The 57,671-nt window shown below is 62.3% G+C and carries 48 protein-coding genes, 1 tRNA gene and 3 pseudogenes (1 of these 52 running past the window's edge); 33 read left to right on the top strand and 19 right to left on the bottom strand.

Going from position 1 to position 57,671, the window contains the following annotated elements:
• From ACN0S5_RS17930 to selD, 11 genes are all read left to right on the top strand, one after another.
• On the top strand, positions 1-1,228 hold the 3' portion of the coding sequence (locus ACN0S5_RS17930; RefSeq protein ID WP_417210111.1) for a 3-hydroxyacyl-CoA dehydrogenase NAD-binding domain-containing protein. The gene continues 974 nt to the left of window position 1, outside the view; only the last 1,228 of its 2,202 coding nucleotides appear in the window; its start codon lies beyond the left edge, outside the window; the stop codon is at positions 1,226-1,228.
• A 400-nt stretch (positions 1,229-1,628) separates the two neighbouring features.
• Positions 1,629-1,913 (top strand): STAS domain-containing protein, encoded by a 285-nt coding sequence (locus ACN0S5_RS17925; protein WP_417210110.1) that lies wholly within the window; start codon positions 1,629-1,631, stop codon positions 1,911-1,913.
• Positions 1,910-2,284 (top strand): response regulator, encoded by a 375-nt coding sequence (locus ACN0S5_RS17920; protein WP_417210109.1) that lies wholly within the window; start codon positions 1,910-1,912, stop codon positions 2,282-2,284. Before ACN0S5_RS17925 ends, ACN0S5_RS17920 begins: the two co-directional genes overlap by 4 nt.
• 1 nt (position 2,285) lies before the next feature.
• A complete protein-coding gene (locus tag ACN0S5_RS17915) occupies positions 2,286-4,457 on the top strand; it encodes a chemotaxis protein CheW (RefSeq protein WP_417210108.1) in 2,172 nt (723 codons plus the stop codon).
• Positions 4,450-4,917 carry a chemotaxis protein CheW gene (locus tag ACN0S5_RS17910; RefSeq protein ID WP_417210107.1) on the top strand — a complete coding sequence of 156 codons (468 nt, stop codon included), beginning with the start codon at positions 4,450-4,452 and terminating at the stop codon, positions 4,915-4,917. The genes ACN0S5_RS17915 and ACN0S5_RS17910 overlap by 8 nt, the downstream gene beginning before the upstream one ends.
• Entirely contained in the window at positions 4,914-5,795 is an 882-nt protein-coding gene (locus tag ACN0S5_RS17905; protein WP_417210106.1) for a CheR family methyltransferase, read from the top strand. Before ACN0S5_RS17910 ends, ACN0S5_RS17905 begins: the two co-directional genes overlap by 4 nt.
• A gap of 9 nt (positions 5,796-5,804) precedes the next feature.
• On the top strand, positions 5,805-6,191 hold the full coding sequence (locus ACN0S5_RS17900; protein WP_417210105.1) for a response regulator: 387 nt from the start codon (positions 5,805-5,807) through the stop codon (positions 6,189-6,191).
• The gene (locus ACN0S5_RS17895; protein ID WP_417210104.1) at positions 6,188-6,547 is read left to right on the top strand and encodes a chemotaxis protein; all 360 of its coding nucleotides are present in this window, start codon (positions 6,188-6,190) and stop codon (positions 6,545-6,547) included. The genes ACN0S5_RS17900 and ACN0S5_RS17895 overlap by 4 nt, the downstream gene beginning before the upstream one ends.
• A gap of 56 nt (positions 6,548-6,603) precedes the next feature.
• Positions 6,604-7,869, top strand: a complete 1,266-nt coding sequence (locus tag ACN0S5_RS17890; protein ID WP_417210103.1) for a CheB methylesterase domain-containing protein — start codon at positions 6,604-6,606, stop codon at positions 7,867-7,869.
• Positions 7,869-8,402 (top strand): chemotaxis protein CheD, encoded by a 534-nt coding sequence (locus ACN0S5_RS17885; RefSeq protein WP_417210102.1) that lies wholly within the window; start codon positions 7,869-7,871, stop codon positions 8,400-8,402. The genes ACN0S5_RS17890 and ACN0S5_RS17885 overlap by 1 nt, the downstream gene beginning before the upstream one ends.
• A 66-nt stretch (positions 8,403-8,468) precedes the next feature.
• The gene (gene selD, locus ACN0S5_RS17880) at positions 8,469-10,595 is read left to right on the top strand and encodes a selenide, water dikinase SelD (RefSeq protein WP_417210101.1); all 2,127 of its coding nucleotides are present in this window, start codon (positions 8,469-8,471) and stop codon (positions 10,593-10,595) included.
• Here selD and mnmH read toward each other — a convergent pair.
• The gene (mnmH, locus tag ACN0S5_RS17875; protein WP_417210100.1) at positions 10,577-11,635 is read right to left on the bottom strand and encodes a tRNA 2-selenouridine(34) synthase MnmH; all 1,059 of its coding nucleotides are present in this window, start codon (positions 11,633-11,635) and stop codon (positions 10,577-10,579) included. The two genes, selD and mnmH, sit on opposite strands and share 19 nt — an antisense overlap.
• Positions 11,636-11,770: 135 nt before the next feature.
• Between mnmH and ACN0S5_RS17870 the strand changes: the two genes are divergently transcribed.
• Positions 11,771-11,845, top strand: a tRNA-Phe gene (locus ACN0S5_RS17870).
• A 44-nt stretch (positions 11,846-11,889) separates the two neighbouring features.
• On the opposite strand, the gene ACN0S5_RS17865 is transcribed toward ACN0S5_RS17870, so the two are convergent.
• Genes ACN0S5_RS17865 through ACN0S5_RS17855 form a run of 3 tightly spaced genes read right to left on the bottom strand, consistent with a single transcriptional unit; the run spans position 11,890 to position 13,466 of the window.
• The gene (locus ACN0S5_RS17865; RefSeq protein WP_417210099.1) at positions 11,890-12,990 is read right to left on the bottom strand and encodes a tyrosine-type recombinase/integrase; all 1,101 of its coding nucleotides are present in this window, start codon (positions 12,988-12,990) and stop codon (positions 11,890-11,892) included.
• Complete coding sequence (locus ACN0S5_RS17860) at positions 12,990-13,226, bottom strand: hypothetical protein (protein WP_417210098.1); 237 nt, start codon at positions 13,224-13,226, stop codon at positions 12,990-12,992. The genes ACN0S5_RS17865 and ACN0S5_RS17860 overlap by 1 nt, the downstream gene beginning before the upstream one ends.
• Before the next feature lie 15 nt (positions 13,227-13,241).
• Complete coding sequence (locus ACN0S5_RS17855; RefSeq protein ID WP_024811261.1) at positions 13,242-13,466, bottom strand: hypothetical protein; 225 nt, start codon at positions 13,464-13,466, stop codon at positions 13,242-13,244.
• 141 nt (positions 13,467-13,607) lie between these two features.
• On the opposite strand from ACN0S5_RS17855, the gene ACN0S5_RS17850 reads away from it, so the two are divergent.
• Both ACN0S5_RS17850 and ACN0S5_RS17845 read left to right on the top strand, forming a co-directional pair.
• Positions 13,608-14,030, top strand: a complete 423-nt coding sequence (locus tag ACN0S5_RS17850; RefSeq protein ID WP_417210097.1) for a helix-turn-helix domain-containing protein — start codon at positions 13,608-13,610, stop codon at positions 14,028-14,030.
• A gap of 2 nt (positions 14,031-14,032) precedes the next feature.
• A complete protein-coding gene (locus ACN0S5_RS17845; RefSeq protein WP_417210096.1) occupies positions 14,033-14,317 on the top strand; it encodes a hypothetical protein in 285 nt (94 codons plus the stop codon).
• 42 nt (positions 14,318-14,359) lie between these two features.
• On the opposite strand, the gene ACN0S5_RS17840 is transcribed toward ACN0S5_RS17845, so the two are convergent.
• A complete protein-coding gene (locus tag ACN0S5_RS17840; protein WP_417210095.1) occupies positions 14,360-14,821 on the bottom strand; it encodes a very short patch repair endonuclease in 462 nt (153 codons plus the stop codon).
• A gap of 67 nt (positions 14,822-14,888) precedes the next feature.
• Between ACN0S5_RS17840 and ACN0S5_RS17835 the strand changes: the two genes are divergently transcribed.
• The 5 genes from ACN0S5_RS17835 (at position 14,889) to ACN0S5_RS17815 (ending at position 23,768) form a co-directional block, all read left to right on the top strand.
• Positions 14,889-16,442, top strand: coding sequence for a DNA cytosine methyltransferase (locus ACN0S5_RS17835; RefSeq protein ID WP_417210094.1), 1,554 nt, complete (start codon positions 14,889-14,891; stop codon positions 16,440-16,442).
• Between the two features lie 64 nt (positions 16,443-16,506).
• Complete coding sequence (locus tag ACN0S5_RS17830; protein ID WP_417210093.1) at positions 16,507-18,000, top strand: ATP-binding protein; 1,494 nt, start codon at positions 16,507-16,509, stop codon at positions 17,998-18,000.
• A complete protein-coding gene (locus ACN0S5_RS17825) occupies positions 17,997-20,729 on the top strand; it encodes a Z1 domain-containing protein (protein ID WP_417210092.1) in 2,733 nt (910 codons plus the stop codon). The genes ACN0S5_RS17830 and ACN0S5_RS17825 overlap by 4 nt, the downstream gene beginning before the upstream one ends.
• Complete coding sequence (locus tag ACN0S5_RS17820) at positions 20,716-21,690, top strand: PD-(D/E)XK motif protein (protein ID WP_417210091.1); 975 nt, start codon at positions 20,716-20,718, stop codon at positions 21,688-21,690. Before ACN0S5_RS17825 ends, ACN0S5_RS17820 begins: the two co-directional genes overlap by 14 nt.
• Positions 21,687-23,768, top strand: a complete 2,082-nt coding sequence (locus tag ACN0S5_RS17815) for an AIPR family protein (RefSeq protein WP_417210090.1) — start codon at positions 21,687-21,689, stop codon at positions 23,766-23,768. Before ACN0S5_RS17820 ends, ACN0S5_RS17815 begins: the two co-directional genes overlap by 4 nt.
• Positions 23,769-23,856: 88 nt before the next feature.
• Here the strand turns inward: ACN0S5_RS17815 and ACN0S5_RS17810 are convergent, their stop codons facing one another.
• Positions 23,857-27,765 (bottom strand): hypothetical protein, encoded by a 3,909-nt coding sequence (locus tag ACN0S5_RS17810; protein ID WP_417210089.1) that lies wholly within the window; start codon positions 27,763-27,765, stop codon positions 23,857-23,859.
• A gap of 268 nt (positions 27,766-28,033) precedes the next feature.
• Here ACN0S5_RS17810 and ACN0S5_RS17805 point away from each other — a divergent pair, with 268 nt between their 5' ends.
• Both ACN0S5_RS17805 and ACN0S5_RS17800 read left to right on the top strand, forming a co-directional pair.
• On the top strand, positions 28,034-28,282 hold the full coding sequence (locus ACN0S5_RS17805; protein ID WP_417210088.1) for a helix-turn-helix domain-containing protein: 249 nt from the start codon (positions 28,034-28,036) through the stop codon (positions 28,280-28,282).
• 1 nt (position 28,283) lies between these two features.
• A complete protein-coding gene (locus tag ACN0S5_RS17800) occupies positions 28,284-29,609 on the top strand; it encodes a type II toxin-antitoxin system HipA family toxin (protein WP_417210087.1) in 1,326 nt (441 codons plus the stop codon).
• Here the strand turns inward: ACN0S5_RS17800 and ACN0S5_RS17795 are convergent.
• From ACN0S5_RS17795 to ACN0S5_RS17765, 7 genes and pseudogenes are all read right to left on the bottom strand, one after another.
• Positions 29,531-30,181: a helix-turn-helix domain-containing protein gene (locus ACN0S5_RS17795; protein ID WP_417210086.1), complete on the bottom strand. Its 651-nt coding sequence runs from the start codon at positions 30,179-30,181 to the stop codon at positions 29,531-29,533. The genes ACN0S5_RS17800 and ACN0S5_RS17795 overlap by 79 nt on opposite strands.
• Positions 30,182-30,477: 296 nt before the next feature.
• The gene (locus tag ACN0S5_RS17790; RefSeq protein WP_417210085.1) at positions 30,478-31,335 is read right to left on the bottom strand and encodes a hypothetical protein; all 858 of its coding nucleotides are present in this window, start codon (positions 31,333-31,335) and stop codon (positions 30,478-30,480) included.
• 324 nt (positions 31,336-31,659) lie between these two features.
• Positions 31,660-32,772, bottom strand: a complete 1,113-nt coding sequence (locus ACN0S5_RS17785) for a tyrosine-type recombinase/integrase (RefSeq protein ID WP_417210084.1) — start codon at positions 32,770-32,772, stop codon at positions 31,660-31,662.
• A gap of 309 nt (positions 32,773-33,081) precedes the next feature.
• A pseudogene (locus tag ACN0S5_RS17780) lies at positions 33,082-34,232 on the bottom strand (IS3 family transposase).
• Between the two features lie 203 nt (positions 34,233-34,435).
• Positions 34,436-34,690, bottom strand: a pseudogene (locus ACN0S5_RS17775) (hypothetical protein); the annotation flags it as partial.
• Positions 34,691-34,986: 296 nt separating this feature from the next.
• Positions 34,987-35,550 (bottom strand): HutD family protein, encoded by a 564-nt coding sequence (locus tag ACN0S5_RS17770; RefSeq protein ID WP_417210083.1) that lies wholly within the window; start codon positions 35,548-35,550, stop codon positions 34,987-34,989.
• The gene (locus ACN0S5_RS17765; RefSeq protein WP_417210082.1) at positions 35,547-36,548 is read right to left on the bottom strand and encodes a membrane dipeptidase; all 1,002 of its coding nucleotides are present in this window, start codon (positions 36,546-36,548) and stop codon (positions 35,547-35,549) included. Before ACN0S5_RS17765 ends, ACN0S5_RS17770 begins: the two co-directional genes overlap by 4 nt.
• 102 nt (positions 36,549-36,650) lie before the next feature.
• Here ACN0S5_RS17765 and ACN0S5_RS17760 point away from each other — a divergent pair, with 102 nt between their 5' ends.
• The 5 genes from ACN0S5_RS17760 (at position 36,651) to ACN0S5_RS17740 (ending at position 41,687) form a co-directional block, all read left to right on the top strand.
• Complete coding sequence (locus ACN0S5_RS17760) at positions 36,651-37,553, top strand: LysR family transcriptional regulator (RefSeq protein WP_417210081.1); 903 nt, start codon at positions 36,651-36,653, stop codon at positions 37,551-37,553.
• Positions 37,554-37,677: 124 nt separating this feature from the next.
• Positions 37,678-38,691, top strand: a complete 1,014-nt coding sequence (locus tag ACN0S5_RS17755; protein ID WP_417210080.1) for a TAXI family TRAP transporter solute-binding subunit — start codon at positions 37,678-37,680, stop codon at positions 38,689-38,691.
• Positions 38,692-38,694: 3 nt separating this feature from the next.
• The gene (locus tag ACN0S5_RS17750) at positions 38,695-40,599 is read left to right on the top strand and encodes a TRAP transporter permease (protein WP_417210079.1); all 1,905 of its coding nucleotides are present in this window, start codon (positions 38,695-38,697) and stop codon (positions 40,597-40,599) included.
• Positions 40,599-41,057 carry a RidA family protein gene (locus ACN0S5_RS17745; RefSeq protein ID WP_417210078.1) on the top strand — a complete coding sequence of 153 codons (459 nt, stop codon included), beginning with the start codon at positions 40,599-40,601 and terminating at the stop codon, positions 41,055-41,057. The genes ACN0S5_RS17750 and ACN0S5_RS17745 overlap by 1 nt, the downstream gene beginning before the upstream one ends.
• Before the next feature lie 435 nt (positions 41,058-41,492).
• Positions 41,493-41,687, top strand: a complete 195-nt coding sequence (locus tag ACN0S5_RS17740; protein ID WP_417210077.1) for a hypothetical protein — start codon at positions 41,493-41,495, stop codon at positions 41,685-41,687.
• Here ACN0S5_RS17740 and ACN0S5_RS17735 read toward each other — a convergent pair.
• The 4 genes from ACN0S5_RS17735 to ACN0S5_RS17720 all read right to left on the bottom strand — a co-directional run bounded on the left by ACN0S5_RS17735 (position 41,677) and on the right by ACN0S5_RS17720 (position 46,245).
• Complete coding sequence (locus tag ACN0S5_RS17735; protein ID WP_417210076.1) at positions 41,677-42,429, bottom strand: DeoR/GlpR family DNA-binding transcription regulator; 753 nt, start codon at positions 42,427-42,429, stop codon at positions 41,677-41,679. The two genes, ACN0S5_RS17740 and ACN0S5_RS17735, sit on opposite strands and share 11 nt — an antisense overlap.
• Positions 42,429-44,111: an ABC transporter permease subunit gene (locus ACN0S5_RS17730; RefSeq protein ID WP_417210075.1), complete on the bottom strand. Its 1,683-nt coding sequence runs from the start codon at positions 44,109-44,111 to the stop codon at positions 42,429-42,431. The genes ACN0S5_RS17735 and ACN0S5_RS17730 overlap by 1 nt, the downstream gene beginning before the upstream one ends.
• The gene (locus tag ACN0S5_RS17725) at positions 44,108-45,151 is read right to left on the bottom strand and encodes an ABC transporter ATP-binding protein (protein ID WP_417210074.1); all 1,044 of its coding nucleotides are present in this window, start codon (positions 45,149-45,151) and stop codon (positions 44,108-44,110) included. The genes ACN0S5_RS17730 and ACN0S5_RS17725 overlap by 4 nt, the downstream gene beginning before the upstream one ends.
• 86 nt (positions 45,152-45,237) lie before the next feature.
• Positions 45,238-46,245: an ABC transporter substrate-binding protein gene (locus tag ACN0S5_RS17720; RefSeq protein WP_417210073.1), complete on the bottom strand. Its 1,008-nt coding sequence runs from the start codon at positions 46,243-46,245 to the stop codon at positions 45,238-45,240.
• Positions 46,246-46,455: 210 nt separating this feature from the next.
• Between ACN0S5_RS17720 and hisN the strand changes: the two genes are divergently transcribed.
• Positions 46,456-47,244, top strand: a complete 789-nt coding sequence (gene hisN / locus ACN0S5_RS17715) for a histidinol-phosphatase (RefSeq protein WP_417210072.1) — start codon at positions 46,456-46,458, stop codon at positions 47,242-47,244.
• Between the two features lie 51 nt (positions 47,245-47,295).
• On the opposite strand, the pseudogene ACN0S5_RS17710 reads toward hisN, so the two are convergent.
• Positions 47,296-47,478 (bottom strand): annotated as a pseudogene (locus ACN0S5_RS17710) (integrase core domain-containing protein); the annotation flags it as partial.
• An 18-nt stretch (positions 47,479-47,496) separates the two neighbouring features.
• On the opposite strand from ACN0S5_RS17710, the gene ACN0S5_RS17705 reads away from it, so the two are divergent.
• From ACN0S5_RS17705 to ACN0S5_RS17680, 6 genes are all read left to right on the top strand, one after another.
• A complete protein-coding gene (locus ACN0S5_RS17705; protein WP_417210071.1) occupies positions 47,497-48,693 on the top strand; it encodes a winged helix-turn-helix domain-containing protein in 1,197 nt (398 codons plus the stop codon).
• A 305-nt stretch (positions 48,694-48,998) separates the two neighbouring features.
• Complete coding sequence (locus ACN0S5_RS17700; RefSeq protein ID WP_417210070.1) at positions 48,999-49,541, top strand: rhomboid family intramembrane serine protease; 543 nt, start codon at positions 48,999-49,001, stop codon at positions 49,539-49,541.
• A gap of 209 nt (positions 49,542-49,750) precedes the next feature.
• On the top strand, positions 49,751-51,778 hold the full coding sequence (gene goxA, locus ACN0S5_RS17695; RefSeq protein WP_417210069.1) for a CTQ-dependent glycine oxidase GoxA: 2,028 nt from the start codon (positions 49,751-49,753) through the stop codon (positions 51,776-51,778).
• Positions 51,745-52,860, top strand: coding sequence for a glycine oxidase maturase GoxB (gene goxB, locus ACN0S5_RS17690; protein ID WP_417210068.1), 1,116 nt, complete (start codon positions 51,745-51,747; stop codon positions 52,858-52,860). The genes goxA and goxB overlap by 34 nt, the downstream gene beginning before the upstream one ends.
• 161 nt (positions 52,861-53,021) lie before the next feature.
• Positions 53,022-54,962, top strand: coding sequence for a LodA/GoxA family CTQ-dependent oxidase (locus tag ACN0S5_RS17685; protein ID WP_417210067.1), 1,941 nt, complete (start codon positions 53,022-53,024; stop codon positions 54,960-54,962).
• A complete protein-coding gene (locus ACN0S5_RS17680) occupies positions 54,963-56,048 on the top strand; it encodes an NAD(P)/FAD-dependent oxidoreductase (RefSeq protein ID WP_417210066.1) in 1,086 nt (361 codons plus the stop codon). It begins immediately after the preceding gene.
• A 202-nt stretch (positions 56,049-56,250) separates the two neighbouring features.
• Here ACN0S5_RS17680 and ACN0S5_RS17675 read toward each other — a convergent pair whose 3' ends face one another.
• A complete protein-coding gene (locus ACN0S5_RS17675; protein WP_417210065.1) occupies positions 56,251-56,805 on the bottom strand; it encodes a metallophosphoesterase in 555 nt (184 codons plus the stop codon).
• Between the last annotated feature and the right edge of the window lie 866 nt (positions 56,806-57,671).

Genomic DNA, 57,671 nt, shown 5'->3' with positions numbered 1-57,671 from the left:
AGTCACCAAGGTTGGCGTTCTGGGCGCGGGCATGATGGGCGCGGGCATTGCGCTGGTATCGGCGCAGGCGGGGATCGAAGTGGTGCTGCTGGACCGCGATCAGGCCGCCGCCGACAAGGGCAAGGCCTATAGCGCCGATTATGCCGCCAAGGGCGTGAGCCGCAAAAAGATCACCCAGGACAAGGCCGACGCGATGCTGGCGCGGATCACCGCGACCACCTCGTATGACGATCTCAAAGGTTGTGACCTGATCGTCGAGGCGGTGTTTGAAGACCCCAAGATCAAGGCAGAGGTGACCAAAGCCGTCGATGCGGTGACCGGCGACGATTGCATCTTTGCCACCAACACCTCGACCCTGCCGATTTCCGATCTGGCGAAGGCGTCCAAAAATGCCGAGCAGTATATCGGCATCCACTTCTTCTCGCCGGTCGAGAAGATGATGCTGGTGGAGATCATCAAGGGCAAGCAGACCGGGGATCGCGCCGTGGCCAAGGCGCTGGATTTCGTGCGCCAGATCCGCAAGACGCCCATCGTGGTCAACGACGCGCGGTTCTTCTACGCCAACCGCTGCATCATCCCCTACATCAATGAAGGCATCCGCATGGTGAAAGAGGGCATCGCGCCCGCTCTGATCGAGAATGCCGCCAAGATGGTGGGGATGCCGCTGGGTCCGCTGCAACTGGTCGATGAAACCTCGATCGATCTGGGGGCCAAGATCGCCCGCGCCACCCGCGCGGCGATGGGCGACGCCTATCCTGATGGCGAGGTCGATGAGGTCATCTTCTGGATGGAAGGTGAGGGCCGGCTGGGCCGCAAGACCAAGGCGGGCTTTTACGACTACGACGAAAAGGGCAAGCGTCAGGGCCTGAGCCAGCTGGTGCAGGACAAGTACCCGCAGGTCGAGGATCAGCCGACGGTGACCGAGGTCCAGCATCGCCTGCTGTTCGTGCAGTCACTGGAGGCGGTGCGCGCGCTGGAAGAAGGCGTGCTGATGGACATCCGCGAAGGCGACGTGGGCGCGATCCTTGGCTGGGGCTTTGCGCCGTGGTCCGGCGGGCCGCTGTCGTGGCTGGACATGATCGGTACGCCTTATGCGGCGGAACGCTGTGACCAGCTTGCCGAGGCCTATGGCCCGCGCTTTGCCTGCCCGCCCTTGCTGCGCGAGATGGCCGACAAGACGCAAAGCTTTTACGGCCGGTTTGGTCCGGACAAGGCCGAAGCCGCCTGAGGCAACACGGAACAACAGGCGACGCGCCCGGCGCGACGCCCGTCAGGCGGGGCCGGTCCAGAGGGACCGGCCCCGCCTTGCATGTAGCACCGACCGGGTGACCGCCCCGGCAATGGCGGGCGGTCATCAACGTGGCTGGCGATATCTCGAATTGTCGAATTTCGATGCCACCGGCCGAAACGGCGCACAGTGGTCACGCACCTGCGGTTTTCATGTTTGAAATCAGATAGTTTCGGAAACCGCCCTGAATTCCGCGCATTTCCCGATCCCGGCCAGCCGGTGCCATGCACTGTCTCAGCGACCGTCGGAACGCTTTGTTAAGGTCGCATCCCTATCTCTTCGTGGCGTCAGATGTGTCAAGCCAAGACGCACACAGTGCTACGAAGGATGCAGTACCGCGATGTCAGACATCAGTTTCCACGCTCTCGGACCCGCACGGGCCCGTTCCGGTGAAGACCCGCTGGTCGCCTTTCTTTTGAACGCCCGACGGCTGCCGGTCACCGTCTCGGCCCGCGATGTGGCCCGTCTTGATTCCCACAGGCTGCAATTGTTGCTGGTGGCCCAAAAGCAATGGGCCGAGGACGGCGTAAATTTCGACGTGACCGATATGGCGCCCGGATTTCGTGAGGGACTGGAAAGGCTTGGTCTCTCTTCCGATCATTTCGACAAGGAACTGCTGCAATGACGACAAAAGTCCTGGCAATTGACGACTCGCGAACGATCCGCAACCTGTTGCGTGTCTCACTTGAAGGCGCGGGGTTCGAATTCCACTCTGCCTGCGACGGCCAAGAAGGTGTGGACATCTTTCCCGACGTCGACCCGGATGTGGTGATCACCGATATCAACATGCCCAAGATGGACGGGTTCGGCGTGATTGACACGCTGCGCAGCGGCCCCAACCGCACCAATGTGCCCATTCTCGTCCTGACCACCGAAAGTTCTGACGATCTGAAGTCGCGGGCGCGCAACGCGGGGGCCACCGGATGGATCGTGAAACCATTCGACGACGCCTCACTGGTGTCGGTCCTGCGGAGACTGACGGGGCATGTGAGCTGAAATGTCGGGAAATTCGATCAAAGATACCTTCTTCGAGGAATGTGAAGAATTGCTCGAAGCCCTTGTTGAGGGGCTGTCCCAGATGGAGGACGCCGCCGACGACATGGAGGTCGTGAACGCGGTCTTCCGCTCCGTGCATTCCATCAAGGGCGGCGCCGGTGCGTTCGCCCTCGACCGGCTGGTGGGGTTTGCCCACAGCTTTGAAACCGTCATGGACAAGGTCCGCGATCGCGCATTGGCCGTCGACGAAAAACTGATGAGCCTGTTCCATCGGGCCGGCGATCACCTGTCTGACCTCGTTGCGGCGGCACGGGACGAAACCGATCTGGATGATGAGATCGAGGCCGGGCTTGTCAACGAACTTGAAAGCTATCTGGACGGCGACACCGCCGCCGAGGATTTCAGCTTTGACGCGGTCACGCTGGACTTTGACGGCCCCCAGATCGACCTGTCCATCGACGATGGCGCAAGCAGTACACGGGTTTTCGACATCCGTTTTACCCCGTCGCGGGCGCTTTACGAAAACGGGCATGAACCGCTGTTGATCTTCGACGCGCTGGCCGAGTTGGGCAGCCTGTCGGTCGAGGTGGATCTCAACAGGTTGCCGGAATTCGACGCATTCGATCCAGCGGATGCGGTCCTGTCCTGGCAGTTGTCGCTCTCGACCAGCGAGCCGGAGACCACGCTGCACGAAGTGTTCGAATTCGTCGAAGGGCTGTGCACGCTGGAGATTACAGTCGATCAGGCGGCAGGTGCGCCGGTGATTGACATTCCGGATGCGCCGGACATGCCGGACGAGGCACCCCTTTCGATACTGGAAGAGACGGCGCTTCCGCAAGCCCCTGTCAACGAACCGGCAATGGCGGCACTGGCCACGACAGAGCCCGCCAAGAAAGCCGAACCGGGTCCGGAAAAACCGGCCCCCGCGGCGGCAAACAAGGAATCGCGCGGCCCCAAACCGACGCTGCGGGTCGATCTGGACCGGGTTGACCGGCTGATCAACACGGTTGGCGAGTTGATCATCAATCAGGCGATGATCTCGCAACGGATCGAGGAACTTGACCTGCCCACCGTGGCCCACCTGACCAATGAACTGGAGGCCTACAAACTGCTGGCGCGCGATATCCAGGAAGGCGTCATGGCGATCCGTGCGCAGCCCGTCAAACCGCTGTTCCAGCGCATGTCCCGGATTGTGCGCGAGGCGTCAGACGCAACCGGCAAGAAAGCCAAGATGGTCACCGTCGGCGATTCCACCGAAGTGGACAAAACGGTGATCGAACGACTGGCCGATCCGCTGACCCATATGGTGCGCAACGCTGTTGATCACGGGCTGGAATCGCCTGCGGCCCGCACCGAGGCAGGCAAAGACCAGACGGGAACAATCCGGCTTTCGGCGGCGCATCGTTCCGGAAGCGTCTTTATCGAAATTTCCGACGACGGCGCCGGATTGAACCGCGAAGTGATCCTCGCCAAGGCGATGGAAAAAGGGTTGGTCCCGCCGGATGTCGAACTGTCCGATCCGGAGATCGACAACCTCTTGTTCCTGCCCGGATTTTCAACCGCAGGACAGGTTTCGGCCCTGTCGGGCCGCGGCGTGGGGATGGATGTGGTCAAGAATGCGGTGCACGCCCTTGGCGGTCGGGTATCGATCACCTCAACCCCCGGAAAGGGCACAACATTTGCAATCGTCCTGCCTCTGACGCTGGCCGTGATGGATGGCTTTGTAATCTCCGTGGCTGACCAGACCATGGTCATTCCGATCTCTTCGATCCTTGAAACCATTCGCCCCAACCCGCGCGACATCCATGTGGTCGGCACCGACAGTGAAGTGGTCAGCGTGCGTGGGTCCTACGTGCCGATCATTGACGTGGCCGACAGCCTTGGGCTGGGCAAACCTGATGACAAGCACCGAAACGGCATTCTGCTGCTGGTCAGCACAGAGATGCAAGGACTGACCGCGCTGCGCGTCACTGCCATCCATGACCAGCGCCAAGTGGTGATCAAGAGTCTGGAAAGCAACTATGCCGCCATCCCCGGTGTCTCTGCGGCGACCATTCTGGGGGATGGCAAAATCGCACTGATCCTCGATCCCGAAGAGCTGATCAAACTGGGCCACTCGTCGGGTCACGATCCCTTTGCACAGCACAGCAGAATGGAGCTTCGTCATGGCTGAGACCGCTGAAGCACTTGCGGACACGCAGTTCGAATTCATCACCTTCTCGGCAGGCGGCCAGAGTTATTGCCTTGAGATCACGCAGATCCGCGAGATCCGGCGATGGACACCGGTGACCGCGCTCCCGCACACGCCTCAGGACGTGCTGGGGGTCATGAACCTGCGTGGTGCGGTGATCCCGATCTTCGATCTCTCGGCCCGATTCGGCTTGGGCGCGACACCCGCAAATGAACGCAATGTCGTGATCGTCGCCGCCGTCGATGGCGCCACCATCGGACTGTTGGTGGAATCGGTGTCGGAAATCCTGTCCGTCGAGAAAAGCGCGATCCAGGAGACCCCGGACATCAAGTCCGAGGCCACGCGCAACAGCATCCTCGGCATGATCTCGGTCGACGAGTCCATGGTTCGGGTCGTCAACCTGGGGGCCGTGGTCGACAGCGAAAAAGGTCTGCCTGCATGAACAGCCCGGCGCCGAGCGCCTTCACGCGCGACATTCCCTTCAGCGACGACGACTTTCGCTCGATTGCCGATCTTGCGCATGCGCGTTTTGGCCTCAGCCTTGCCGAAAGCAAAAAGCCATTGGTGTACTCGCGGTTGGCGCGGCGGCTCAAGTCCCGGCAAGTCCAGAGCTTTGCCGACTACCTTGCGCTGCTCAATCGCGCCGAAGAAGAGGACGAAAGGCTGGAGCTGATCTCGGCGTTGACCACAAACGTCACCAGTTTCTTTCGGGAAAACCATCATTTCGACATTTTGCAAAGGGGCTTGGCGCAAGAGCTTGGCGAGAAGGTCCGGGCTGGCGGGCGGTTGCGGATCTGGTCAGCGGGCTGCTCGTCCGGTCAGGAGCCCTATTCCATCGCGATGACCCTGCTCAAAACGATACCGGACGCACATGCCAGGGATGTCCGCATCCTGGCCACGGACATCGATCCAAAAATCGTCGCGAAGGCGCGGGCCGGGGTCTATTCCGCCGAAGAGGCCTCCGGCGTCCCTGCCCCGCTGCGCAAGGAGTGGATGGCGACCAATGACCCGTCCGGCAAAACATACGCCATCACCGAAACACTGAAACCTCTGGTGACGTTCAATGAGTTGAACCTGATGAACGACTGGCCATTCAAGGGACCGTTCGACGCCATTTTCTGCCGAAACGTGGCGATCTATTTCGCCCCTGAAACCCAACGGCGCCTTTGGCAGCGCATGAGCGCCATGCTGACCCCCGGCGGCCTGTTGTTCATCGGGCACTCCGAGCGCGTCACAGGCCCGGCGCTTGAAAATCTCGAAGGCGTCGGCATCACCAGTTACTGCAAATCGCGCGCCAGCGCGCAGCCCACGCTGCAATAGGAGAGCATTATGGGATTGAAGGACTCTCTGAGGATCATGGTCGTCGATGACATGGCGACGAGTCGCGGCCTGATCACACAGGCCCTCGACGACATCGGAATCAAGAACTACGTCACGGAGAATGACGGCCGTGCCGCGTTTGGCCGGATGGCCTCTAGTCCGGTGCATCTGGTGCTGTCGGACTACAACATGCCCGGTCTGGACGGCCTTGGTCTGTTAAAGGCTGTGCGCAGCCATCAAGCGCTCAAGAAGATGGGCTTTATCCTTGTCACCGGACGGCCCACCCCGGAAATCGTCGCGGAGGCAAAGCAGCTTGGCCTCAACAATATGATCAAGAAGCCGTTTACATCGGCCTCGATGAAACAATGCATCGAAAGCGTGGTCGGCCGTCTATGACCGCCATGACAGACACCACCCTGCCATTGAAGGTCGCAACCCGACGCGCCTCGGCCGAGCTTGAGGGGCTCTATGTGCGGCTTGAGCGGTTGGAGCACGGGTTAGACACTGTCATCGTCCACGCCACCCACGCCTTCGATACAAAATCCATCGGGATGTTGCAGGAACTGGACATGCTACGTCAGTCGATCGGCGCATTGGCGGACTACCTCGACCAGATTTCTGCCGCGACCGATGACACCGGCATGGTGGACGTGGTTCAGGCCCTGTCGTCGGTGCCACTTCGCGACATGGCGACACGGTTGGGCGGCACGGCGAATTCCGCCGCTGCCGTCGGCCACGCGGAGCTGTTTTGATGGGCCGACAACCTGCCCCGGTTCTGGTGTAAACGGACCGCCGCTGGAGATCACAAATGCCAAGGAAGACCGTTGTCATCGCCACGCCGGATCGCGCGCAGCAAGCCCGGCTTGGACGGTTGGTCGACCAAATGGCCGATTTCGAAGTGGTCTCCAGAACAGGTGACCTGATGAACACCTACAATGTTGTGGAGGAACGCCTGCCAAAGGCGGTGTTGATCGCCGACGTGCTGGCCAACCTGCCGGAATTCGAAGTGATGCGCGCCCTGTTCGCGACCCTCGACATCCGTTGGTTGGTTGTGACGATGCCCAACCGGTCTTCGCGGCGGTCCACCGCCCCGGTGGGGTTTGACAAGCCCGGATCGGATATCTTCTCCATACCGGCCGATGCGCCGGAAGAGGTCTATGTCCGGCAGCTGTGTGCGTTGACCCGCACCGATCGCAAGGACTGTCCCGCCAAGAAACCTCTGTCGTCGGCACCGCCGCCGGTGGCAGTAGACAGACCGACGGCCCCAAGGGATGTTGCCAGGACGCCCCCCGGACGTCCGATAACACTCCCCGGCGCGGAGGGCCATGGCAGGCATCACGCCGCCCCGCCCCGGATCGGCGCGATCCGCGCTTCGGCGGCGGCCCAGCAGGTTCCGGCCCAGCAGACACCGGCCAGTCGACGGTCCACTTTGCCGGTCGCGCCCGCGGGGACGGATCAGAACGCGCGCGCGTCTGACAGCGCCGGGCGCATGGTTTTGATCGGTGCCAGCACAGGCGGCGTTGACGCCTTGCTGAACGTATTGTCGCAATTCCCCGAGGACTGTCCGCCTACGCTGATCGTGCAGCATACCGGGCTCGGCTTTGGCCAAAGCCTTGCGGGGCTCTTGAACCGTCAATGTCTGCCCAATGTGCTGCTGGCCACCGGGCCTTTGCCCCTTCGGCGCGGTCAAATTTTGATAGGTGCCGGCACGCGGAGCCATCTGGTCATCGAAGGCCGGGCCGGGACACGCGCGACCTGTGTCAAGGAAGACCCCGTTGCCGGGCATATTCCCTCTGTGGACAGGCTATTCGGGTCCGCTGTCCCCCATGCGGCCCGTGTCTCGGCTGCGCTCTTGACCGGCATGGGACGGGATGGCGCCGACGGGATGAAAGCCCTCTTTGCGGCCGGGGCCTTTACCATCGCCCAGAATGAGGCCAGCTGTGTGGTGTATGGAATGCCGCGCGCAGCCGTTCAAAACGGCAGTGTCCACAAGATCCTGCCCCTCGACCGGATTGCGCAGGCGCTCCTTCGCGAACAGGGCGAGGCCACGCGCGTCTCCAGGGAGATACATTAATGAGAGGCCTGTCCGAAAAGGTAGTCAACGTCATTCAGGGCGAATACCAGATTTCCGACGATCCGGAGGTGGTGTTGACCACTGTTTTGGGGTCGTGCATCGCAGTCTGCATGTTTGACGCGACGCGCCGGATCGGCGGCCTGAATCACTTTCTCTTGCCCAATCGGGACGGCGGCGGCGGCGCAAGCGTGCGGTACGGTGCCTATGCCATGGAACTGTTGATAAACGGCTTGCTGCGTCAGGGGGCAGAGCGCGCGCGGCTACAGGCCAAGGTTTTTGGCGGTGCCAGCATGATGGGCAACCTGCGCGATATCGGCGCGTCAAACGCGGCCTTTGCCCGGCAATTCCTGTCCGATGAAGGCATCCCCTGCATCGCGGAAAGCGTGGCAGGTACGGCAGCGCGGCGCATCCGCTTTTGGCCGACAGACGGACGGGTGCGTCAACTGCTGGTCCCGGCCGAAGCTGTCGCGCTCCCGCCGGAAAAACCGGCCCCAATCCCGCGTCCCGTGGCCGACGAGATCACGCTTTTCTGACACGCACTTCGGCGCTATGCCGGGGGCTGTCGCAAAAAGCGGTCCGGTGTGCCGAAGGAGGCCGAGTTGCAGTCAACGCCCCATCCTTTGACCCGCGATCTGGTGCTGATCGGCGGCGGCCACACCCATGCGCTTGTCCTTCGGTCCTGGGGAATGAACCCGCTGCCCGGTGCGCGGCTGACGCTGATCAGTCCGAACCCGACGGCGGCCTATTCCGGGATGCTGCCGGGACATATCGCCGGACACTATGAACGTGAGGCGCTTGACATTGACCTTGCAAGGCTGGCGCGTTTTGCCGGTGCGCGGCTGGTCTTTGGCGCGGCCACGGGGATCGACCTGCATCGCAGAGAAATCCATGTGGCGGGTCGTCCGGCAATTGGGTTCGATCTGGCCAGCATCGACATCGGAATCACCACCGCCATGCCGGAGCTGCCCGGCTTTGCCGAACACGCCGCGCCGGCAAAACCGCTGGAGGGGTTCGCTGACGCCTGGCAGATCTATCTGGCAGGCACGGGCGCGGCCTCTGTGGCTGTGATCGGCGGCGGCGTGGCCGGTGCGGAACTGATCCTTGCAATGGGCCATGCCTTGTCCAAGGCCGGGCGCTCTGCCCGCCTGCATCTGATCGAGCGGGACACGGCGCTGGCCGCACTCCCGTCGCGTTCGGCCAGACGTATGCGGCAGGCATTGACCGTAGCCGGGATTGAGGTCCACGACGCCGCCGAAGTCATAGAAGTCACCGCCACAGGTGTCCGACTGGCGAACCGATGGATCGAGGCCGATTTCGTCTGTGGCGCCGCCGGTGCCCGTCCCCATGCATGGCTTGCAGAGACCGGACTGGCCCATCGCGACGGCTTTGTCACCGTGGACGCCGGTTTGCGGAGCTCTGACCGACATGTCTTTGCCGTCGGCGATTGCGCCCACATGGCGTTTGCGCCGCGTCCAAAGGCAGGTGTCTACGCGGTGCGGCAGGCCCCGATCCTTGCCCGTAACCTGCGGGCTGCATTGCGCGAAACGGGGCAGACCCACAGCTATCACCCGCAAAAGGACTATCTGAAACTGCTCTCTCTGGGCGGCAAATCGGCCCTTGGCGACCGATTTGGACTGACATTCTCAGGGCCGTGGGTTTGGCGCTGGAAAGACCGGATTGATCGCAAGTTCATGTTGAAATTCAAAGACCTGCCACAGATGACCTCCGCGCCGCTGCCTGCGGTTCGGGCGGCGGGGACTGAGGCGCTTGGCGACAAGATCCTGTGTGGCGGATGCGGTGCCAAGCTGGGACAGGACGCGTTGCAGCAGGCGCTTGGATCCGGGGACTTGCCCGGAGACGACGCGGCGGTGATGGACATCGGCGGGGTCCAGACGGTGATCAGCACCGACCATCTGCGCGAAATCGTTCCGGACCCCGCGATCATGACCCGCATCACCGCGCAACATGCCCTGGGCGACATCTGGGCCATGGGCGCGCGACCGACAGCGGTGCTGACCAATGTTATCCTGCCGCGCATGTCCCCCGCGCTCGCGGCGCGGACATTGCGCGAGATCATGACGGTCGCACGCGAGGTAATGGGCAACGCCGGGGCAGACATTGTCGGCGGGCACAGCTCTCAAGGGTCGGAATTGACCATAGGCTTTACCGTGACCGGCATATGTGAACACAAGCCCATCGGACTGGGCGGTGCGCGTGCGGGCGACACGTTGATCCTGACCAAACCCTTGGGGTCAGGGGTTTTGATGGCCGCCGATATGGCCGGCAAGGCGCGCGGCGAGGATGTGCGCGCCGCCTTGGATCTGATGGTGCAATCGCAGGCACAGGCCGCCGCGATTCTCAGGGGCGCTCATGCGATGACGGATGTGACCGGCTTTGGATTGCTGGGCCATCTGCGCAATATCTGCCTGAATTCATTGGTGGGTGCGGATGTGACCCTCGACGCGGTGCCGCTGATGCCCGGCGCGCTGGACCTGTCCGCCAGCGGAATCCGGTCGAGCCTGTATCCCGATAACCGCGCCCCTTTCCCCGACCTCGCAGACACGCCGCGACATGATCTGTTGATCGACCCGCAGACCTCCGGCGGCTTATTGGCCGCGGTGCCGGGTGACGCGGGACAACTGGTCACCGCCTTGCGCGCTGCCGGATATGACGCCTGCGCCATCGGGCAGATCACGTCGGAGACGGGTCAGATCCGGATCTTCTGAAGGTGCGCGGCCAGCCGGTCGGCAAGCTCATCCAATGCGTCAGGCGTCAGGGAGGCCGTCTCTTCCCGGTGCAGGATGCGCGGCGCCTGCGCGCGCATCGAGGTGCGATAGGCCGGATCGTAATGATCCTCGGCCAAGGACCGGCACAATGCCAGACGCGCCCCTTCGGCGATCATCGCATCCCATCGGTCCACAAGCCCGTGGCCCCGGAAAAAGCGCAGCGGTGCAAGTTGTTGGGTCAGTCGCGGCCCATCGGCCAGAATATCCGCGTAAGCTTCGGCCAGGTAGCGCGCGCGTGCCTCGATGGGGGCGGAGATTTCGATCCAGGGCGCGGATTTCATCGCATCCCAAAGCGCGGGCGGCAGGTTGATCTGACCGATCTTGCTGCTTTCCGCCTCGACCACCACCGGCAAGGCCGGGTCAAGCGCATGCAGCGCCCGGATCAGATCGGATTCGAACCCCTTCTGCGCCGGCTGGCCTTCGGGCCTCTCCCCCAGCAACGATCCACGATGCCGCGCCAGACCTTCGAGATCCAGCACCTGAATTCCGCGCGCGGCCAGTCGCGGCAACAGCGCTGTTTTGGCCGTCCCGGTGTATCCACCCAGCTGGATCAGGCGGTGCGGCAACGGGTTATCATAGAGCGCGCTTGTCACGAGGCGGCGATACGCCTTGTAACCGCCCTGCACCACCTCGGCGCGCCAGCCGATCTCGCGCAGCATCCAGGTGAACGTGCCGGACCGCTGCCCGCCCCGCCAGCAGTAAATCAATGGCCGCCAGCCGCCCTGATGGTGCGCCAATGGTCCCGCCACATGCGCGGCGGCATTGCGAAACACCAGCGCCGCGCCGATTTTCCGCGCTTTGAAGGGGCTTTCCTGCTTGTAAATTGTCCCAACCCGCGCGCGTTCCTCGTTGTCCAGAACCGGAAGGTTGATGGCCCCTGGAACACGATCTTCGGCAAATTCCGCCGGGCTACGGACGTCAATAACACAGTCGAAATCATGTGTGAAAAACGTGTTCAGGGTGTCCGCAACGAGAGCCATCCGAGGGATGTAGCCTGCCCCGATACACTTGGGAAGAGGTGGATTTGTGTGGTGAAAAAACAGTTGTAAAACCTGCTGGACACCGGGTCGGACCTCGGCTAAACCGCCTCCACCCGAAGGAAATCCTTCTCCCGTGCCCGGGTAGCTCAGGGGTAGAGCAGTGGATTGAAAATCCTCGTGTCGGTGGTTCGATTCCGCCCCCGGGCACCACTTAACAAGCTGAAATAGTTGGGTTTTGTGGTCATGGCTGGTCCTTACTCGGATCGGGTTTGACGCTTTTCGGGGACAGGTTTGACAATCTTCGCCCGCCTTGCGTTCTCTTTTTCCAGCGTCGCCATGGTTTCGCGGTTCTTGTCGGCAAGGTTCGCCGACCGGGAATAGTGCCTCGCCATCGATGGCGTTTTCTGCCCCAAGAGGTCCGCGATGCGCCGCTCATCCAGTCCCGCCTCGCGCAGCGTCGTCGCCACGGTATGGCGCAGGCCTTTGAGCGTCAGGCCCGGCGCGATCAGCCCTTCCTCCTCCAGCCCGGTCTTGAAACGGTGCCAGACGGTGGAAAACCCGTTGTAGGTCCAAGCTGCGCCTTGTGAACTGGCCAGCACGGTAGCCGCCTCATGCGCAGGGATGCTGTCGAGGGCTGCCTGCAAGGTCAGGCTGACGGGAATCGCCACCTCCTCCCCCGTCTTGCCACGCACGCCCCAGATCGTGTCACCGTCGATCTGGTCCTTGCGCAGATTCAACGCGTCCGAGGGATCAAGGCCAGTGTTCATCATCAGCGCCAGCGCCACCCGCACATGCGGCTTGGCGCGGGACAGGACGATGTCGCGCTCCTCCATGCTCCATGGCCGGTTGGCATAGGCGCGGTCGCGTGGGCGGCGCTTGGGGATGACGTCCTTGGCGTAGTTCGCCGCGATCAGGCCCTGCGGGATTGCATGGCGGAACACCTCGCTCAGCAGGGTGCGGACCATGTTGGCCCGCCGCCAGCCGATCTTTTTCGCGGCCTTGTCGTGGATGCCCGCGATCAGCGGTGTGTCGATCACATGGACCGGCGTGTCGCGGATGGGGGCGAGGAAATCGGCGCATTTGCGGTAATCGCGGCGTGTGGCCTCGGCCAGATTGGCGAAATGCCCGGTTTCGAAATAGCCCTTGATCAGCCCGCCCAAAGTGCCCGCGCGCGGGCCTTTCTCCTTCTGCGCCATGGCGATGGCGCGGATCGTCTCGCATTGCGCCAGAAATTCGACCGACCCCAGCGGTGCCTCGGTCAGGTCGATCTTGTGGCCCGTCGCGCGGTGGTAGCAGCGCATACGCCCGTGACGATCCTTGAATATCTTGAACCCCTTTACGCGCACATGGGTCATCAGAGCCGGTCCAGAATGTCGTCGCGCGTCATCTCGACATGGTCGGCCTTCATCGTGTCGATCCAGCGATCGATGTCGCGCCGGTCCCACAGCAGGGTGCCCCGCGCCAGCTCCACCGGCCGCACCGGGCAGCTTGCCTTGAAATGCTTGATAGGAAGACCCGTGTAGCTGGCGGCCTCGGATTGTTTCAGCATGCGCTTGTCGATCACGCTGATGTTGAGATTGGTCGTGCCCATCGGCTCTCCCCCTGATCAATTCACACTCGACACCGAACCATCCCTCTCCCTCTCGTCCCCGCGCAGCTTGGTGGCGCGCTTCTGGAACCGCTCCCAGCCGGTCATGGTCAGCAGGCGGGTCTTGGGCGTGATTTCGACGAATTCGAGCCGCCCGTCGTTCATCAAGGCACGTATCTGCGCCGTGCTGAGCCCCACAAGGGCACCAAGTTCCTTGGGCGACAGCAGCTTTTCCTGTGACAAACCTCTCTCCTTTCCTGCAAATGGACGAAAACGCATTGAATGCGGTGCCGGGCCGTGGTTCGATGTTGGAACGCAGGCGTTAACGCACAAACGTGCGCTTATATGCGTTCATGCGTCATATCAAGTTGATTGATGTCAAGAATGGTGAATCGTCCGGATACCTACCTCGGCGGCCTCGGCGCGCGCATGGCGATCGCGCGCAATGAGCTTGGCCTGTCGCAGGCCCGCATGGCCGAGGCGCTTGGCATGTCTCAGCGCGCCTATCAGAGCTACGAGACCGGCAAGCGCTCGATGCCGGTGGAGGCGCTGGTCGATATGCACCGCCAGTTCGGCGTGGACCTGAACTGGATCTTGCTGGGGGTCGAAGCGGTGCGCCCGGGCCATGACCTGGCCGCGCTGGAAGGGTTCGAGACGGCGCTGGACCGTCATCTCAGCGCGACCGGCATCCGCCTGAAAAGCGAGAAACGCGGTGCGATCGTGGCGCGCTGGTACCGGTCGTTCCTGGAGGGAAAGGAAATCCCGATGGACGACGTCCACAACTGGATCGAATTGTTGAGAGAGTGATAATGGAAATCGAGAAGAGCGATGCGTGGCAGCGGCACCAGCTGGCGACGGTGGAACGGATGCAGAGGGATCTGGCGCGCTTGACGCATCCGGTGATCCGGGCCGTGGGACTGTGCGGGGTGGCCTATCTTGCGAGCTGGGTGGTAATGATGGTGCTTGGGGCTGCTGCCGGGGCGATGGTGGTCGTGGCGGCGGTGTCTGCGGCTGCGCTGGTGCTTGGTGCTTCGGCCTTTGCCTTGGCGGTCGGGATGGAGCGGTATCTGCGGGGCCGGTTGGAGAAGGTGTGACGAATTCGAAGGGCCGATCATGAGTTTCGGCGCTAAAGCCGCTCAGGAACCCGCATCCTTCCCGCCGATTTCAATGAAAGATCCGCCTTCGAGTATCCATTCCGCCAATTGCTCGACGGTGAGATCAACATCGGCCTGCTTTTTCAGCGCGCATTCCCAGACAAGCGCGATCCGCCAGCCCTCTGCCGATAGCGTTGCCACGACCTTCTGATCGCGCCGGATGTTGGCCGCGAACTTCGCCGCCCAGAACTCGGGGCGCGTGGCAGGCGTCGATGCAAATCGACAGCCTTCATGTCGGTGCCAGAAGCATCCGTGCACGAAAACGGTGACCTTGTGTTTGGTCAGGACCATATCCGGTCGGCCGGTCACGGTCTTGGGGTGAAGCCGGTAGCGGAACCCGCGCGCATGAAGGGCGCGGCGCAGCAACAGCTCGGGCCGCGTATCCTTGCCGCGTATTCCCGACATCATCCGGGAACGGGTCTCCTTGTTGACAATATCTGCCATTTGGCTCCTGGCATCGCCCCGCTCACCTGGTATACAGGCATCAGTCCCCTGACGAGAGGTCCCTGATTTGCCAGCCAAATTCGGCATTGTCGATCTGTTTGCCGGTCCTGGCGGGCTGGGCGAGGGTTTCTCCTGCCTCAAGGTGGGTGACCACGCGCCCTTCCACATCGGCATCTCGGTCGAAAAGGAAGCCTCGGCGCACCGGACGCTGAGACTGCGGGCCTTTCTGCGGGAACATCAGGCGCGGCACGGAACGCTGCCGCAAGCCTTCATCGATTTTCATGCAGGGCTTTCGGATGAACCGGACTGGCACGAGATCGACGCATATGCATGGGCACAGGCCGAGGCAGAGGCGCGCTGTCTTGAGCTGGGGACCGAGGACGCAGGCACGGCCATCGACGCCGCCATCATCAGCCTGCGCCGGGACTACGACGACACGATCCTGATCGGCGGGCCGCCCTGTCAGGCCTATTCGCTGGTTGGCCGCGCCCGGTCGAAGGGGAAGGCCGGCTATGTCCCTGAGGACGATGAGCGGCACTACCTGTTCCGGGAATACATCAGCGTCCTCGACCGCCTGCGCCCGGCGGCGTTCGTGATGGAAAACGTCAAGGGCATGCTGTCCTCGACCATCGAAAGCCGTCTGGTGTTCGAGATGCTGATGGAGGATCTGGCATCGCTCGGCACGGGCAAGGGGCACCAATACGAGCTGCGCGCGATCCATATCGAAGACGGCAGGGCAAGCCTGCGCGAGGCAGCGCAGCCATCCGATTTCATCGTGCGGGCAGAGCGGTTCGGCGTGCCTCAACGGCGTCACCGCGTCATCATCATCGGGATCCGCTCGGATCTCGCCAAGGGCGCTAGCTGTGCCGAAATTGCCGTGTCGGATGTTGCCCGAACGGTCGATGACGTGATCGGGAACATGCCGATGCTGCGCAGCGGGATCAGCCGGGGGCAGGATGATCCGGACGCATGGCGGACGGTTGTCGCCGATGCTGCCCGGCTGCTGGCCAATCTTCATGGCGGCAAGGCGAATTCGCAGATCCGGGGCGTCTTCAAGGATGTCGCGAAACGGCTGAAGGCGGGCGGCACAGCGGCCCGCTCGGCGTCACGATTGCCAGAGGGGTATGGCACCTCCAACGACGCTCTGCTGCAGTGGCTGGAAAGGCCGGGGCTGCGCGGGCTGGCGCAGCACGAGACGCGGGGGCACATGGCGTCGGACCTTCGCCGTTACCTCTTCGCGGCCGCGTTCGGTGATGTGCATGGCTACAGCCCTAAGGCCGCCGACTTCCCGTATCTTATCAGCCCGGACCACAAGAACTGGGACAGCGGGAAATTCAATGACCGCTTCCGGGTCCAGCTGGCGGGCGAGGCCTCCACGACTGTTACGAGCCACATTTCGAAGGATGGTCATTACTTCATCCATCCGGACCCCATGCAGTGCCGCAGCCTGACGGTGCGCGAGGCCGCGCGCCTGCAGACCTTCCCTGACGACTATCTGTTCCTCGGCAACCGGACGCAGCAATACGTGCAGGTAGGGAACGCCGTGCCGCCGTTCCTCGCACGGCAGATCGCGGATCTTGTCCACGCTGCGCTGACAAACAAGGGCAAACTAGAGCCCTGAAATCCTTGCAATATCGAGGTCTTGTCGCCAAGTTGTTGGGAAGCCCGGAGAAACGAAGGATAGCATGCAGGAAGTTGTTTCGACACGTCGCGCCGATGCAACGCCGCATGCAGCCTCATTGATCGAGGGCTTGAGGGATATCGGCTATTCCCTCGAGACCGCAATTTCCGATGTCATAGACAATTCGATAACTGCGGGAGCGCGGCGCGTCCGGATCGTGACCGAGACTTTCGCGGACGAGCCCCATATCGCCATCATCGATGATGGTGGCGGGATGACGGAACAAGAATTGATTGCGGCCATGCGTCCGGGGAGCCGCAACCCCTTGGCATCACGGGATGAACCCGACCTTGGCCGTTTCGGTCTTGGCATGAAGAGCGCAAGTTTTTCGCAATGCCGTCGGCTGACAGTCGTGTCGCGTAGGGATGGCAGGACATCGGCAGCGGTCTGGGATCTGGACGATGTCGCGGAGCGGAACGAGTGGGCGGTGCAGCTTCCCGATGACGTCTCCGGAATTCCCGAGGTCGAAAAGCTGGGAGAAACCGGCACCCTCGTTCTTTGGGAAAAGCTTGATCGTTTGTCAGGCGGATACGCCCATAACGCGGCAAAGCGTGCCGAGGTGATCAATCAGCGTATTGCCGAAACGGAAAGGCATCTGCGCCTCGTCTTTCACCGTTTCATTGAAGATGCAAAACCGCTTTCGATTTCGCTGAATGGCCGGGTGCTTCCGCCTCTCGATCCATTTGCCCGAAAGAACCCGGCGACTATTCCCGATCCCGAGGAGCGGCTTTCGCTGATCCGGGGTGATGTCGAAATCCAAAGCTTCACCCTTCCGCACCACAAGCAGATGGGCAAGACGGACTGGGAAGACATTGCCGGACCCGAGGGCCACCTGAAGTCGCAAGGCTTCTATCTCTATCGTGGCAAGAGGCTGATCCTGTACGGGACCTGGTTCGGCCTGTGCCGCCAGTCGGAACTGACCAAGCTGTCGCGGGTCAGGATCGACATTCCCAACAGCATGGACGCCGACTGGAAGATCGACGTCAAGAAATCCTCGGCTCAGTTGCCGCCCATCGTCAGGGACCGCCTCAAGAAAGTCATCGAGCGGATCCAAGACGGCTCAAAGCGCACTTACCGCAAGCGTGGTCAGAAGCTGGTCGATCACGAGCGTCTGCCCATGTGGCATCGCATCCAGGCCGAGGGGCAGATCCGGTACAGGCCCAACGTCGAGCACCCGGCTTTCGCGGACTTTGCCGAAAGCCTGCCGCCAGACCTGCGCCGCGGTTTCTTCAATTGCATCGCTCTGGTCGGTGCTTCCCTGCCGATCGAGACCCTGCACGCCGACATGGCCGGGACGGCCGAAGAGATCGTGCCTGATCGGGTGGACGAGGACACCCTCGCACAGGCCGTTCAGTCGACCCTTTCCATTCTCATGGGTGCGCGGAAGGAGATCAAGGAAATCATGGCCCTGATGAAGGACGTTGATCCGTTTCGGTCTGCCTGGGACGATACGCAGCGCATCATTGCGACAACGCTTGAAGAAAAGGAGCAGCAATGACCCCGCTTCTCAGCAGTCTCGAGGGCATGACGTCCATGTACATGGCGTCCCAAGCGGGGCCTCATACTGCACAGTCCATTCGGGACATCATCGCCCAACTGCGCGAAACCCCGATGTTCGCGGGCAAGATCGAGGACGAGGACGCCGAGGAACTGGCGCGCTTGATCGAGGAGAAATACGGGATCAGCATGGGTCTTGGCGCCATCGTGGATTCGGAGGATTTCAAACCTTGGCTTCATGATGCGCGGATCAATGGCGAGGTCGGGGATTTCTACTGGGGGCGGTATCGCAAGCTTCTGGGGTTAAAGGGGCTTCCAAAGTCGGTGATCGACGGTACGGACGAGGTCACGGACAAGGTGCTGGACCGCCTCGGCAACCCGAACAACCTGAGTCCATGGAGCCGCCGGGGCATGGTCGTGGGGCATGTGCAAAGCGGCAAGACCGCGAACTACACCGGGCTGATCTGCAAGGCGGCCGATGCGGGTTACCGGCTGATCGTGGTGATCGCCGGCATCCACAACAACCTGCGCAACCAGACCCAGGCGCGGATCGATGAAGGCTTCATCGGGCGGGATACCGGGCGGCTGGCCCATGCCAACAGGGCGCAGCGACAGAAGATCATCGGCGTCGGACAGTTCGATCAGCGCGAATTTCCCGTATCGCTGACCAACACCTTGCGCGATTTCAACAAGGCGACGGCGACGACGTTCACTGCGCAGCTGAGCCAGATCAACGTGCCGGTGGTGCTGGTGATCAAGAAGAACTCCAGCACATTGAAGAACCTGCTGGAATGGCTGAAGGAACATTCCGTTCACCAGAGCACGCAGATGGTCAGCCAGCCCATGCTGCTGATCGATGACGAGGCCGACAACGCCTCGATCAACACGGCCTATCAGCGGGACGAGGTGACGCGGATCAACAGCCAGATCCGCGAGCTGCTGTCACTGTTCCATCGCAGCTGCTATGTCGGCTACACCGCGACGCCCTTCGCCAACATCTTCATCGATCCCGACACCGATGACGAGGCGCTGAAACAGGACCTGTTTCCGCGGGATTTCATCATCGGGCTGGATGCACCGTCGAATTACTTCGGTGCGCAGAAGATCTTCCTCGACGCACGCGACCAGCACATCCGGCTGATCGACGACAACGAGGATGTGCTGCCGATGAAGCACAAGATCGACCATCCGGTCGACGTGCTGCCCGGCAGTCTGGTGGAGGCGGTGCGCGCCTTCATCGTCGCCCGCGCGATCCGGAACGCGCGTGGGCAGCAGGCCGGCCATGCGTCGATGCTGGTCAACGCCTCGCGGTTCACGGACGTCCAGGGGCGCCTGCGGTCGCGGATCGCCGATGTGGTGGCGCGCATACGTGATGCCGTGGCGGTAGAGGCGGGAAAGGGTCCGACTGCGGTGCGGAACCCCGAGATCGCGGCGCTGCATGCGACATGGAAACGGGAGTTTGCCGACGCGGAGGGGGCCGACTGGCCATCGGTCCAAGCGCGGTTGCACGAGGTTCTGGTGGCGGCCCGCGTGGTCGAGGTCAACGCCTCCAAGCGAGCCCAGGCGCTGGACTATGACCACGCCGGGGAGCACGGGATCACGGTGATCGCGGTCGGTGGCTTCTCCCTTTCGCGGGGGCTGACCCTCGAAGGACTCACGGTCAGCTACTTCCTGCGGAATTCCATGATGTACGATACGCTGATGCAGATGGGCCGCTGGTTCGGCTACCGGCCCGGCTACGAGGATCTGTGCCGCGTCTGGATGCCTGCGGATGGCGTCGGCTGGTATGCCCATATTCACGAGGCCATGGACGACCTGCAGACCCAGCTCAAGCGGATGGAGCTTGCCAAGGCGACGCCGGCCCAATTCGGCCTCGCTGTGCGCAGCCACCCCGAGGCGCTGATCGTGACGGCGCGCAACAAGATGGGGACGGGAAAGGAGTTCCCGGTAAAGGTTGGGCTGGCCGAGAACCTTATCGAGACCACGCGGATCGTCCTCGACCACGCGCAGCTTGATTCGAACCTTGGTGCGGGCGAAGAACTCCTGTCCGTCGCCGCCAGTATGGGAATACCTCGCTCCGAGCGGTCAAGGGGCTACCTGCTCTGCGGGGTAGGCGTTGAGGCGATAAGGGATTTCCTTCGCAAATACCGGACAGAACCGGGTCTCCGGCCGGTGAACCCGCTTACCGATCCCAAGTTGATCAACGATTACATTGACGCTCGAGCGGATGATGAGCTTGCGAAATGGGATGTCTTCATCGCTAGCTCTACCCGCAAGGACATGGATGCCATACCCTTTGCAGGTCTCTATATCGTGCCCTACGAGCTTTCCGTTGATCCGGACCTCGCAAAGGGCGGTGTTCTTGCCTTCAGTGGTTCCAGCCGTCGGATTGGCTCTGCCGAGGACGAAACCGAAGGCCTGACCGCAACGCAGATTGCCGATGCGCGTGAAGCATTCCGCCTTTCCCGGCCAGATCAGAAGCTGCCCAAGACCGTCAACCCGAGGATCTACCGCCAAGTTCCCGGCCGCCGCCCGTTGCTGATCCTCCGTCTCGTCAAGCCGAAGCTGGACGATCCGACCATGCCGGAAGGGGTGCTTGTGTGGGGCCTCTCGTTCCCGTCCAGCAGGATCGGTGGCGGAACCGTCGAATACGTCGTGAACACGATCCGCATGCGCGAGATGTTCGGCGAGGAAGAGATCGAGGAGGAGGCGCTTGGTGATCCCGAATGACACCCCATGGTCGGGCCTCGAGGCAGGAAAGGTCGATACGCGGCGGGTGGATGCCGCGGCACGATGGAACTGGTTCTGGGCAGTCATGCCGCGGGCGGATGCGACGCTGGTGCTGCAGCTCAGTGATCTGCCGCGCCCCGTCCCGGACCTCCCCAAGCTCAAGAACCTTGAAATCCGTTTCCAGACTCTTCCCGGCGGCCCGATCCTCTACATCCGGCTGAAAGACAACGCCCAGATGGAACTGTTCGAGACGCTCTGCCGCGACGTGATGGCAGCGGGGGAACTGGCCGAGACCGAAGCGGAGGCGCTGGAGCGCGCCATCGGGCGCAACTTCCGGTGGCACTACCTGCTGCGCGGCGGCAAGCTGGAAGTGCTGTCGGAGGAGGCGCAGAAAGGTCTGATCGGCGAGATCGAGGTCCTGAAGCTTCTGATCGCTGTGCTTGGGCCGAAGCCTGCCTTGTCAGCATGGATGGGACCGTCCGGCGCGCCCAAGGATTTCGAACTCTCGGCGGATTGCATCGAGGTCAAGGCACGTCGCGGCGCGTCGCAGCCTTTCGTGAAGATCACCAGCGAGCATCAGCTCGCCGATGTGCCTGATCGCCGTATATGGCTGGCCGTGCTGGCCGTCGACAAGGTGCAGCCGCCGCATGGACGGACCCTGACCGAACATGTTGACATGGTCACGGAGCTTCTGGAGCGCACTGAACCATCATCGGTGATGGATTGGGACCTGCACCTGGCGGATGTCGGCTATGATGCCCTGCATGACTATTCGGCATGGCGCTGGATCGTGTCCGCGCCCGAGTTCTTCTCGGTCGCGGACGAGTTTCCGCGGATCGCTGCGCCGGTCCCGCTCGGCGTGTCCGGCGTCACCTACGCGCTGGCGCTTTCCGCGTGTTCGCCTTTTCTCAAGGCTTGGGATGATGTGCGCGTCGGCTTGACCGAAGGTGGGCAGGCATGAGCGAGCTTCAGGAATACCATCAGAACCTTATGGCCGACATCCGCCGCGAAGCCGACGCCAGCGGGATCTTCCCCTTGGAAGCATTCTTCAATCTGATGGCAGATCGCCTGACCGAGGCGGGAGAACTGGAGACTGCAGACCCCGCTCACTATCAGTTTGGTGAGGGTGCGCAGAAACTGCGCATCGATGGTTACGCTGGAGATCCTCGAGATAGCGAAGGTGTCCTCGGACTGATCATCTGTGACTTTGCCGACAGCGATACGGTGCAGACCTTCGGGAAAACAGATGTCACCCCAATTCTCAATCCGCTCATCAGATTTCTCAAGAAGGCAAGAAGTGAGGAATTTCGGGACGCGCTGAACGAAGCAAATCCCGCATTCCAAGTCTCGGACCTTGTCATCGCGACATGGTCGCATGTGACCAAGGTCAAGCTGATCCTTGTCTCGAACCGGCATTATGTCGGCCGGGACGATGCTGTGCCCCTCGGCACATTGGAAAATGTGCCCATCACATGGTCGGTCTGGGACCTTGCCCGCTTCGAGCGCTTTGATCGTTCCGGCCAGGCGCGCGAGGACATGGTGATCGACTTCGCCGGGGATTTCGGCGGGCCCTTGCCGGCGCTGAAGGCATCGCAGACGGGCGCCGCACTGGAAAGCTACCTCCTGATCGTGCCGGGCGAACAGTTGGCTTCGATCTACGACCGCTGGGGCGCAAGGCTTCTCGAGGCCAATGTGCGCTCGTTCCTTCAGGCGCGCGCCAAGACCAACAAGGGCATCCAGAAGACGATCAAGGAAGAGCCGGAGCTGTTCTTTCCCTACAACAACGGGCTATCCGCGACGGCCGACGACGTGAACTGCGTACGCACGGATGACGGTCTTGCGATCGCCTCGATCAGCAATCTGCAGATCGTGAATGGTGCCCAGACGACCGGTTCTATCCACACGGGGCTGAAGAACGCCCGCGAGCAGCTTCCGCAGGTTTTCGTCCAGATGAAGCTGACCGTGGTGCCGCCTGACCGGTCAGAGGAGATCGTGCCCAAGATTTCCGAGTTTGCGAACACCCAGAACAAGGTGAATGCGGCCGACTTCTTCTCGAACCACCCGTTCCACATTCGGATCGAACAGTTCTCGCGCAGCGTGATCTTCACAGCCCGCGAAGGCGAGCGCCATGACAGCAAGTGGTTCTACGAGCGGTCCCGGGGTCAGTTCATCAACGCGCGCGGGCGTCTGACGCCTGGGCAGCAGAAGAAGTTCGACCTAGAGTTCCCCAAGGCGCAGCTCTTCAGCAAGACCGACCTTGCGAAGTTCGAGTATTCGGCTGCAGGCCATCCTGACTTGGTTTCGAAAGGCGCACAGAAGAACTTCGCCGAATTCGCCAAGGAGATCGGCGAGGCCTGGGCCAAGAGCGATGCGCGATACGACGAACTCTGGTATCGGCGGCTGATCGCGAAGGCCATCATCTTCAGGAAGCTGGAAACCGAGGTGCCGAAACAACCTTGGTACGAAGGCGGCTACCGCGCGAACATCGTGACCTACGCCATGGCCAAGGTCTTCCATGACGCGTCGAGCGAAAAGCAGGTGCTGGACGTCGATGCCATCTGGCGGCGTCAGGCAGTCTCGGACGCCTTGTTGCGTGCGCTGCTCGTCGCCGCGGCCGAGGCCAACGATGTCATCACGCACCCACCGGCCGGGGTCCGAAATATGTCCGAGTGGGCAAAGCAGCAGGCGTGCTGGAACGGTCTCAAGGGCAGGCAGCTCGCCTACGATGACGACTTCACTAGCTGCCTGACTCTGGTGGAGTCCGTGCGAACCGCGGTGCGGGACGCGAAGGCCAAGAAGGCGTTGACCGAGGGCATCAACGCCCAGACCGAGGTGGTCAACCTAGGGGCAGAATTCTGGACAAAGGTGATGAATTGGGGGAAAGCTGAACGGAAGCTGTCGCCCAAGGACCTGCAAATCCTGCAGATTTGCAGGTCGATGCCGCGAAGGATTCCGTCGGATTTTCAAGCCAAGCACGCCATGGACGTGCTTCAAAGGATGAAAGATCAAGGGTTTGAGGGAAGGTTAGGAGGCAGCTAAAGTACTCCCAGCCTCCATAGCACCGCGCTGTCACGTCATGGTTGATCAGATAGTCAGAAACTTGGGGAAATCTCGCCTCCGAAAGTTGCTACCTCCTCTCGATGTCCAGAACTAAAACATCAATCTTGCCGACAAGCTCGGCGGGCAGTCCTTCTTCGAGTTTCTTTTTCAGATCAGAAACCTGCAAGTTATCGTGGTTCTTCAGACCTGCGATCTTTTCATCGGCACCGAACCAGAGGACCAAGTAAACACCTTGTTCTTCCGCTGTTGGATGTACCGCGTAGCGATCTGCAAGCTGCATCTGGGCCGCCGTGAAAAGCTCGGCATTCCATTGGCCTTTGACTTCCACAACCAGCATCTTCCTCCCTGCGGGCGTCTGGATGGAGGCCGTAATGTCGCATCGATTGCCGTCGGCAAGCTGATGTTCAATTACGTCCACAAACCCAAGGGGCTCAAGGCGAGGTCTCAGCCAGTTTACGATGCGCTTCGTGGCAGCGTTCTCGCCAAGCCGCTGCCCTTTCTCGTAGAACTGATCGATCACGCCAAGGTCGCCGCCCTGGACATCTTCCTGCAAGCGTCCAAGGTACTCGACAACGACGCGGCGCATGTGTTCAACGCTTGCTGGCCGTCCCTGATCAAGTGCAGCTCTTACAGCTGCGGCGCTCGGTGGGGTAAAGTCGCGTAGGGCTCTTGTGCGCTTGCTCGCCGCACGGATGCTCCGCAGATTTCTGTGAATCGGTGCCATCCGGGGATCGGCGAGAAGACCATCCAGAACCGGCAAGACAGCGTCCGTCTTTTCCCGTCCAATCATGTAGACGATATCAGTCAGATAGCGGTAGGCGGTTTCAGGCTTCGGGCTACCAGTTCCCCAACTTGAAGGAAGTAGGACAGGCGGCCACCGCTCGATGAAGGTGTCCAAGATGCGCGCGATCTTCGCGGCACTCAGGTCGGGCCACGTCGCATCGTCGCCTCTTTGCTCACTTCTGATGTGTTCGAGTTCAAAGATGAAATCCGGATCACGATCCAGAACCGACCAGACCGCTGACTGATCGTCATCCAAGAACCAAAAGTGGCGCAGGAACCAAAAGCGCCTTTGCGCCTCAAGCCTGTGAGGCAGTATGCCGGAATCAAGTTCTGCACAGCGTTCCCTGATCAACGCAAGCAGGTCTGCTCGATCCCCGTGGCGAACAGCCATATCGAAAAGCCGATCCAAGGGATGGTGCGCGATGGCCGGAAACTTGCGCAACCATTCCAAAGGGCGGGTTGGCAGCAGAAAATGGAACGTTGGCTTTCGTTCCAGCCAGCTTACGTCTGGCGTCTCGCTGCCAGAGGCGAGCTGAGCTTCAACGTACCCTGTTATGAACGCGTCGGCGTCGACGTTGTCGCGAAAAAGCAATGCGTCGACCGCTTCATCGAATTGTACGCGTTCATCCTCGCTGACCCCGCTGTATCCGCCGATATCTGTGCGAACCGCAGCGAGGATGCGCCGATCAATATGCGACAGATCTCTGGTGGCCCTGAATTCGGCGACGCAGGCGGCATGGAGCCTGACAACGCTTGCGCGTGCCGTGCCCAACGCACACTGTTCCAACGTCGGGATGTCATCGTCGACGCCGCGGAGATAGTTCCGTAGGGCCGCGTCCACGTCGATCAATCCGTGCGTAAGTTCCTGCATTTCATCGGGCTGAATGAGGTAGTAGCGGGCGATGTAGGTCAGCCAGCCTTTGTGTTGGCCGGCTTCGATAATGCCGCGATCTCTGGTCAGTGATCTGACCGCCTTGCCTTCAGCTACGCGTTCTCGACGCCGCCGACGGGCCTGGAAGCGAAACCGCCGTTCGCGATTTTGCTGCCAGCTTCGGAATTGTCGGCGTTGCCTGAGTGCCCACCTGGCGAGGAAATCCGGCTTCTGATGCGCTTGCTGCCGCGCATAATGTCGAAGCTCGTCTGGGCCCCTCTCGGCTCGTGCTTGGTAGAAGTCGTGCGAATGAACGAAGAAGTCCCAAAGCTCAACATTTTCTGTCGCGAATGCGTGATCCATCATCGGCCGGATATCGACAGACCTAAAGGACAGGCCCGCATGGCCTTGTCGATCTATGCCTTCATCGATCATGGCCTCCCGCGTGGTCAGCCTGACGAACCTCAGTCGCTGAATTTCACGGCGCAGGTGGTGTTCCTCGTGCAGGACGCGGACTGCCGGGCTATCCTTGGTACCGACCGAGCGATGGAAGTGAAGCGGTTTCAACCATCCCCAGATCCTTCCCGGGTCCCGCGGCTCCTCGGCGACGTCGAAATATCTGTCTAGCAGATGCCCAGCAATCTTGCTGATGCCATCCCGGCAGTGACATTCCCATGAACGCGCACCACAAGTGCAAGCCAAGCCCCGTGTAATCTCATCAAGCAGCCAGCCACACAGATCAGCGTCGAAGTCTCGCACTAGAATTCGTATGAAATACCGTGATCCGATCACGCGCTCGCGCTCTTTTGGATCTGTCGGGTACAAGTTGGCGGAGGCCAGAAGCAGGTTTCGAAGCTTTTCGCGAGATAGCCGACCTACCCCCACGTTGGTAACGATCTTTGCAGCAAGACGCAGCGCCTCGTTCGTGCCAGACGCGATAAGTGGATCGACCATAAGTGCCAGGTCGAGCATTTCCCTTACGAGGCAATCGAGCGCTGCGTGCCTGCACTGTGGCGTTGCAGTGTCGTCCAGAACAATCGCTTCCAGTTCTGGACGAAGCGAGGTGACCGCGGGCGAGCCCGATAGAAGCTCCAGTAACAATGCGCGCAAGTCACCGCCGGTCGCGCGAACGATCTTCGGGCGGATCGCACCAACTATTTCGGGTGTAAAGAACCCCGAGGCGCTGAAACTTCGCCAGCGATCTACGCGGCGGAAGAAGGGATCATCCGCTTCCAATTTGCCCAGGGCTTGAAGAAGTCGGTGTCTGGACCTAACCGAGAGACGCGATGGATCCCCGTTTGAGAGGACGGCATAGGGGTCAACATCGATTGCCGCATCCTGGACATTCTGACTTCCCAGTGCAGCCATCCAACCAAGGAGGCCACGAAGGTCATCACGGGTGGTTCCGTTCGGAGCCACGAGACTCAGGCATTGATTTACGGTGAAAGTGTTTGCGGGATCATCAATCCGTTGGACAAGGGCGCGGGCTGCACAATGCTCAGCAACGATGCGATGGACAGGTTCATGTCGGTCGGTACCTGCGGCTGGACGAAAGAGGCGGGTATCAAGGATTGAGGGTAGTCGTTGGTCGGGCAAGCCAAGGTCTGCGAGACGGGGGAACGTCGGGCCTTCGGCGAAATCTGCCATTGCAACGCCATCGGAACCTGACAAGAGAATTCGCGCAAAGACCTCGTCCGCCCAAGCTATGCGTTGCTCAGCTGTGGGCGCGTCCCGATTGGGAACCGACCTATTCGTTTCGCGAGCGAGATACCGAACCGCGTCGCTGAATATCTCATGTCGCTGCGTGAATCGGCCTCCGGCCTGAGCGAACGCATCCGCGAACAGGTTCAAGAACTCTGGATTGCCAAGGAGATGAGTTAGGTCGTGGCGGGCGGCATCGGAAAGGAAGTCTTCGAAGCTGGCGTCTGGATGTCGGTGACTGAAGAGCAGGGCCTGCTCGTCTTGATCAAATGGGACCAACCTCGCAACGATTGGTTCCATACCCATGATGTCATGCAGCAGACGAGTGTCCGCGTCGCTCCACTCTCCGGACCGGCTCGACAGGATTGTGCGATCTGCTCCCGTGTGACGCAGTTCTTTCAGAGTGCGATGAAGGCCGGTGGGATCAATACGAGCAACCTCGTCGAAAGCATCGACAACAATGCAGGGCGCACGCGTTCTTTCAAAGATGCTGGCTTTGATCGGTGTGGTGCCGAAGCGTGTTGCAACACTTGCCAACAGTGCAGTTTTTCCCGCCCCAGGTTCGGCTAGAACGATTGCAACTCCAGGCTTGTGGAGTAGGTCGGCCTCCAAGATCTGCATCTCGCCTATCGTCAGTTTTCGTGGGAGATGGAAGGTCGGCAAAGGGTTGAACTCTCATCGAAATAACGGTTTTAGGAGACAAAATGCAATTTCGGGTTCGGTTCTACAAGATCTACTAGAGATATACGGTATCATTCCAATGCTCCCAATGTTGGCTCCAAGACTGCCCCATTTGAAGCGGCCTCACTTATGGCTCAGGAGCTATAATGTTGCAAAATAGCTCATCGGCTATATTGACAAAATATCGCCCAAAAGCTATCGACTCGACATGACGAGTTTGACGCCACACCCCATCCGAAGCCTGCGCCAAGCTGGAACCGTGCTGAAGGCGCGGCGAGCGGCGCGGAAGATCAGCCAGAAGCAGCTTGGCGAGATGACGGGCACGGCGCAATCCACCATTTCCGATATCGAAAACGGCGTCGTTTCCGTCAGCCTCGACGTGTACCTGCGCCTTCTCGAGGCCCTCGGGGCGGAACTTTCCGCGACGGATCGCATAGCTGACCCGGGGCATCGCTAGGATGGCACGCATCGCCCGCGCGGGTCGCCGCACACGCCAAAGCAAGACAGCCGTCTGGTACGAAAGGGCGAGGGTGGGCACGCTGACCCGCGCAACCGATGGAGCCATCGCCTTCACCTATGATCCTGACTGGCTCGCCTCCAAGGCCGCTTTTCCGGTTGCCAGTGCCCTTCCGCTGACCAAGCTCAAATGGCAGGGCGATCCCGTTGTCGCCGCCTTCGACAACCTCCTGCCCGATGCCGAGGGCGAGTTACGTGAAAAGATCGCCGCGCGCGTAGGCGCACAGGGCAAGGATGTGTTCTCCCTGTTGTCGATGCTGGGGCGCGACTGTGTCGGTGCGCTGCAGTTCCTGCCGCTGGACGAGGCCCCGTCCGAACAGGACATGCAGTATCGTGTCATTTCGGAAGCGGAGATGGTCGCCGATCTGAAGAACCTCGCCGCCGCGCCGCTCGCCCTCAGTGAAGATGAGGATTTCCGGATTTCCATCGCCGGCGCACAGGAGAAAACGGCCTATCTGCGTATCGACGGGCAGTGGGCCAAGCCGCGCGGCATCACGCCGACCAGCCATATCTTCAAGACGCCCATGGGCATCATTCCCGGCCCTGAGCAAATCGACCTGAGCGACAGCGTCGAAAACGAATTGTTCTGCATGACCCTGGCTGACGAAATCGGCCTGCCAGTCGCGCATGTCGAAAAGCTTACCCTTCCCGGGCAGGTCGTGCTGTCGGTCGAGCGGTTCGATCGCGTCTGGCACGGCGGCATCCTGAAACGCCTGCCGCAAGAGGATATCTGCCAGTCGCTGGGCTACCCGTCTGCCATGAAATACCAGAGGCTGGGTGGCCCCGGTGTCGCGCAGGTCATGGAGCTTCTGCGGGAATCCGACACGCCCATCGAGGATCGGGAAACGTTCTTTAGAACTCAGATCTTCTTCTTCCTGATCGGGGCCTCTGATGGGCACGCCAAGAACTTCAGCCTGCGTCTGGGGCGTCGGGCGCGGTTCACGCTCGCGCCCCTCTATGACATCCTGAGCGTCGCCCCTGTCGTCCGCGCCGGACGCTTGCAGCGCAAGCGCTACCGCCTCGCCATGTCGATCGATGGACATTACGGCATCGACGAGATCGTGCCCCGCCACTTCGAAGCCGAGGGGCGCGCGGCGGGTCTGCCCAAGGGCCGCGCCTTGGAGCTGTTGCAGGACATGGTAGATCGGCTTGGCCCTGCGCTGGAGCGGACGCTTCTGGCGGTGGGCGATCAGGTCCCGGCGGCGGTCAGCGAGCCGGTCGCAAACGATGCGACGCAGCGAGCAGCGCAAATGCGGGACCTGCTGTAGGGTTCCGATGCCTTTGCGGCTAACCCCTCCAACGCCTTGTCGACCTCGCGCGTCTTCGCGGCCAACTGTGCCTCCCACAGGATGCGGAACCCCTCGGCGAATTCGACGAGGCCCCCGGCGAAGGTGTGGATCGTGGTCATGTCATCGTCGGTGAGGGGCAGCGGGCAGCCACGAAGTTTGGCCTCGTTCAGCTTGCGGGCGATGTGGTTGACCGCAGCGCCATCGGTGGCGACCTGCGCGCCCCAGGCTTGCAGATGGTCCAGCACGACCGGATCGGCCGGGCGCAGCAGGATGTCGGCCGCCCCCATCAGGCGGCGCAGAGCGGCGGGTTGGTCGGTGATGCCGCGACGCGCCAATGCGGCCTGTAACCCCGCAAGTTGGCGCGCGCTCAGGCGGGTGCTGATCGTTGTTGTCGAAACAGAGCGTGCGCCTTTGGCCCGGCTCAGCGTGTTGTGGATCGTCCGGGTCGAGACGCCGAAGCGGCGGGCCAGAGTGGCGGCTGATGTGCCCCCGGCCCTAGCCTCGATGATCTGGCGGCGTTCGTCATCGGTCAGTTTGCGGTGGTGGCGCATGTGAAGTTTACGTTCCTATTTCTTGCCAACTTCCTCCAAGCCCCCCGCCTCCCAGCGTCAGCGGAGGCGGGTCAGGGGCTTGGAGTCCGTTTCGGTTGGTTTGACGGGCGGGGTAGTGCGGGGACTGCGCAATGCGGGAAACGCGATGCGCAAAGCATTGGGCAGGAAACGCGGCGCAAGAGACGCGATGCGCGATGCGGAAGGCGCGGCGCAGGGGACGCGGGATAGGGCACACGCTCCGGAAAGCGCGATGCAAGGGACGCGATGCGCGGTGCATCTTGCAAACGACGCGCCGTTCATGCCGCCAACCCTGCCGCGCGCAGCTGGCCGTCGGTCACCAGCCCCGCCGCCACCAGCGCCGTCACCTGAGGCGCGGTGATGTGCTTGCACATCGGGCTGCGGTCGCGGACCCATGCAGCCAGCCGTGCGTGGTGATCTGCGGCCAGCGCCGCATGCACCTGCCGTTCCTCGTCCATCGCTTCGAGAAAGCGCTGCCAGCGGCGGCCGGCGAACCAGTTGTCGGCGAAACAGACCTTCGCACGTGTGAAGCCCGCGCTCTCGGTCGCATAGGCATGCACCGCGCGCAGCAGGTCGTCCGGGTCGATGCCCTCGGCCAGCGCCTCGGCAATCGCGGCCATGCTCGCTGCCTTACCGCGCTGCCGGTCCTTGGGGTAGGCAGCCCAGATCCTTTCAACTCTTTCATCCACCGCCGCCTCCGCGCGCTTGCGCGTAGGTGGTTTATGGATGGTTTCAGGGTGGTTTGGGGTCCACCGTGGACCCGGTACCCGGTCCACCCTGGACCCCCTACCGGGGTCAAGCTGGACGGGGTCCACTGTGGACCCCGTTCCCTCGTCAGGTTCGGCGGTGCTTTCCAAGGCCATCACGCGGTCGAGCACGATCCGGTAGATGACGGTGAAACCGTTCTTGCAGGGACGCCGCCCGGTCTCGATCAGGATGCCCTCGCGCAGGAAATCGCTGATCGTCCGCTTGACGGTGCTTTCGCCCAATTCGGTGTGACGCTGGATCGTACCCTTGGAACACCAGATGCCCGAGCCGTCATCGCTCGCCTTGTCTGCCAGGAACATGATGATCTGCTTGCGCGCGGCGCTGCCAAAGACCCGGTCAGCGCAAAGATTGGCGACCTTCCAGCTCATGCGCGGGCCCCCGGGGCGGGCAAGCGGCGACGCGTCAAAGGCGCCGGATCATACCGCTTGACAGAACGGAAAACGCCGCCGCACCATCCGCCCAAATCCCCTTTCCAGGCCGGCAAAAGGTTTGACAATCGGCCGCTAAGTGCCTGATTTCTCGTGGTGGGTTTGACAGAATTTTCGCCCGTAACCGCCTGATCTTCCATCCACAATTTGGGATTGAAAATCCTCGTGTCGGTGGTTCGATTCCGCCCCCGGGCACCATTAAAATCAAATACTTAACCGCCTCCCAAGCAGGTGCACTCAAGTGCACGTGTAATTCGTGTGTAATCAGGCCGAACTTTTTGGATTCAACTTACGGATGTTGTCTTCCTGCACACCGCTGACCCGCCCTTCCAGCCGATCCATTGCTGCTTCGATGTGCGACCCACTTTGATGCGCGTAACGTGCAACCATGGACAATGTCTTGTGACCTGAAATCCGCTGGACTGTGGGCAGGTCAACGCCCGCCTGCACCAGATGGGTTACCGCTGTATGGCGAAGCGTGTGAGGCGTAATTTGATCTGGGTCTAGCCCAGCACGTTCCGCAGACCGGCGAAACGCCTTGCGGATCGTGTGGACATGGCCAGTGGCACTTCCCGGAGAAGGGAACATCCAGTCACAGCCCGGCGGCAGCATGTCCATGCGTCTTTCCAGATATTCAGCCAGTTCTCGGGTGATCGGTTGCTCGCGAGACCCCGCCTTGGCCTGAGGAAACCAGATCACTCGCTTCCCGACATCGACGTCTTCGCGACGGATCGCGAGAATTTCGGCATGACGCATCCCGGTGTGCAATCCGACCATGACGAACGCATGAACGTTTTCGTTGTGATCCGATGCCGCTGCTTCCAGCAACGCAACGCACTGATCATCTGCAAGGTATACGATCCGCTGGTTGTCTTCTTTGAAGCGAGCGATCTTGACCGACTTGCTCTTTATCCACTTCCACTCAACAGCTTGGTTCAGCAGGTGGGAAAGTGTCGCCAATTCCCGGTTCACCGTCGCTTTTGCTGCGCCCGCAGAGCGGCGAGCCTTCTTGTAACGTTCAATGTCGAAGGTCTCGATGGTACTCAACGGCTTGGCTGAAAGGAACGGGACCAAGTGTTGTCTTAGCTGGCGCTCTTTGATGTCGATATTATTACCATCAGTATCGCGGAGCCTCTGGACATAGCGGTTTGCGGCTTCTTCAAAACCAAGTGGGGTCTTTCGTCCCTCGGGCAACTCCAATCTCTGACGCCTCGCATCGGTTCTGGCTTGGCCAACGAAGTCCTCCGCCTGCTGCCGTGTCACACCTTCGGACTCTCGACCGATCACGCGATGAATGCGCCGACGGTCGACCATGATGTTGATGGAGTAGACGCCGTCACCATTGACGTCGCGACGGAATGTGATGCCATGTTCCATTATCGAAGCCCCCGGCTTCAGAGAACGGATGGCAGGACGCGTGAGTTTTGTGAAACGAACAGCCATTTCAGTGAACCTCTAGAAAGGAATTTCGTCGTCAATGTCTCGACTCGGTGGCGGCGTCCCAACCCCAGGTAGGATGTCTGGCTTCTTTTCGCCCATTGCGACCGCGACTAGGCTGTGTTGACAAAAGGGATTCACAGCGTGGTCTTGACGTGATTCAAGCTGGTATCTGCTATGGAAACCAGCTTGGCACGAGACCTGATGACGGACGACGAATGGGTGACCTGCCCCCCGCTGGTCCCTCATTCATAATGAGAGTCTGCAGGTTGGATTTGGGTATTTCGGTTCACCGTTTGGCGCAAGCGCGCCGGGCGCGGAGCGGTCAAATTGCTCAAGCGTCCGGCGCGCTTGCTGTGGTGTTTGGTTGCCCAGCGATGAGGGCGGCCTGACCGCGTTGTAGTCGTAGCGCCAAAGCGCCAGATTGCGCCGTGCATCGTCCAGGCCGTCAAAGAGCTCCTCGTTCAGCAGCTCGTCTCGCAGGCTGCCGTTGAAGCTCTCTATGAACGCGTTTTGCTGCGGCTTGCCGGTGTCGATGTAATGCCATGGCATCCCGTTCTTGTCGGCCCATTTCAGGATGGCCCGACTTGTGAACTCTGTCCCGTTATCACTGACCATGCAGCCGGGCTTGCCGTAAACCCGGATCAGGGCGCTCAGTTCCCGGGCAACCCGCTCCCCGGACAGGCTGGTGTCCACCACGAGACACAGGCATTCCCGGGTGCAGTCGTCAATCACCTCAAGGATCCGGAATTTCCGCGAGGCGCCGAAGCTGTCAGACACGAAGTCCAGAGACCAACGCGCGTTGGGATGCGCCGCAACCGGCAGCGGTGTCCTGGTCCCGCGCGCCCGTTTCCGGCCGCTACGCCGTTTTACCGACAACCCTTCCTCGCGGTAAATGCGATACAGTTTCTTGTGTTCATGCTCATACCCTTTCGTTCCAGCAGGACGCCGATCCGGCGGTAACCGAACCGACGCCGATTGCCGGCAATCTCCTGCATCTCCTTGCGGATCTCGGCGCTGTCGGGCGGGAGTTCTCGCCGGACAGTCTTGGGATCGACACCGACCAGCCGACACGTCCGGCGCTGCGAGATATCGTGATCCCGCATTGCCCTGAGCGCTGCCTCTCGCCGCTTGGTCGTTCGCCATTGTGCTTGAACCAATGGCGTATCAATGGCTTACCGTCCGTTCTTTCCCAGAAGATCCTTCAGGATGACATTGTCGAGCATCGTGTCGGCCAGCAGTCGCTTGAGCTTGGCGTTCTCATCTTCCAACGCCTTCAGCCTGGCGGCCTCCGAAACGTCCATCCCGCCATACTTGGCCTTCAGCTTGTAGAACGTCGCCTTGCTCAGCCCGTGCCTGCGGCACACCTCCGTGGTCGGCATTCCGTTCTGCGCTACGATTGATCCACTGGGTCAATCGCTTAACGCTTGAACCCTGCTCCTTGATCATCCCCCCTCTCGGGACATTGCTTCGCAATACCCTGCCGGGCAGTGGATGATTTGGGCCTCGGTAAAACGGCTCTTTCGCATTCATCTGCTCCTTCAGAGTTGGCGCAGACTCTACATCACGGTGAGGGATTTCGCGGGGAGCAGAGCACGGTCTCCTTCATTTCCTCGCGGATCTCGGGGCAGTCCGGCGGGCCTGTGCGCCGGACTGTCTTGGGATCGACACCGACAAGATGGCAGGCCCGGCGCTGCGAGATGTCATGATCCCGCATCACCCGGAGCGCCGCCTCTCGCCGCTTGGTCGTTCGCCATTGTGCTTGAACCAATGGCGCATCAATGGCTTACCGTCCGTTCTTTCCCGGAAGATCCTTCAGGACGACATTGTCGAGCATCGTGTCGGCCAGCAGGCGCTTGAACGTGAGGGTCATGCGCAGCGCCGGGGCGCGTCCGTGAAGGTCCCATTGGTTCAAACCCACCGGCGAGCGAGATCCTCCGCAAGGCGTCAGCCTGTTTTGCTCAGGCGGAACACGACCGCCCCTTCCAGCGCTGATTGCCTTCATTCACCGCCCGGCCCCTTGATCGTTTCACAGGATCGACGCAGGGCCGGACTGCCAATTAACATTTTTGTTTCAGATACTTGCACCCTGCCATCGCGGATTCCAGTCAGGTCGCACGGCAGCCTCAAGACGGGTAACCCGGTGATCGAAAGCTACACCACCGGCTCCAGATGGATCGAAACGAGCGACGCCTGCCCGGAAAGGCGCTGTGCTGCTGGCAAACGACACGCCATATGCATTGTCGCAATCCCGATGCCCGGTTCGGATCCAATTCCACACTGACCCTCTATGCAGAAAATCATGGTTTCATGCGGGCCGGAGGTGCGATCTCCGTCCAGTTGGATCACGGCCACGCTGGCAGCCACCCGCGTTGAATCGAAAAACAGGTTCAGGAACCGGATCGGGCCGTCCACAAGACGTCCCTGAACCGCGCGGTTTCCGTCCAGTTGGGTCGGGATCAATGGCCCGATCCGTTGCCAGTCCTCGGCCCCCATGTCCGCGATGTCGGTCCCGGCCCCGGCGATCACGGTGCTGATCCGCGTGAGGCCGGGAAACTGCGAATAGGGGCCATCCTGCGCAACAATGGCGGTGCTCAGTCGCCAGAGCCATGCGCCGTTCTGCTTTTGCGCCGCGATTTCTGACGTGGTGCCGCCCCCATTCCGCCATGGCATCTCTGTCCAGTCCTCGGGGCGGATGACCCGGATCGACCCGCTCATGTTCCGGGGCCAAGGGTCTCTGGACCAAAGTTCTCATCGAAAAACCGGAGCCAGTTGTTGCCCATGATCCCGGCGGCCTCTGCATCGGAGAACCCGGCGCGGCGCAGGCCGTCCTCGATCCCGGCAAAGTCGCGGTTGTCCCGGAACCAATCGGGCTGCGGCGGAAAGCCTGCGGCACTGGCAGAGCCCTCGCCATAGTCCATTTCGCGGGTCCAGCGCCCGACGCGCATCCATTCGACTACACTGTCGGGTTGGTTCTGACACAGATCGCTGCCAATGCCGATCCGGTCCGCCCCCATCAGATCCGCCGTCCGCGCGGCCATCTGGCAAAAGGCGTCCAACGTGCAATCGCCGCCGTCCTTGAGGTGAAAGGGGTACAGCGAAAACCCCAGCATCCCGCCGCTTTGTGCAAGCGCGCGCAGCACCTCGTCCGATTTGTTGCGCCGGGCGGGGTGCCAGGACGCGGGGTTGGCGTGGGTGATGGCGATGGGGCGCCCCGAAATCTCGATCGCCTCAAGGGTCGAGCGGTCGGCGGAATGCGACATGTCCACCACAAGGCCAATGCGGTTCATCTCGGCGATGACCTGACGGCCCATGCGGGTGATGCCGGGGTCGTCGGCCTCATAACAGCCGGTCGCCAGCAGCGACTGGTTGTTATAGCTGAGCTGCATGAACCGCACGCCCATTTCGTGCAGGATCTCGACCAGCCCGATATCGGCCTCGATCGGGGCGGGGGTTTGCAGGCCAAGAAAGATCGCGGTGCGCCCCGTTTCGCGGGCCCGGCGCACATCGTCCCCGGTGCGGCCCTTGAAGATCAGGTCGCTGTGGCGCTGAAACCGCAGGTTCCAGTCCGCGACATTGGCCGCCGTGGCGCGGAAATCCTCATGGTAGGCGATGGTCACATGCACGGCGTCCAGCCCGCCCTTGCGCATCTGGGCAAAGATTTCTTCCGACCAGTTGGCATATTGCAGGCAGTCGATCCGATAGGATTGGGTCATGGCGGTCACTCTGTTGTTGAGGGTCGCCGGTACTATGGCGTCGAACGAAAACTTCAGTCACACTCAAACCTCTGAACCGGACTTGAGGATTATTGAAGCGCGATGGCCATAAAGATCGAAATGCTTCGGTGTTATGTCGCCGTGGCAGAGTTGGGCAACCTGAACGACGCGGCCAGCCGGCTGGGGCGCACGCCCTCCGCGGTGTCCATGTCGCTCAAGCAATTGACCGAACATCTGGGCGCGCCGCTGTTTGAAAGCGACCGCAAGAACCGGCTGACGACGCTGGGCCAATTGGTCCTGACAGAGGCCCGCGCCGGGACGGTCCATTTCGACCGCTGCATCGACAGTATCGTGAAACTGACGCAGGCGCGCAGCGGCATGGTGCGAATCGGCGCCGTGCCGTCGGTGACAACGGCGATTCTGCCCGATGTGGTGCAGGGGTTCCTGCGCACGCGGCCCGATGTGGTGATTCAGGTGCGCGACATGGATTCCGCGACCGTGCAGCATGAGATTGAAATGGGGCGCATCGACATTGGCATCGGATCGTGCCGCAGGCCGACCGGCACGCTGCGGCGCGTTGCGCTGTTCTCGGAACCGTTCGGGGTGATCTGCGCGGTGGAACATCCGCTGGCAAAGCTGACAGAACCGCTGACATGGCAGGAACTGGCACGGCACCCGATGATTTCGAACGCCTCGGGGGACGTGATCGAAAACGCCGCGTTCCGGGACATTGATGAGGCCGCTAACCTGCGGATTCGCAACACGGCATCGGTGTTGGGCATGGTCCGCGCCGGGGTTGGGGTGACGGTGCTGCCGCGCCTCGCTCTAGAGGGATTGGGCCCCGGATTGCTGTTTGTTCCGCTGGCCGATGCAACCGCACGACGTCAGGTCGAGATCCTGACCCGCGCCAAATCCGAAATGGCCCCGGTTGCCAGCGCCTTTGAAACGGCGGTGGTCGACGGGATCGAGCGCGCCCGCGCCGCAGGTCGGATCATCGACGGATGACTTCAGGGAAGCTGAAGTTAGCGACACAAGTTTTTAATTGATTGAAGCGGTCGCCGCGCGTCTCCTATGGATCATTACCAACGGCGGCACGGACGGTTCCGTGCCTTTGACGATGGAGACCCGAATGAGCAATTCAATCACCCGCCGCAGACTGTTGGCAACCGCAGCCGCCGCCCTGCCGCTGGCCGCCCTGCCCCGTCTGGGCTTTGCCCAGGCCCCTGATTTTCTGACCATCGGCGGCGGCCCTTCGGGCGGTGTCTTTGGTATTGTCGGAACCGGCGTGGCCGACATCCTGTCGCGGGTCTTTCCGTCGACGATCATTGACGTGCAGCCCGGCGGTTCTGGCCCCAACCTGTTGCGGGTGCGCGACGGCAAGGCGGACTTGGGCATCACTTCGGCCAACAATGCGCTGGACGCCTGGGAAGGCCGCGACCCGGCAACACCAGAGTCCCCGGTACAGAACGCACGCGGCCTGATGAACATCATGCAAAGCGCCATCCAGATCTGGGTGGACGGCGACAGCGACATTCGCTCGCTCGACGATCTGCGCGGCAAACAGGTCAGCGCCGGCCAGCCCGGCCAGACCTCTTGGCTGGCGTTCGAGAACCTGCTGGCCGCCGCTGGCATGACAACCGACGACATCGAGGCCGACGGCGGCAAGCTGCATCCCCTCAGCTGGAGCGAATCGCACGAGGCGCTGCGCAACGGTCAGTTGGACGCGGTGATGTGGCTGTCGCTCTGGCCGCATCCGACCGTCATGCAGAACGAAACCGTGCGCCCGATGCGCGCGCTGTCGTTTGACACGGCCGTTCTGGACAAGTTCATGGAAGACAGCGGCGCGGGCTTTGAGCGTGTCACGCTGCCCGCGGGTTTGTTCGGCGGTCAGGATGTGCCGGCGGACACCGTGGGCACGAACACCATCCTGTTTGCCTCTGCCGAGATGCCGGACGACGTGGCCTATGCGGTGGTCAAACAGCTTTGGGAAAACATGGATGACTTCAAGGCGGTGCATTCGCTGCTAGGCAATATCTCTGCCGAAACCGTGGGTCGCGGCATGATCATTCCGCTGCATCCCGGCGCCAAGGCCTATTTCGATGAGATGGGTATCCCTGTCTCTGACTCGAAACTCGGAGCCTGAGCCATGACAGAGACCGTGGCAGGGCAAGACATGGGGTCACGGCGTCGGGACGGGGCAATCACCGTTCTGGCGCTGGCCATGGCCGCCTTTCACCTTGCCGCGGCCTCGCCGTTCTGGCTTGCGCCAAACCTTGTGCTGCGGGCGGTCCATGCGCTTTTGGCGGTGGTGGTGATCCTGTTGCTGATGCCTGCGGCCCGCAACCGGATAGGGGCCGCGTTTGATGTTCTTCTGGGCGCGCTGACGGTTGTCACGCTGGGCTACGCGGTGGTGTTTGAGCCGTCCATCGTGGTCCGCCCGCCCTGGACACAGGACGCCACGCCGGTCGAGGTGTTTGTGGCGATCGGTGCGCTGGTCGTCATACTGGAGGCGACGCGCCGCGCCTTGGGCATGGCGATTGTCTGGCTGTGCCTGATCTTTATCGCCTACGCCTTTGTCGGGCCGGACCTGCGTTTTGTCAGTTGGCTGCGCCCGCTGGCCCACGGTGGCGTCGGGCTAAGCGAATTTGTCGATCAGATGTATTTCAGCTTTGAGGGTGTCTTTGGCACCGCGCTTGGCGTGTCGGCGGAATACATCTTTCTTTTCGTCATGTTCGGCGCGGTTTTGCAGGTGGCCGGTGGAGGTGATTTCTTTATCACCATCACCCGCGCGATGACCGGGCAAACCCGTGGCGGGCCTGCCAAGATCGCCGTGGTGGCCAGTGGCCTCATGGGGATGATGTCGGGCAGTTCGGTGGCCAATGTGGCCACAACCGGATCGCTGACCATCCCTATGATGCTGAAACTGGGCTATCCCCGCCGGTTCGCCGGCGCGGTTGAGGCGATTGCGTCCACCGGCGGGCAGATCACGCCGCCGATCATGGGGGCCGCCGCCTTTCTGATGGCCGCGATCCTTGGCATTCCCTATCTCGAGGTGGTCGCCGCCGCGCTGTTGCCTGCGGTGCTGTTTTATGTCGCGCTGCTGTTGGCGGTGCATCTGGCCTCTTTGAAGCTGGACCTGAAACCGCTGGACAAGGCCGAGGCCGGTTCGACCCGCAAGGTGCTGGCCAGCGGATGGACCTTTCTTTTGCCGGTTGTCCTGCTGGTGACGCTGATGCTGCAAGGCTATTCGCCGGGTTACAGCGCGTTTTTCGGGGTCTTGGCCGGGTTGGCCGTGCCCTATCTGCGGCCCTCCACCTTTGTCAGTTGGCGGCAGGTGGTGGCCGGAATCCGGCTGGGGGTCGAAGGGGCGGCCGTGGTGGCCGTCGCCTGTGCCTCTGCCGGGATAATCGTCGGCATCGTCCAGATTTCGGGGCTGGGGTTCAAGTTCAGTTCTGTTGTGACCGGCTTTGCGGGCGGATCGCTGGACATGGCGCTGGTTCTTGCCATGATCGCCGCGTTCATCTTTGGCATGGGGATGCCGACGACGGCGGCCTATATCGTGCAGGCCACGCTGGTGGCGCCCGCGCTGATCAAGCTGGGCGCTGACCCGCTGGCCGCGCATATGTTCGTGTTTTATTACGCGGTATTGGGGCAGATCACGCCGCCCCTTGCGGTGGCGGCCTATGCCGCCGCGCCCATCGCGGGCGAAAAGGCAAGCCGCGTGGGCTGGACCGCGTTCCTGATCGGCCTGCCCATCTACATCGTCCCCTTCATGTTTGTGTCCAATACCGTTTTGCTGACGCCCGAGGCTTCTGTCGATCTTGTCTATACGCTGGGCCGGTCGGTGGTGGCGGTGGGCGCGCTGTCGGCGGTTGTGATCGGCTGGCTGTTCGGCGCGTCGCTGTCGTGGCTGGCGCGCGGCGGCTTGATCCTGACGGCGGTGATGATGGTGCATCCCGGTATCTGGACCTCATTGGCTGGCCTGCTCCTGCTGATCGGCGTCTATGGCCTTCAGCGTCGTGTCCTACGCGTAAAGGAAAGTGTGTCTTGATGACCCAGAACAATGTCCTGCCGGACCCGATCGGGACCGAGTATCAATATCTGATGGCGGCCCGGCACGGGCGCGTGCTGTTGTTGGCCAGCCAGATCCCCAAGACCGACCGCAGGACCATCTACGCGGCCGGTCGGTGCGGCGAAGACATCGACATGGACACCGCCTGCGAAAGCGCACGCCTTGCCGCCGGGCAGGTGCTTGCCTGGCTACAAGCGGAACGGCTGCCCGAGGAAACGGTAGATCGTGTGCTGCGCTTGCAGGTCTATGTGGCGGTCGGGGATGACGGGTTTGACATCTCGACCGTGGCGGATGCCGCATCAGAGACGATTATTGCCCGGCTTGGCCCATCTGGACGCCACCCCAGGACGGTCCTTGGCGTCAGCCGCTTGCCGCGAAATGCGCCTGTCATGCTGGAGGCGACGATCGCCCTGAACGCCAGTGCGGGGGCTGCCTAGCCTCTTTAGGGACTCTGTCTGCGCAGGATCATGGCGGTCGTCCGTTCGCGGGCGGATCGCCGCCTGACGGCAGACCCGTGAGCAAGATCTTGCGCGCGCCAAGCCAGTGGGGACGTGTGTTAAAGTCTCGTTAACCGACCCGCGTCAGTTTGAATAAAACTGGAAACGGGAAGGTAGAGCAACGATGCCCGAGGATCTCATCCAACGCACCAGAAATGCCGCAGAGCAATGCGAAGCCCAAGGGTTTTACGCCACAGCCCAGTCGCTGCGTGCCTTGGGGTTGCAGATGCAGGCCTGCGTCTCTGCCCAGCCCCCCGAAACCGATGCGCAACCGCAACACCCAGAGACGCCAGTACCCGCCTTCCCTGTGGGAAGTTAATCTTCGGTTCACACTCTCGTCATAGCCATGGGTGCAGTCATTTTGGAACAACACCCATGGGGGCTGATATGAAGGGCCTGTATGATGAAATCATGCAATTGCTCCACGACACGGGCATCTCCCTAGACGGCGGGCCGCAAGAGAAGGTGGCTTTGGCCGTGCGCCATGTGCGTCAGATCGCCGAGGCGGAATTTCGGGCCAATCCGGCCCCACGGTGTCACACCGCCCGCGCCAGTGCCGTCAGGCCATGACGCTGACCCCGGCCTCACGAAAGGCGGCGATCTGCTCTGCCGTGGCGGCCCTGTTGGTGACAAGGCTGCCAATCTCGGCGGGTTCCCATGACCGGACGCGGCTGGTTTCGCCCAACTTGCTTTGATCCGCCAGAATAACGGACCGTTGCGCCTGCGCGGCCATGGCAATCGCAATTTCAGCCTCTTGCAGGTCGTAAAAGAACGCGCCTTTGACCGGGTGCACCGCCACCGGGGCGGAGAAACACAGATCGACGCTGAACCGGCGGATCTCTGACAGGGTCAGCTCTCCGACGGTGGCCGGCACATCGGCCAGCATCCGCCCGCCCAGCAACAGCACCTCCTTGCCGGCGCCCTGTAGCGTGGTGGCCACGTCCAGCGAATTGGTGATCACCGTCACGCCCGACAGTTTTGCCAGTTCACGGGCGAAAATGGCCGTGGTGGTGCCCGCATCCACAAGGATCGTCTGGCCCGGCTGGATCAGCCCGGCGGCCTTGCGCGCGATTTCCGACTTGGCGCGCAGCTGGACAGTCATGCGCTGGCGAAACGGCTCTTCGGTGCGCGGTTCCGGCAGGACCGCGCCGCCGTGCACCCGGTTCACCTGCCCGGTCTTCTCAAGATCCAGCAAGTCGCGCCGCACCGTCTCTCTCGAGACGTTCAACATCTCTGCAAGGTCATTGGCGCTGACCTGTCGGCTGGCGGCCAGCATCGACAGGATCCGCTGGTGCCGTTCCTGCGCCCACATCAGGACGCGCCCCTGGGGCCGCGCCGCTGCCCCATAACCAGCATCATCCCCTTCATGATCAAAAGCGCCAGACAGACCACCGCCATGACACAGGTGGAAAAGGCCGCCGCCTGTGAGGTCAGCCCGGCATCGTCCAGTCGCATGATGGTGACGGCGGCGACGCTCAGCTTGGGGGTGGTCAGGAAGACGACTGCCGACAGCGTAACCATCGACCGCATGAACAGGAAAAAGAACACCGCGACCAGCATGGGCGCAATGAACGGCGCGACGATATCAAGGGCGCTGCGGCGCAGCCCGGCCCCCAGACTGCCAGCCGCCTCCTCCAGCGCGGGGGGCAGTTGTCGAAAGCCGGTCATCAGCGTCAGAAAACCCTGCGTGTGGTAGTGGTAAAAGTTGACAATCGCGATCAGCGCCGCGGTGCCATACAGCAGGTACAGCGGCGTCGCGGTCGAATTGAACGTCAGGATATAGGCAAGCCCCAGAACCATGCCCGGCACAGCGGCGGGCATGGCGGCCAGCATCTGGATCGGCTGCGCCACCCCGCGCGGCAGGCGGCGCAATCCCAGACCCAGCAGAAACAGCGCCAGCGTGCCGCCCGTCGCCGCCATCAGTGAGATGACAATGGTCATCCAGAGCGACGAATAGCCACCGGCCAGCGTGATGTCGTAGTGCTTGGTCGACAGGGACATGTTGTAGGGCCAGAGGGTAACAAAGCTGGCGTAGACCACAATGCCGATCACCGCGACGATGCCCGCGCAGATCAACAGTGACAGCCCGGCCATCAGCGTGTCGCGCAGCGGCGCAAAGCTGGGCCGGTACAGCACCTGCCCGGCGCTCTGCCCGGTCTGCTGCCGCTTCATCGCCTGCCGTTCGATCGCGTATGAGATCACGGTGGGCAAAAGCAGCATGATCCCCACAACCGCGCCCATATTGAAATTCCTCTGCCCGACGACCTGCGAATAGATCTCTGTCGCCAGAACGGAATAATCACCGCCGATCACCGCCGCGTTGCCGAAATCGGTGATCGTGATGGTAAAGCAGACAAAACCCGCGTTCAGGATGCCAAAGCGGGCAGCAGGCAGCGTCAGGTCGCGAAACTGGCGCGAGGGCGCGGCACCCAGAACCTCGGCCGCCTCATAGACGCGCGCGTCCAGCAGCACCAGCGCCGCGCCGATGATCATCACCGCCTGCGGCAGGGCGTAGAGGGTGTTGGCAATCAGCAACCCGGTAAAGCCGTAAATCTCTATCTCGACCCCAAGCGCCCGGCTGATCACGCCGTTGCGCCCCAGCAGAAAAATCAGGCCCAGCGCCTGCACCAATGAGGGCGCAAGCAGCGGCAAGATGATGATACCGCGGATCAGCCATTTGCCGCGAAAAGCGCAGCGGTGCAGGCCATGCGCGATGATAAAGCCCAGAAAGACGCTCAGCGCCGTGGTGGCCCCGCCCATGAGCAGCGAATGCCATGTCGCCCGCCAGAAGCCGACAGAGCCCAGAACCTGCGTGTAATTGCCAAACCCATAGCCGTCGCCGACGGTGACAGAGCGCAGGAAGACAATGACCATTGGATAGAGGAAAAACAGGATCAGCCCCAGCAAGGGCAGCCCGACACAGACCGCGACAAGCAGCCGGTCCGCGTCAAACCGCGGGCGATCGGAGGCGGGTGTCGTATTCGCGACGCTCATGCGGGCATCTCTGCCATGGGACGGGCAACGATGTCATCCGCCAGCCATGTGCAGGCCTCGGGCGCGATGGTCAGGGTGACGCGGTCGCCCTCGCGACAGGGGTTGGTGCCGTGGGTTTCCACCACCAGCGGCCCGGCCTCGCTGTCGATCTCCAGCCGCCGCAGGTTGCCCAGAAAGCTGATGCTGCGCACCGTTGCGGGGCCGTCCTGCGCCGGGGCCACGCTGATCTGTTCAGGGCGAATGCAGGCGACAAGCCCGTCACCGGTGCTGCCGGGCTGCGTGTCCAGCAAATGTGGAAAGCTTCGCCGGATCACGTCGGTGGTCAGCATGTTGCTGATCCCCATGAACTCGGCAACAAAGCGGGTCTTGGGGCGGTGATACAGATCCTCGGGCGTTCCGGCCTGCACCACGATCCCGTGGTTCATGCAGATGATCTTGTCCGCCAGCGCCAGCGCCTCTTCCTGATCGTGTGTCACCATCAATGTGGGGATACCAAGCGAGCGTTGAACATGGCGGATCTCTGCCCGCAGGTCGGCGCGCACCTTGGCGTCCAGCGCCGACAGTGGTTCATCCAGCAGCAGAACGCGCGGATCGACGGCAATGGCCCGCGCCAAGGCGATGCGCTGTTGCTGGCCGCCGGAAAGCTGGCCGGGGAAGCTGTCGGCCACCTGCGGCAGCTTGACCAGATCCAGCAGTTCGGTGACGCGGCGGGCGATATCAGGCTGCGGGATGCCGCGGATCTTCAGCCCGTAGCCGACGTTTTCGGCCACCGTCATGTTGGGAAACAGCGAGTAGGACTGAAACACGATGCCAAAGCCCCGCTTGCGCGCGGGCAGGTCGGTCAGGGTCTCGCCCTCCAGCAGGATGTCCCCGCCGTTGAGGTCTGTCAGCCCCGCGATCAACCGCAACAGCGTGGTCTTTCCGCAGCCCGATGGCCCCAGCAGACACACAAATTCACCCTGTTCGATGTCTATCGACACGCGGTCCAGCGCGGTGAAGGTGCCATAGGTTTTGGTCGCGTCGCGGACAGTCAGATACATGGGGGCGATGTCTTTTATAAGGTGAGGCGCGGGCCCGTTGGCGGCCCGCGCGCAAGGACTGGCAGCCTGCGCCGCCGGTGGTTCGGTCAGCGGCCCAGCTTTTCCTTCCAGGTCGCCTTGACGGCGGTCTGGTTCTCAGCCGCTTCGACAAAGTCGATCTTGGCAAGGATTGTCGAAATGTCCGCCGGCAGGCCCGCGTCCTCGGCGGCCTTGGAGGCATCGACACCCGGCACGGTGATCAGCGCCTTGTATTGCTGATAAAGCCCGATGGCCTCATCCGACATGGTCCAATCCAGAAACGCCTTTGCCGCGTCCTTGTTGTCCGAGCTGCTCATCAGGCCTGAGGCCTCCAGCTCATAGCCGACGCCGCCTTCGGGAAAGACCATCGCCAGCGGATAGCCCTCGGCGACAGACTGCATCGCGGTAAAGGCCAGCGAGATCCCGACGGTGTATTCACCGACACGCGCCGATTTGCAGGGCTTGGACCCCGACGACGTGTATTGCGCCATGTTCGGATCGACCGCCTCAAGCTGCGCCCAACCGGCCTCTGCGCCAAGGGTCTGCAAGACGGCGTTGACGTGCAGATAACCGGTGCCGGAAGAGTTCGGATCGGGCATCAGCACCTCGCCCTCAAAAGCCGGGTTCTCAAGGTCTTTCCAGCTTGTCGGCATCGGAAGACCTTTTTCCTCCAGCCGGGCGGTGTTCACGCAAAAGGCACCCATGTAGCCGATTGGCGCAAACCATTTGCCGCCCTCGTCGCGGAAGGTGGCAGGCAGGACATCGACACCGGCCGCCGCATAGGGTTCCAGCATCTCGAGGATCTGCGGGTCCATCATCGCGCTGACAGCCCAGCCCCAGATCACGTCGGCCTGCGGGTTGCCCGCCTCGGCCAGCAGACGCGCGCCCAGCTTGCCGGTGGACAGGCGCAGCACGTTGATTTCCGTGTCGGGCATCGCCTTTTGCGCTGCCTCGACATAGGCCGCAATCTCTTCTTCTTCGAGCGCGGTATAGACGGTCAGCTCATCCGCATAGGCCGTGGCCGACAGGCCCAGGGTGGCCAATGTCGCCGCCGTAAGTTTGGTCAAACTCGTCATGTCATCTCTCCTTGTTGCTCCACGCGTTCCCGACCCGTTGCCCGCCCGGATCGGTGCGGGCCCTCGCCGGGGCCCGTTCTGATTGCCGCGCCCGCGCTGCACGGGCTTGGGGTTATTTGTGCAGTCTTGCACTTTTGTGCGCTTTGTCTAATGTTTATTTTTGACAGCGCACTGTCTTGTTGTGCCAGCCCCGACATATGAGGAAAAATCATGCAGAGCCCTGAGGCATCACATGAGACTGCACTGCTGGCGCAGTTCGCGGGTGACCTTGCCGATGTGACCGACGCAATGGCGATGACCTATTTCCGCAAGCCTCTGGATGTTGAAACAAAGGATGACCTGTCCCCGGTGACGCAGGCCGACCGCGCCATTGAGACCGCCATGCGCGATAGGATCACACAGCGGTTTCCGGCGCATGGTGTCTTTGGCGAAGAGCATGAAAACGCCCGTCTGGACGCGGCGCATGTCTGGGTGCTGGACCCGATTGACGGCACCAAAAGCTTTGTCTCCGGGATGCCGACCTTTGGCACGCTGATTGCCTGTCTGGCCAATGGCGCGCCGGACATCGGCATCATTTCGATCCCGCCGATGGCGGAACGCTGGGTCGGGGTGCGCGGCCAGCGCTCAACCCTGAACGGGCTGCCGTGCCGCACCAGCAAGCGCAGCCGGTTGGCAGAGGCGACGCTGTACACCACCACGCCGGACACCTTCGACACCGCAGGCCGCGCGGCGTTTGAGTCGCTGTCCGCGCAGGTCGGCATGCGCCGCTTTGGCGGCGATTGCTATGCTTACGGGCTGCTGGCGTCGGGCCATGTGGATCTGGTGCTGGAGATGGATCTGCACCCCTATGACTACATGGCGCTGGTCCCGGTGATCGAGGGCGCAGGCGGCGTCATCACCGATTGGACCGGCACGGCGCTGGGGCTGCATTCGGACGGGCGCGTGATCGCGGCCGCCAATCCCGCCCTGCACGCGCAGGCGCTGGCGGCAATGTCCTAGGGGTTGAATTTCTCCAGCGGGCGGCCTGATCCCGCTGGCGGGGGGCTGCCCCCCGAGCGCCGAATGGGGCCGCGCGGTGTTGAAGCCGAGCACCCAAGCGGCGATGACTTCGCGGGCGCGCCGGTCGGGCAACCGGACAACCCGAACCCAATCCACAGTCACTCGAACAAATCGGAGGACCGGCAGCGGACAGGTCTCGGCCGTGTGCAAATTGTACCTGTCCGGGCAGCGCATACACGATATGGTGCCCCTATGAATCGCCCCTTGCTGGATAACCAAACCGCCCGCCGCCTGTTTCTGGACCGCCATCTGTTGCTGCGGCCCGGATCAGGACCCGGCAAGGGCGGCGACCTTGATCATGTTCTGCATGGCCTTGGCTTTGTTCAGGTCGACAGCGTCAACACGCTGGCCCGCGCGCATGACCTGATCCTGTGGTCCCGGCGTGGGCAATACCGGCCAAAGGCGCTGGACCATCTGGTTGCGCGGCACCGGACGGCCTTTGAACACTGGACCCACGACGCGGCGATCATCCCGATGCCAAGCTATCCGATGTGGCGGCTCAAGTTCGCGCGGGACGAGGCGCACATGCAGGCGCGCTGGTCACAGGGGCGGCGCGACGGCTGGGTCGCCGAAGTCGATACCGTGCTTCGGCACGTCGCGGACAACGGGCCGACCTGCTCGCAGGATGTGGGCACGCATGAAAAAAAGGGCTCTGCCGGGTGGTGGGACTGGCATCCCTCCAAGACGGCGCTGGAATTCCTGTGGCGCTCTGGCCGCCTAGCGATCTGCCACCGCGAGGGGTTCCGGAAATTCTACGATCTCAGCGACCGCGTGATCCCGGCAGAGCGTCTGAACGCCCGGATGGACGATGCCGAAACCGTGGACTGGGCCATGTCAGAGGCTCTGACCCGGCTGGGCTTTGGCACCAGTGGGGAACTCGCCGCCTTCTTTGACATCGTGACCCGTGACGAGGCAAGGCAGTGGTGCGCAGCGGCGCTGACCTCCGGTCGGATCATCGAGGTGGACATCAAACTGGCCGACGGAACCCGGCGGGCCAGTTTCACGACCGAGGCCATCCTTGACCAGACCGCGTCATTGCCCGACCCGTCATCCCGTGTCCGGCTCTTGTCACCCTTCGATCCGGCCCTGCGGGACCGCGCCCGCGCCGAACGGCTGTTCGGGTTTCATTACCGCATCGAGATTTTTGTGCCGGAACCCAAGCGCCGATATGGCTATTACGTGTTTCCGGTGATGCAGGGTGATCGCGTGATCGGCCGCATAGATGCCAAGCGCCGCGGCAAGGTCTTGCAGGTTCTGGCCTTCTGGCCAGAAGCGGGCGTGCGGATGGGCAAGGCGCGCACATCCGGACTGATCGCCGAGCTGGAGCGGGTGGCAAACCTTGCCGGGACCTCTGACATAGAGTTCCAGGCGGGCTGGCAGAGAGGCTGAGCCCGCGACGCCGTTGCCGCCAAATTGCCGCCGCCCCTGATCACCTCCACCACGGCGGTCCATTGTGATCGGCTATCGCCCCCCAGAATGAGGCCATGCGGGGCAGTCACATCATCAAGGCCATCTGCGGGCGTCCCTGTCCGCGCCCCGTCAGGGACACCCATCCGACAGACCGCCGCATGCCCCGCCGGTCCGGACTGCCAAGTCTCAATCTCTTGCCGCAAGCCGCCTGCGCCACACAGTGCCTTCGTTGCAGTCAGGGGGTGTGCTAGGCAGGTCGGGACGTGTCCAGCCGGGGAAGCAAGTTGGCATTCGAACGTTTCAGGTGGCTGATCGTGCTGTTGGGCGTGATCTGGGGGGTTGAGGTGGTCAATCTGATCACGGGCTATGCGCTCAACGGGATGCTTGGGCTGCGGCCACGCAGTCTGGGCGGGCTGGATGGGATTGTGTTCATGCCCCTTTTGCATGGCTCTGTGGGACATGCCGCCGCGAACACCGTTCCCTTGGTGCTGCTTGGTGGCTTGCTTGCGGTGACGGCCCGGCATGTGGCGCTGGCGGCCACGGTCATAATCGTGGCACTGGGCGGGCTGGGGGTGTGGCTCTTTGGCCAGACAGCGATCCATGTGGGCGCATCGGGGCTGATCTTTGGCTGGTTCGGCTTTCTCGTGGCCCGTGGCGTGGTAGAGCGGCGTCCCGTCCCGATCCTGGCCGCTGTCGGTGTCACGTTGGGTTACGGCACAATGATCTGGGGCGTGTTGCCCGGCCAGCCCGGCGTCAGTTGGGAATCCCACCTCTTGGGGGCCGCCGCTGGCGTGGTTGCCGCGGGCTTTCTGCGTGAGACAGCCTAGGCCGACACGTTCGCACAAACGTCCTGATCGCCGAGCCCCCTTGATCTGGGGCAACCCGCCGTCCCCTGATCACTTTGCATTGCGACGGCCTATTGCGATTTCCCGCAATGCCAACAACGCAACCCAAAGATGCAATCCATGGTTGACTGAGTCCCGCTTTGCGGGAAAGCTTGCCCTCAGGTTCATTGCACATCGAAATTGAGGCCAAAATGTCAGATCAGATCCCGCCAACGTCGCGCCGTCAATTTCTAGCCATGGCGTCCAGCGCTGCGCTGATTGCGGGGGCGCCCTGGCCCGCGCGGGCGAATGTGACCCCGCAGGAAACCTATGAAATCGCCCCCTCCGGTGCGGCTGTCGCCAAGGTGCGGATCTACCCGGCGCTTGGGATCAGCCGGGTCGGCGGATCGGCCAAATGGTTCTACGCCCCCGAGGTGCCGGGCCTGCCCGCCGACCCCGGCGAAGGCGGCTTCAAGGACGGGCTGGAACAGATCAAGAAACAGGTCCAGCGTTTCCGCGTCTACGGCTTTGACGCCGACAACCGGGTGATCGGCGAGATCACCGGCGACGGCATCACTTGGGGCGTGCATCTGGCGAACACCAAGGCCGGCTGGTACGGGTTCAACAACCCGCTCGACAATGGCGATCTGGCCCCCGGATTGCCCTCGCAGAAGCGCAACCAGTATTTTGTCACGGACGCCGACCGCGAAGAAAACCTGATGATCGACGGTCGCCGTCTGGACATATCCGGTCTCAACGCCAATCCGGACGGCACGGACGCCGCCTATGCGTTTGAAGGCACCTTCTGGGGCGGACAGCCCGATGCGATACAGGTCGGCCTTGGGCAGTTGCGCACCGATGACGCGGGCCGCCTGCTGGTGGTGCCACCGGACGGCGTGTCCAACTCTCCCAGCGGGGCCGCGATCACCAGCTTTGCCGACAACAACGCATGGCATGACGACTGGTGCGATGGCCCGGTGACCGCTTCGGTGGCCATCGGCGATCAGGTGTTTGAGGCCGAGCCCGCGTGGGTGGCCTGCGTGGGGCCGAACTTTGCGCCTGAGATCCCGCCGATCACCACGCTGTATGACGTGATTCAGGACATGAACGTCGAACAGGGCTGGTTGCAGCCGCCCGACCTGCCGCTGTCGTTCATGAAATACATCTACCCGACATTCCGCCGCGTGGCCCTGATGGAATGGGTCACACAGGCCGCCAACCTGCGTCAGGGATGGCTGGCCATCGGCGATCTGGGCGACCCGGACTATGTGGCGCGGCTGGCCGATCCCGATCCCGCCAACGCGGAATTCCGGCAGCAGATATTCGCCCTCTTCCGCGATCCCTACAATCTGGGCGCGGATGCCTATCTCGAAGAACGGCTCAAGATCCCCTACATGCTGGGCGACGGGGTGAACTACGACGGCAGCCCGCTGCAATGGTTCCAGTTCCCCAAGCTGCAATATGCCTATCTGGAGGCATGGGCCTCCGGCGCATTCTTCAACGACTACGACGGACAGGTTGCCGAAGACGTCACTTCAGAGTTCGACAGCTTTGAGGACATCCCGCTGGACCTCCAACCCGGCGCGCTGACTCAGGCCGCGCTTGAACCCTGTTCGGGCGGGGCCTTTCACCCCGGCGTGGAACTGACCTATTACCTGCGGCTCAAGGAAATGTATGCCCGCAACACCAACCCCGAGGCAGAGCCGTTCCGCATCGCCCACGGCGACCGCCCCAGCCTGAACCAGAACCTTGGCCGCCTGCTGACGCCCGAGATTGCCTTTAACGGGTTTGACGGCACGCCGCCGCCCCTTGGGCCACAAATGGCGGGCGATCTCACCCGATGGATGGGTCTGCCGTGGCAATGCGACGCCTTCAGCTGTCAGCAGGTCCTGATGCAGCAGAACTATCCGACCGCCGTCTGGTGGCCCGCCCTTTTGCCCATCGATGTGCTGCCAGAGGCCTATTACACCGCGGGCATGGATGACACGCTGTCAGAGGCAGAGCGCGAAAAGTTCTTTGCCAACCGGGTTAGTTGGTCGCGCGGCGTCGCCGGCATCGGCTATCACGCCAATGGCAGCTATTGGGACGGGATCACCAATATGATCACGCTCTGGCAGCGCATGGGGTTTGTCGTGCGGATGCCCTCGCCCAATGGCGATGTCTTTGTGGAACAAGGCCATGCTGACAACATGGAGACGCGATTCAGGTGGACCCCCGATCAGGGGATGCTGCCGAATTGATCCACCGGGTCGCCGTCCTTGGCGGCGGGATCGCCGGGGCGTCGGCGGCCCTGCGTCTGGCGCAGGGCGGCGCGTCGCCGCTGTGGATTACCGGCACGCCGTACACCGGTTTCAAACCCGGTGAGCATCTCAGCGCCGCTGCCCTGCCCCTGCTAAAGGAACTGGCCTCGGACGCGCTGCTGCGCGCCGAGGTCCACCGCCATGCCCACGGCACCTATTCCGCATGGGGCAGCGACCTGCTGGTCGAGCGCAACGCCATTGTGCAGCTTGAAGGCCCGCCAACCGTTCTGGACCGGACCGCCTTTGAGGGTGCCCTTGCAACGCAGGCCGTCACGGCGGGCGCAGAGCGGGTCGACGGCGCGGTGGTGGATGTCCGCATCTCGGGGGATGCCTGGGACTTGATCCTTGGCGACCGGACCGTGACGGCGCAGTTCGTGTTCGACGCCACCGGGCGCAAGGCAGTTGTCGCCTCCAAATTCGCCCCCCGGTTTCAGGCCGACAGGCTGACCTGCCAATATGCGTTGTTCACCTGCCCGGCCCAGAGCACGCCCAGACCCGTCACCCTGATCGAGGCCGAGGCGCGCGGCTGGTGGTACCTGTCCGTTCTGGCGGACCGGCGAGCGGTGGTGAATTTCTATTCGGATGCGGATTTGCCCGGCTTCGCGACCTCCGACCTCAGCCGCTATGCCCGGCAAACGCAGGCCATATCGGCTTTTCTGTCTGATTACGGTTACCGGATCAGCGGCGCGGCCCGCCGGATCGCCTGCAACAGCACATGGCTTGCCCCCGCCATCGGGCCCGGATGGGTGGCGATTGGGGACGCCTCTGCCGCCTTTGATCCGCTGTCGTCCCACGGGATGACCACCGCCCTGTGGTCCGCAATTCAGGCCGCCGATGCCTATATCGCGCAGGACCGGACAAAAATGCAGGCCTATGCCGATAGCGTGGCACGCGGGGTGCAGGACTATCTGCAAGCAAGAACACGCATTTACGCTCAGGAACAACGCTGGTCAGACAGCCCGTTCTGGGCGCGGCGCGCGGCGAGCCGCCATCCGGCGCCGGAACCGCTCGACACAACGTGAGGCCCCAAGAAACACCGCCAGTCCCCTGTTGCAAATGCCGTCCAATTTTGGGTGACTGTGCGCAAATTCTCGCCTAGGTTGCAGAGACAGGTTTGAGTTCAGGTCTGACAACCGCCCGCATTGTTCGCGTTTTTTTCCATCCCCCGATTAGGAGCCGCCCCATGACCCCCGACCAGATTGACAGCATCGCCATTCACCCCGCGATCGGCATCGCGCGCATCGGCAATTCCGAGGATGGCTATTTCTTTGCGCCCGAAGTGATCGGCGAAACCCCGAAAGACCCGGACGGCTATCGCGACGCAAATGGCCATATCAAGCGGCAGGTGGCGCGGTTCCGGATCTACGCCACCCTGACAACCGGCGAGGTGCGTGAGATCACCGCCAAAGAGGCCGACATCAACTGGCGCGTCGAGGTGGCGAACCTCAAGGCCGGTTGGTATGAGTTCCAGCACTGCATGGACCTGCCCCCCGAACAGGTGTTCGAGCCGCCGCAGCGCAACGCCAATTTCGACGGCGACGACCGCGAAAGACTCAGCATCCGGCCAACCGCGCGACAGGTCTCGGGCTGCAACGCACAGGCCGAGCCGTTCGATGACGGCACCTTCTTCGGCAAGCCGATCTATCTGGGTGAGCTTCGGACCGATGACGCCGGGCGGCTGATGTTCTTTGGCGGGCGCGGCAAATCCGAACCCATCGTGCCCGGCACCAAACCCGTCACCTTCGCCAACAATCAGGGCTGGCATGATGACACCTGCGACGGGCCGGTGCGGGCCACCGTCACCATCGGCGGGCAGGACTTTGAGGCCACCCCGGCCCATGTCGTTGTGGCGCCGCCCAATTTCGGCCCCGGCCTGTTCAGCGTTGTCACCATGGACGACGTGGTCCGCGACCTGTTTTTCCGCGAGGGGATGCTGGAGCCGCCCGCCGACACCCGCTTTACCCGCGACATCTGGCCGGTCTTTGACCGGATGACGGGGCATCAGTGGGTCAACGAGGGCATCCTGCTGTTGGCGGGACAGGGCACGCCGCTGGATGCCCGCGACCCAAAGGTGATCTCGCTGCTGTGTGACCCGACGCCCGAGGGCGAGGTCTTTCGCCGGAGCGTTTTCAACCTGTTCCGCGACAGCTTTACCCAAGCGCTGGACCCGGCGGCCCTGCCGCCCTTTTACGGCGACACCTATGGCGACAGGTTCCCAGACGGCAAGCTGGTGAACCCCGCGCGTGAGGATCTGTTTCTGACCCAGACCCAGTACCGGCACCTGCAAAACTGGGCGGATGGCCGGTTCCAGTCGGATTGGCAGGGCATTCCGCCGATCCCCGCCTTTCATGACATCCCGGAACAGGATCGCCCCAGAGAGCTTGACCGCGCCGCGCTGCACGAATGCCTAGGCGGGCCGTTCCATCCGGGGATCGAACTGACATGGCCGATGCGGCTGGCCTCGATGTGGAACCCGGACATGCCGTACCGGCTGCGCCCCCTGCCCGAGGGAGAGCCGGTGCGTCAGGACTATGGCCCGAAACTCACCCGCGAACAGGCGCTGGCCTATGATGGCCCTTGGGGGCCGACAGGGGCGGGCAGCCTGACCCGCTGGATGGGGGTGCCGTGGCAAACCGATGAGGCGTCGTGCAATTCCGGCCTTGTCTACACGCCCAGCCGCTATCTCAGTTCGCCCAGTTTCTGGGGCGCGCGGGTGCCCAATCAGGTCATGCCGATCGAGGCCTACACCATCGCGACCACGCCGGGACTGGCCCCGCTTCAGGTGCAACGGCATTTCAGCAACCGGCGTTTCTGGCTGCGCGATCTTCAAGGCACCGGCTATGCCGAGCGGATCGACAATATGGTTCACAAGTGGTGGATGACCGGACTGGTCGAGGCGCATACCCCGCCCGAGGGCTCTGGCCTGCCCGATCCCTGCTTTGTCGAAACCGGCCGCGCGCCCAGCTTTTCCAGAAACGATCCCAGCCTCAAGCTGGCGCAGGACGTGATCAACCTGACCCTCGAAGAAGAGGTGCTGGCGGCCAAGGTCCGACGTCTGGCCGTCGAGGAGCGCACGGAAGTCGCACAGCCGACCGACCGCCGCTTTGGCCGTGGCGAGGTCTAGGTGAGCGATGTTCTGGTCGCGGGCGGTGGGCCCTCCGGGCTTGCCGCCGCGATCGCCTTGGCCGAACGCGGCGTCGACGCTGTGGTTGTGGACAGCACCGGCGGTGTTTCATCGCAACGCGGTGAGCTTTTGGCCCACGGCGCGTTTGACATCATGGGCCGTCTGGGGCTGGCGCATGTCCTCACGTCGGCCTTGCGGATCGAGGATGTCGTCAGCCGGTGGGGGGCCGCACGGACACAGGCCCATGACGGGGTGCCCGGTCTGGGGTTTCACGGCTGGGGCCTAGACCGGCAGGCCCTGTCGCAGGCGATGCTGGACCGCGCAAACCGGCTGGGCATTCCGGTGCTTCAGGCCCGGATCACCGCCCATCACCAAACGGACGACGGCTGGCGGGTCGAGGCCACGGGCGCGGCGGGCGCACAGGCCCTGCACGCCCGCTACCTGATCGACGCAACCGGGCGGCCCGCGGCGGTCGCGCGGCGGCAAGGTGCAACCCTGTTGCAGGACACCGACCTTGTCGCGGTCCTGTGGCACAGCGCGCAACGCACCGGCCCGGCGCAGATGCAGGCCGAGGCTATGGGCCAAGGCTGGTGGTACGCCGTGCCTTATGGCGCGGGCCGCACCATCGGCTTTGTCACCAGCGCGGCGACCGCCAAGGCGATCAACGCCGCGACCCCGGCGTTTCTGGCGCAGGCGGCGGACACAATGGAGCTGATTTCGCTAAAGTCCCTGTCTCGACCCATGGGTGTGATGGACTGCCGCAACGCGCTGCTCGACAGGATGTCCGGCACTGGCTGGCTGGCCACCGGCGACGCGGCGGCGGCCTTTGATCCGATTGCCTCACAGGGGCTGTTCAACGCGCTGTCGGGTGGGTTCTTTGCGGGTCAGGCCGCTGCGGATGTCCTCTCTGGCGACCCGGACGCGGCCCTGGTCTATGAGGCACTGGCCGCCCGCACTGCCGAGCGCACCCACACCATGACCCACCTGCAATACGCCGCGCGCCCCTGCGACACCCGGTTCTGGCAAGAACGATCCGGTCCTTTGGCGACCGCATCGCCGCGCTTGCCCAACCCTGCTTTTGGGTGACCGGCCCGCTGCCATTCGTACCGCACCGGAAGGCGCACGGCCCGTGCCGATGTGCCTTCCGGTCTGCCCCGGCGGCATCCCAAAGGCACACTCATCGCTTGGCGATCCCGGCGGTCCACGTCGCGGAGCGACACCCATCTATCACTTTGAATTCATGATAAAATTGCTTGTCCGCTGCGCGCCAAAGCCGCAACAGCGGCGTCTAGACAAGGTCGTTTCCCGGCTCTACGTCGTGCCAGTGTTTGTTCACCGGCAGCTTGGCGGCACGCCTGACGATGTCTGTGATCTGCACTGGCCGAAAGCCCCACTGATCGACGCCGACGTTCACGCTGTTGCGGGAACCGGACCATTGGTCATGGACGTGACCGAACACCTGTAAGGCACCGCTGCGCGCACCGTTCCAGGTGAGCATCGGATAGTGGCACAGCACAAGGTTCTGGTCGCCGTCCTTGATCTCGGCCATGTACTCGGTGCTGGCCCAGGGCAGCGAGATCACCGCTTCGTCGTCGTGGTTGCCGATGATCAGGTGTTTGCGGCCGGGGAGGCTGTGAAACCAGTTCTCGAACTGCACCGTGTCCTCGGCGTGGCCAAAGGCGAAATCGCCCAGTATCCAGAGGTCGTCGTCATGACCGACGCAGGCCTGAAAGTTCGCGATCAGGACCCCGTTCATCTCGGTCGTCGAGGCGAAGGGGCGCTTGCAGAAGTCGATGATGCGATGATGGCCGAAATGCAGGTCGGCCGAATACCAGTTGGCCATAACCGTGCCGTCCCGTGTTCGTCAGCCCGCAGTCTAGAAGCGAGACCGCCGCGGTGCCAATACCTGTCAATCAAACGCGCGTTTGAAGGCCTCCGCGCTCACGCTGCTGGCCCCGGATGCCGGTTTTGCCCGGTCGAGCCATCAGGCCGGAGCGGATCGGCCCCATTCTTCGGCGAAGGTCACAATCTGGAAAAACTGGCTGGGGTGGTAGGAATCCCAGCCTTTCGATTCCTTTCTTCGACTTACTCCGTCACGCGCTCAGAGTGGGGCATTTCTGGGGGCTTTCCCTTCCTTGTAGTCTCATCCTGCCGGTTGCTGGCGTGCTGACCTGAGGGCTTCTCCGTGGCTCTGGTCGGCAAAGGGACAAGAGAGGGTGGCCAAGAAAAAAGTAGGGGATAAGCCCCCGCCCGAACACCCTGGAGGATGCCCGGACGGGGGAAGGTTAAGAAGGTCGTCTGGTTGACTTATGCTGCGGACGACAGATCGCTGCCCTGCGGTCTACCGTTCTGGATGCTCTTATTCTCCGGAAACAGGGGAATGACCTCTGCTCCACGCGCTTGCTCGCAGTGACCCTTCATGGCGTAGAAGGCGACCTCTTTACGGGCTCTGGTGATGGCTGTGTAGAGGAGCCTCTTGTGGCTCCTTGGGGAAAACTGAGCAGAAACAAGCATCTATACAAAGAAACCATCTCGGAGATGTATAGATGTCTACCACCTTTGTCCTGCTCACGGCTGCAGGCGCAGTGCTACGGGCGCTGCTTAGCAGAGTTCTGCTCGCCAAGTTCGGAATTGAGCTACTCCCCATCTGCTGGACAGGATCTGGCGTAATTTAAGCTACTCGTTGCACCTGCTGATCGGGTTGGTTGA

This window comes from Antarctobacter sp., from assembly GCF_048262615.1.
GTDB lineage: Bacteria > Pseudomonadota > Alphaproteobacteria > Rhodobacterales > Rhodobacteraceae > Antarctobacter.
The sequence above is the reverse complement of the archived record's forward strand: the minus strand, read 5'-3'. Positions and strand labels throughout refer to the sequence as shown.

Coding starts and splice junctions, on each gene's coding strand:
- ACN0S5_RS17925 (WP_417210110.1), top strand. CDS start 1,629: ATGTCAGACATCAGTTTCCACGCTCTCGGACCCGCACGGGCCCGTTCC.
- ACN0S5_RS17920 (WP_417210109.1), top strand. CDS start 1,910: ATGACGACAAAAGTCCTGGCAATTGACGACTCGCGAACGATCCGCAAC.
- ACN0S5_RS17915 (WP_417210108.1), top strand. CDS start 2,286: ATGTCGGGAAATTCGATCAAAGATACCTTCTTCGAGGAATGTGAAGAA.
- ACN0S5_RS17910 (WP_417210107.1), top strand. CDS start 4,450: ATGGCTGAGACCGCTGAAGCACTTGCGGACACGCAGTTCGAATTCATC.
- ACN0S5_RS17905 (WP_417210106.1), top strand. CDS start 4,914: ATGAACAGCCCGGCGCCGAGCGCCTTCACGCGCGACATTCCCTTCAGC.
- ACN0S5_RS17900 (WP_417210105.1), top strand. CDS start 5,805: ATGGGATTGAAGGACTCTCTGAGGATCATGGTCGTCGATGACATGGCG.
- ACN0S5_RS17895 (WP_417210104.1), top strand. CDS start 6,188: ATGACCGCCATGACAGACACCACCCTGCCATTGAAGGTCGCAACCCGA.
- ACN0S5_RS17890 (WP_417210103.1), top strand. CDS start 6,604: ATGCCAAGGAAGACCGTTGTCATCGCCACGCCGGATCGCGCGCAGCAA.
- ACN0S5_RS17885 (WP_417210102.1), top strand. CDS start 7,869: ATGAGAGGCCTGTCCGAAAAGGTAGTCAACGTCATTCAGGGCGAATAC.
- mnmH (WP_417210100.1), bottom strand. CDS start 11,635: ATGGCTCTCGTTGCGGACACCCTGAACACGTTTTTCACACATGATTTC.
- ACN0S5_RS17865 (WP_417210099.1), bottom strand. CDS start 12,990: ATGACCCATGTGCGCGTAAAGGGGTTCAAGATATTCAAGGATCGTCAC.
- ACN0S5_RS17860 (WP_417210098.1), bottom strand. CDS start 13,226: ATGGGCACGACCAATCTCAACATCAGCGTGATCGACAAGCGCATGCTG.
- ACN0S5_RS17850 (WP_417210097.1), top strand. CDS start 13,608: ATGGTGAATCGTCCGGATACCTACCTCGGCGGCCTCGGCGCGCGCATG.
- ACN0S5_RS17845 (WP_417210096.1), top strand. CDS start 14,033: ATGGAAATCGAGAAGAGCGATGCGTGGCAGCGGCACCAGCTGGCGACG.
- ACN0S5_RS17840 (WP_417210095.1), bottom strand. CDS start 14,821: ATGGCAGATATTGTCAACAAGGAGACCCGTTCCCGGATGATGTCGGGA.
- ACN0S5_RS17830 (WP_417210093.1), top strand. CDS start 16,507: ATGCAGGAAGTTGTTTCGACACGTCGCGCCGATGCAACGCCGCATGCA.
- ACN0S5_RS17825 (WP_417210092.1), top strand. CDS start 17,997: ATGACCCCGCTTCTCAGCAGTCTCGAGGGCATGACGTCCATGTACATG.
- ACN0S5_RS17815 (WP_417210090.1), top strand. CDS start 21,687: ATGAGCGAGCTTCAGGAATACCATCAGAACCTTATGGCCGACATCCGC.
- ACN0S5_RS17810 (WP_417210089.1), bottom strand. CDS start 27,765: ATGCAGATCTTGGAGGCCGACCTACTCCACAAGCCTGGAGTTGCAATC.
- ACN0S5_RS17805 (WP_417210088.1), top strand. CDS start 28,034: ATGACGAGTTTGACGCCACACCCCATCCGAAGCCTGCGCCAAGCTGGA.
- ACN0S5_RS17800 (WP_417210087.1), top strand. CDS start 28,284: ATGGCACGCATCGCCCGCGCGGGTCGCCGCACACGCCAAAGCAAGACA.
- ACN0S5_RS17795 (WP_417210086.1), bottom strand. CDS start 30,181: ATGCGCCACCACCGCAAACTGACCGATGACGAACGCCGCCAGATCATC.
- ACN0S5_RS17790 (WP_417210085.1), bottom strand. CDS start 31,335: ATGAGCTGGAAGGTCGCCAATCTTTGCGCTGACCGGGTCTTTGGCAGC.
- ACN0S5_RS17785 (WP_417210084.1), bottom strand. CDS start 32,772: ATGGAACATGGCATCACATTCCGTCGCGACGTCAATGGTGACGGCGTC.
- ACN0S5_RS17770 (WP_417210083.1), bottom strand. CDS start 35,550: ATGAGCGGGTCGATCCGGGTCATCCGCCCCGAGGACTGGACAGAGATG.
- ACN0S5_RS17765 (WP_417210082.1), bottom strand. CDS start 36,548: ATGACCCAATCCTATCGGATCGACTGCCTGCAATATGCCAACTGGTCG.
- ACN0S5_RS17760 (WP_417210081.1), top strand. CDS start 36,651: ATGGCCATAAAGATCGAAATGCTTCGGTGTTATGTCGCCGTGGCAGAG.
- ACN0S5_RS17755 (WP_417210080.1), top strand. CDS start 37,678: ATGAGCAATTCAATCACCCGCCGCAGACTGTTGGCAACCGCAGCCGCC.
- ACN0S5_RS17750 (WP_417210079.1), top strand. CDS start 38,695: ATGACAGAGACCGTGGCAGGGCAAGACATGGGGTCACGGCGTCGGGAC.
- ACN0S5_RS17745 (WP_417210078.1), top strand. CDS start 40,599: ATGACCCAGAACAATGTCCTGCCGGACCCGATCGGGACCGAGTATCAA.
- ACN0S5_RS17740 (WP_417210077.1), top strand. CDS start 41,493: ATGGGGGCTGATATGAAGGGCCTGTATGATGAAATCATGCAATTGCTC.
- ACN0S5_RS17735 (WP_417210076.1), bottom strand. CDS start 42,429: ATGTGGGCGCAGGAACGGCACCAGCGGATCCTGTCGATGCTGGCCGCC.
- ACN0S5_RS17730 (WP_417210075.1), bottom strand. CDS start 44,111: ATGAGCGTCGCGAATACGACACCCGCCTCCGATCGCCCGCGGTTTGAC.
- ACN0S5_RS17725 (WP_417210074.1), bottom strand. CDS start 45,151: ATGTATCTGACTGTCCGCGACGCGACCAAAACCTATGGCACCTTCACC.
- ACN0S5_RS17720 (WP_417210073.1), bottom strand. CDS start 46,245: ATGACGAGTTTGACCAAACTTACGGCGGCGACATTGGCCACCCTGGGC.
- hisN (WP_417210072.1), top strand. CDS start 46,456: ATGCAGAGCCCTGAGGCATCACATGAGACTGCACTGCTGGCGCAGTTC.
- ACN0S5_RS17705 (WP_417210071.1), top strand. CDS start 47,497: ATGAATCGCCCCTTGCTGGATAACCAAACCGCCCGCCGCCTGTTTCTG.
- goxA (WP_417210069.1), top strand. CDS start 49,751: ATGTCAGATCAGATCCCGCCAACGTCGCGCCGTCAATTTCTAGCCATG.
- ACN0S5_RS17685 (WP_417210067.1), top strand. CDS start 53,022: ATGACCCCCGACCAGATTGACAGCATCGCCATTCACCCCGCGATCGGC.
- ACN0S5_RS17675 (WP_417210065.1), bottom strand. CDS start 56,805: ATGGCCAACTGGTATTCGGCCGACCTGCATTTCGGCCATCATCGCATC.